Below are 57,671 nucleotides of genomic sequence, written 5' to 3'. Positions count from 1 at the left end.
TGGACCGGCCGGTCATGTTCATCGCCGCGCAGGCGGCGGAGAGCGCCTCCGCCTCGGCGACGCTGAGCGAGGCCACGGGCCCGCTCAGGTTCTCGGCGGAGGCGTGGCCGAGCCGCAGCCCGTCCTCGGAGACCACCACGGCGTGCCGGACGCCGGGGATCTCGGTGAGGGGGCGCAGCATCCAGCCCAGGTCGGGAAGTCGGGTGATGGTCCCGGTCATGACCGGCCTCCAGGGTGAGCGTCGGGTTCGGGGGTCGGGGTGCCGCCCCGGGCGAGGGCCGCCCGGCCGCGCCGGGAGCCGGAGACCACACTGGCGATCGACGCCCGTGCCGCCTCGGGGGTCCAGACGGCCCGGTCGCCGGGGAGCGGGGGAGCGGCCGGCGGTTCGGGGGTGAGGGCGGTGCGGGCGGCGGCCTCCACGGCGGCTCCCCGGCGGCTGCGGCGGCGGGGCAGCGGGCCCGCGGGGCCGGGCTGTTCGGGCGGCAGCGGCTGCCGGGGGACGGTGGTACGGGCCGGTGGCACCCGCGCCGGGTCCGCGGGGTGCCCGGCCGGGCCTGCTCCGGTGCGCGGGCCGTGCTCCGGGTCCGCAGTGGTGTGCTGGGGCGCGTCCGGCCAGGCGGTGCCGGAGCGGGGCGCGGTGTACAGCTCGGCCGTGGGGCGCGGGGGCGTCCACGGGCGCGGGGCACCGTCGGCCGTCCCGGTATTGGCCGGGTGCGGTACGGGTCCGGGGGCGGGCGCCGGGTGCGACCGGTGTCCTGCGGCGTACGGGGCGGTGCCGGGGTCGGCCGGTGCGGGGGTGGCCGGTGCGGCCCTTCCGTTCAGCCGCGCGCCCCGCAGGGGCAGGCTCCGGCCGGAGGGCTGCGGCAGCGGCTCGGTGAGCAGCCGGTGCGGTACGAAGGCCACCGCGCGGGTGCCCCCGTACGCCGACGCCCCCGACAGCTCCACACCGAAGCCCAGTTCGCGGGTCCACCGGCCGACGCAGGCCAGCCCGAGCCGGGGGACGGCGCCCAGCTCGGCGAGGTCGAGCCCGTCCCGCAGCCGGGCGGTGGAGCGGAGCAGCACATCCGGCGGCATGCCGAGCCCGGCGTCGTCGATCTCCACCACCGCACCGGCCCCGACCTCGCGCACGGTCACCAGGACCCGGGTGCTGGAGGGCGAGAAGACGGTGGCGTTCTCCAGGAGTTCGGCGATGGCGTGCATCAGGCCCTCGACCGCCGGGGGCACCGCGTACAGATTCTGGCCGCCGTGCACCTCGATCCGGTTGAACTCCACGATCCGGGACTGGGCGCCCCGGACACAGTCGTAGAGCGAGACCGGGCGGGTCTCCCGGCGGGCCGGCCACACCCCGCACATCACCAGCAGGGTCTGGGCCTTACGGGTCATCTGGGCGGCGGCGTGGTCGGCCTTCATCACCTCCGCCATCAGCAGGGGGTCCTCGATGGAGCGCTCCACCCGGTCGAGGACCTGCTGCTGGACGGTGGCCATGGCGTGCATGTTGCGGGCGACGGACTCGAAGGCGGCCTGCACCGAGTCGCGCAGCACCCGCTCCCGGCGGACGGCCTCGTCGGAGCCGAGGGCGTCGACCACGGCGTCGATCGCCCGCGCGAACTCCGCGCCGGTGTCGGCGGCGGGGGCCAGCGGGCCGGGGACGTCGTCCGGCCGGCCGCCGGAGCGCAGCCGCTCGGTGATCGCGGGCAGCCGGACCGAGGCGAGATGCCCGACCTCGGCCCCCCGGGCGCGGGCGGTGCGCCGGTCGGCGGCGCGCAGCCGTCGCTCGGCGCCGAGCAGCCGCAGCAGGGCGAGGGCCCAGGCCAGGGTGAGGACCACCAGGGCGGCGCAGGCCCAGGCGAGGATCTGGCGCCAGCCGGCCGTGGTCCAGTGGTCGGCGGCGGCGGCGCCCGCGGCGACGGCGGTGAGACCGGTGAGCGGGGGCCACCACGGGGTCCGGGCGGTGGCGGGGTCCGGTCCTTCGCCGGTGGGCCCGGTCACCACGACGACCGCCGGGGGGCGGCCGGGCGGGGGGCCCGGCGGGGCGGTCGGCCGCCGGGTATCGGGGTGCCCGGCGTGACCGCGGCACCCGGGGTGACGACGTGAACCACGACCACGAAGACCGAGCCTTTCACGAGGACTTGCACGGGGTCCGGACCCCGCGGGAGGGGGCCGCGCGCCGGACTCCCGCGGAAGAATCGAGAGCAGTCCGAATCCTACGATCAACGGACCGTGTTCGAATACGAGTTGTGCGGGACCCGTCGCAATGTCATCGCGGACGTTCGCGACGCGGTCCGGACACCCCGGGCCCCCCGGCCGGGATCGAGGGGGCGGCCGGGCTCACCCCTCCGAGGTGAGCCCCTCGCGCAGCCGGGCCAGGGTCCGCGAGAGCAGCCGGGAGACCTGCATCTGGGAGATGCCCAGCTCCTCCCCGATGTCCGACTGGGTCATGTTCCCGACGAAGCGCAGGGCGAGGATCCTGCGGTCGCGCGCGGGCAGCCGGGCGATCAGCGGCTTCAGCGACTCGATGTACTCGACGCCCTCCAGGGCGCTGTCCTCGTACCCGATCCGGTCGTTGAGGGTGTCGTCCCGGTCGTCGCCCTGGGGCCGGGCGTCCAGCGAGCCTGCGGTGTACGCGTTGCCCGCGGCCATCCCCTCGACCACCTCGTCCTCGGCGACACCCAGATGGGCGGCGAGTTCGGCGACGGTGGGGGAGCGGTCCAGCCGGTGGGTCAGCTCGTCACCGGCCCGCGCCAGATCGAGGCGCAGCTCCTGGAGTCTGCGCGGCACCCGTACCGACCAGGTGGTGTCCCGGAAGAACCGCTTGATCTCCCCGATCACGGTGGGCATGGCGAAGGTGGGGAACTCCACGCCCCGGCTCAACTCGAACCGGTCGATCGCCTTGATCAGACCGATGGTGCCGACCTGGACGATGTCGTCCATCGGCTCGCTGCGGGAGCGGAAGCGCGCGGCGGCGAAACGGACCAGCGAGAGGTTCAGCTCGACCAGGGTGTTGCGGACATAGGCGTGTTCATGGGTGCCCTCCTCCAGGCGGGCCAGCCGCTCGAAGAGGGTGCGGGAGAGGGCGCGGGCGTCGACCGCGCCGAGGCCGGCCGGGGGCGGCGGCTCCGCCCCGGTCCAGGAGGAAGCGGGGTCGGGGTCGGTGACGGTCTCGGTGTCCGTTCCGGGGAGGGCGGTGGCGGGATCGGCGGCGGTCGCGATGCCGGGTCCGGCACCGGTCGGGGCGCCGGTCGCACCGGTCGCGCCGGGCGTCGGGGCGCCGGTCGCCAGGATGGCGCCGTCCGCGGGGGTGGCGGGGTCCAGCCGGGGTGACATGGGTCTCCTCCATCGTTCTCGGCATATGGCTGCCGAAGCCGTACTGCGCTGCGCGGTGAGCGGCGCCTCCAAGCCGGTTGAGGGGTTGCTGTGACGTTTCGTTCCCTTCCAGCCCTATCGGTTCCCCGGGGGTGATGGCAAGTGGCATTTGTCAGGCATAAGGCTTTGATCAGGAACTTCCACTGGCCCGTCCCCGACGGGAAGGCGTAGGGTGCGACGGACCAGAAACGTCACACCTGGCGTACGACGACTCGGCGAAGAGGGACGGACATGGACCGCGGGACGGCCGGCAGCGCACATCGGGGCCGGCTTCAGGTCGAGGTCCGGACCGAGGGCGTCAGCGAAGTGGTGACTCCGGCAGGGGAGCTGGACCACCACACCGCCGATGTCCTCAGCGGGCCGCTCGACTCGGCGCTGGAGCAGGGGCGTTCCCGTCTGGTCATCGACTGTTCACGGCTGGAGTTCTGCGACTCCACCGGGCTCAATGTGCTGCTGGCCGCCCGGCTGAAGGCGGAGGCGGCCGGGGGAGGGGTCCATTTGACCGGGTTGCGACCCGTCGTGGCACGCGTGCTGGAGATCACCGGGGCGGGGGCGGTCTTCACCGTCCACTCCACCCTCGATGAAGCCCTGCCCGGCTGACCGGGCACGTCGAGCCGGGATCCGGTACACCGATCCCGGCTCCGTGAGTGTTGTCACCTCCCGCCAGGGCAGGAGAACTCCCACACGGTCCGCACGCCCCTCGCCGTACGGCGGTCCGGGGCGCCCGTGACCACGGTCGTGGGTCCGCCCGGCGCGGCTGGCGCGGGGGCGGCAGACAGAGAACAGGATCATGACGCGAATCGGTGAGGTGAAGCGCTGATGAGCACCACCCGGCCGCAGCAGCCGGGCGACCGCGGCCCTGAGCCGGAGGTCGCCGGCGGCGTTCCCGCCGTGGACCCCGGGGGGCCCGTGCCGCCCGCCGGTCCGGGGCGCGGGGGGCCGGTGCGCCGCCTCGCCCTGGGCAGTGCGAGCGGGATCGTGCCGCTCGCCCGGGACTTCACCCGCCAGGCGCTCTACGACTGGGGGTGGCTGCCCGCCGCCACCGCCGACCGCAGGGCCGCCGCCGAGGATGTGCTCCTCGTCGTCTCCGAGCTGGTCACCAACGCCTGTCTGCACGCCGAGGGCCCGGAGGAGCTGAAGGTCGGCTGCGACGGCAAGGTGCTCCGGCTGGAGGTCTCCGACCGGGGCAGCGGCCAGCCCGCGCCCCGCACCCCGCACCGTGCCGGGCGCCCCGGCGGCCATGGCATGTTCATCGTCCAGCGGCTCTGTCTGGACTGGGGTGTCCTCAGGGCGCCGGGGGCGCCGGGCAAGACCGTCTGGGCGGAGCTGGCCGCCCCGGCGTGACCTCCGGGACCGCTCCCGGGAGCCGTACGGGGTGTCGTACGGGGTGATTCCGGGTGCCGTACCGGGTGATCCCGGGCGGTGCGGTACGGGGGTGATCCCGGGGCGCGCGGAAGGTCGCCGTGGCGCGACCGGACGCGCCCGCGCGCGGCGATCCGTCCGCTTTCTCCGTACGTGCGAAGTTCCTGTGGAGCCTTCGACAAGGCGTGCCCCGTGTCTTCCCTCCCCCGGCGCCCCGGCGTACCTTGAGCCCCCGATCTGATGTCCCGTCAGTAACGTGACCGCCCGTACGCGCGGCACGCGGGAGGTCCCGGCGCCCCGCGGGACCCGGCGTCAGACGGTGGACGACGACCGTCGGCATGAGGGGACTTGAGGTGAGGTACCGGAATCGGACAGCTCTGGCGTTCACGGCCGCCCTGGCGGCACCGGCGGCACTGACCGCCGCCCCGCCCGCGCACGCCGTCGTGGTGGACGTCGACTACCAGTGTGTGACCCCGATCGGGCCCAAGGGCGCGGTCTCCCCGATCGACATCAAGGCGGTCCCGAGCGGCGGCGGCTACCGGCTCACGATGTCCTTCCGCAAAGGGGTCTCCTCCAGCCCGGTGGAGCTGGGCAAGGGGGCGATGAAACCCAGTGCCCTGATCAAGCTGGGCGGGGCCGCGAGCGGGACCGTCCCGGTGACCGGACCGTCCAACGCGGAGGCCGTCCCCGCCAACACCCCCATCCGGATCAGCGATCTCTCCGGGACCTGGACCCCGAGGGTGACCGGGAAGGTCACCTTCACCGCCGGGGTGCTCACCATCAAGGCCCTGGGGACGACCACGACCTGTACGCCGAAGAACAACCCGGCACCCTCGCTGGAACTCCAGGTCACCGGCTCGGGGTCCACCGGCTCCACCAACGGCACCAACGGATCCAGTGGCACCAACGGAACCAATGGGTCCAGTGGCACGAACGGCACCGGCGGCACCAACGGCACCGGCGGTTCGGGCGGCTCCGGGGGCTCCGGTGACGGCGAGCTGCCCCGTACCGGACCCCTCGACTCGGCGGCGGCGCTCGGCACCCTCGGCGGCACGGTCCTGCTCACCGGGGCGGCGGGGGTCCTCTGGCTGACCCGGCGCGGTCGCCGGAGCGCGGGCTGAGCGGTGGGTGCCCCACCGATCGGGGATCCCCCGCCTGCGGCCCCCCTCATGAGGGCCCCATGAGGGCGCGGACCGGCCCGTACCGCACCGGCCCGCTCCTCGTCGTCCTGGCGCTCGCCCTGGCGCCGCTCCTCCCCTTCGTCCCGGCCCCGCTGCCGGCCGCCGCCCCCGGGGTGCCGGAGGTACGGCTCTCCCAGCAGCGGGCCGCCCCCGGCACCGGGATCGTGGTCAGCGGCGACGGCTGGCGCCCCGGCACCCTGCTCACCCTGCTGATCTGCGGACAGAACATGACCGGCGGCACCAACACCTGCGCCAACGCCGACGGCCGCGCCGTCACCACCGACGCGAACGGCTTCTTCACCCTGGAGCTGCCGGTGGTCGCGCCCCCGGAGCCCTGCCCCTGTGTGGTCCATGTCGCCACCGTCACCGGGGACCGGGCGACCCGGGACGCCCCGCTCGCCGTCCGGGGGCATCCGGTCGCCCCGCTGCCCCGCCCCCGGGGCCCCGGCCGGCTCGCCGTCCTGGCCGCCGCCCGGCTGGAGGGCGGGTCCGGGCTGCTGGTCCGCTTCGGCGCCCCGCCGTCCCGGCGCCTCGTCCTCACCGTCGGCAATCTGGGCACCACCCCGGTCGAGAACCCGGTCTTCCGGCTGGGCACCTCGCACGGTGTCTACGCCCCTCAGTGGGAGGAGCGGCGCTGGCGCGGCACCCTGGCACCCGGTGACACGGCCCGGATCGAGCTGCCCGTGGAGCTGGCGGCGGGGGCCCACGGCGACTACCGGGTGGCCGTCCGCTACGCCGGCCGGACCCTCGCCGAGCACCCCTGGAAGGTGGCCCGCCCCTGGGGGGTGACCGCCTTCTGGGTGCTGCTCGCGGTGGTGGGGTCCGCCGCGCTCTTCCGGGTCGGCATGGCCGTCGTCGACCTGGTCCGCCCCCCGGCGGCCACGGCCGAGCCCTGACATGACACAGGGCCGCCGTTCCGGTGGAGTCCACCGGGACGACGGCCCTGGGTCGAGCGCGTCAGATCGTGTACGGGGTCAGTTGACGCCGCTCATGAGCGCCTTGACCTTGGCACGCGAGGTGAAGATCGCGACACCGCCGAGCGCGGCGACGACGCCCAGACCGGCGAACCACACCGGGTGGGTGGTCGGCGCGCCCACCAGCTGGAGCAGCGAGACGATCGAGCTGCCGGTGGTGATCGCCAGGAACCAGACACCCATCATCTGGGAGGCGTACTTCTCCGGCGCCAGCTTGGTGGTCAGCGACAGACCCACCGGGGAGAGGCACAGCTCACCGACGGTCATCAGGAAGTAGACCGAGACCAGCCACATCGGGGAGACCTTGGTGCCGTCCGAGGCCAGCATCTGCGCCACGGTCATCACACCGAAGGAGCCACCGATCACCAGCAGGGCGATGGCGAACTTCGAGATCGTGCTGGGCTCGCGGTTCCGCTTGAAGAGCGCGACCCACAGCATCGCGAAGACCGGCGCCAGCGCCATCACGAACAGCGGGTTCAGCGACTGGAACCAGGTGGTCGGGAACTCGAAGCCGAAGAGCGCGTCCTGGGTGTCGTTCTTCCCGAAGAGGGAGAGGACCGAGCCACCCTGGTCGTAGATGGTCCAGAAGGCGGTGGCGGCGACGAAGAACCAGATGAAGCCGGACATCCGGGACCGCTCCAGCGGGCTCAGGTCCTTGTCACGCTTGATCTTGAGCAGGTACCACGGCGGCAGCAGCAGACCGATGATCGTCAGCGGCCACAGCACCCAGTCCTCGCTGAAGACGCCGGCCAGGCCGACGATCGCGTAACCGGCGGCGGCGACGCCCAGCCAGATCAGCGCCTTGCGGATCAGCGAGGAGCGCTCCTCGGCGGTCAGCGGCGCCGGCACCTTGGAGGACTCCTCCGCCAGGTGGCGGAAGCCCAGGAAGTAGAAGAGCAGACCGATGCCCATACCCACACCGGCCATCGCGAAGCCGAGGTGCCAGTCGACCTTCTGGCCGACCCAGCCGATGGTCAGCGGGGCGACGAAGGCACCGAGGTTGATGCCCATGTAGAAGATCGTGAAGCCGCCGTCCCGGCGCGGGTCGTTCTTGTCCGTGTAGAGCTGGCCCACCATCGTGGAGATGTTGGACTTCAGCAGACCGGAACCGACCGCGATGAAGCCGAGACCGACGAAGAACAGCCCGTCGACCGGAATGGCCAGCAGGAAGTGGCCGGTCATGATGATGACACCGGCGATGGCGGTCGCCTTGCGGGCGCCCCAGACACGGTCACCGAGCCAGCCGCCCGGAAGGGCGAGCAGGTACACCATGGCGTTGTACACCGAGTAGATCGCGACCGCGGTCGCGTCCTTCATCCCGAGTCCACCGTCGGCCACATTGGCGGCCAGGTAGAGGACGAGAAGGGCACGCATACCGTAGTAGCTGTACCGCTCCCACATCTCGGTCATGAAGAGATTGGCCAGGCCGCGGGGGTGGCCGAGGAAGGTCTTCTCGCCGGCGGAGGCCGACGGATCCTTCGTCAGGGTTGACGCCATGGGTCGTTCCTTGCTGTCGGGACGCGTCGCTCGATCGGCGAAACGCGCCCGGTGGGGGTGACCGGCACCGGTTCGAAGGCTGCTCCACCCCACGCCCGGGGGGCTCGCCCCGGCTGGCGCCGGGGGCGGAAGAACATCTCCTCACCGGGATCCACACCCCGGGAGCGTCATTGCGCCCGGGGCCCGGCCCACAGGTCATTCACTGTCTCGGACTCCGGCTCTCCGGGTCCGCGCACAAGAAGAGACCCTTGGCTTCCTTCGCCGCGGTCGTTCCTACTGGCTGCTCGCGCGGCAGGCTAAGGGTCTCCGTGTAGTGCTACAGGCGTACACGACACCATACGACATGACAGTGTCGGATATGGAAGGACTTGAGACATGGATCACAGGGCCCTGCGGAACCGGATGCCCTGAATCAAAGGTCGTAGTCATGATCCCCCTGAGACCCGCAGGGGTTGTGGATCACGCCCCGATGGGTCCGCCTCGCGGACTACCATCACTGCCATGACCCGTGTACTGCTCGCCGAGGACGACGCATCCATCTCCGAGCCACTGGCCCGAGCCCTGCGCCGGGAGGGATACGAGGTCGAGGTGCGCGAGGACGGCCCGGCCGCTCTCGACGCCGGCCTCGCGGGCGGGATCGATCTCGTCGTACTGGATCTGGGACTGCCCGGGATGGACGGTCTGGAGGTCGCCCGGCGGCTGCGGGCCGAGGGCCACACGGTGCCGATCCTGGTGCTCACCGCCCGCGCGGACGAGGTCGACACGGTGGTGGGCCTCGACGCGGGCGCCGACGACTATGTCACCAAGCCCTTCCGCCTCGCCGAGCTGCTGGCCCGGGTCCGGGCGCTGCTGCGGCGCGGCGCCACCGAGCCCACGCCCGCGCCCGCGACCCACGGCGTCCGGATCGATGTGGAGTCCCACCGGGCCTGGATGGGCGAGGAGGAGCTCCAGCTCACCGCCAAGGAGTTCGATCTGCTGCGGGTCCTGGTCCGGGACGCGGGCCGGGTCGTCACCCGGGACCAGCTGATGCGCGAGGTCTGGGACACCACCTGGTGGTCCTCCACCAAGACCCTGGACATGCATATCTCCTGGCTCCGCAAGAAGCTGGGCGACGACGCGGCGAACCCCCGCTACATCGCCACGGTCCGCGGTGTCGGCTTCCGCTTCGAGAAGAGCTGACGCCTCCCCCGTAGCGGGCCGGAGCCGCACCTCCCGCGCGCGAGGCCGACGCCTCCGTACGGCCGAAGCCTCCGTACCGGCCGATGCTTCCGTACCGGCCGCCGTCTCCCCGCAGAAAGCCCGGAAGCCCCGTGCGCAGACGACTCATCCACTCCACCCTCGCCGCCGTCCTGGTCGTCATCGCGGTCTTCCTGGTCTCCCTGGTGATCGTGGAGACCCGCACCATCACCAGCAGCGCCCAGCAGAATGTGAAGTCCGAGGCGATCCGCCTCGCCAGCTTCGTCGACGGCCGGCTCATCGGCGGCGAGCCCGTCAACCCCGACATCCTGGCGCAGCAGAGCGGCACCAAGCGCTATGCCCGGATCGAGATCCCCGGCCGGGCGCCCATCGAGATCGGCGACCGCCCCGGCGACGGCGCGATCGAGGCCAGTGCCACCGGGGAGCGGGGCGAGACCGTCACCGTCGAGGCGCCCCGTTCGATCATCACCCGTGAGGTCGGCCGCAGTCTGCTGATCAACGGCGGGGTCGCGGTCATCGCGGTGGTCGCCGCCGTCCTGCTCGCCGTGCGCCAGGGGAACCGGCTGGCCGCCCCCCTCACCGATCTCGCCGAGACCGCCGAGCGCCTCGGCTCCGGGGACCCGCGCCCCCGCCACCGCCGCTACGGCGTCCCCGAGCTGGACCGGGTCGCCGATGTCCTGGACGCCAGCGCCGAGCGGATCGCCCGGATGCTCACCGCCGAGCGCCGGCTCGCCGCCGATGCCTCGCATCAGCTCCGTACCCCCCTGACCGCGCTCTCCATGCGGCTGGAGGAGATCTCCGCCACCGATGACCCGGCCACCGTGAAGGAGGAGGCGAATATCGCCCTCGCCCAGGTCGAGCGGCTGACCGATGTGGTGGAGCGGCTGCTGACCAACTCCCGGGACCCCCGGACCGGCTCCGCGATCGTCTTCGATCTGGACGAGGTGGTGAAGCAGCAGATGGCGGAGTGGCGCTCCGCCTATCGCAGCGCGGGCCGTGCGCTGGTCTCCTCGGGGAAGCAGGGGCTGACCGCGGTCGGCACCCCGGGCGCGGTGGCCCAGGTGCTGGCGGCGCTGATCGAGAACTCGCTGATGCACGGTGGCGGTACGGTCGCCCTGCGCACCCGCGTCACCGGCAATCAGGCGGTGATCGAGGTGACCGACGAGGGGCCGGGGGTCCCGTCCGAGCTGGGCGCGCGGATCTTCGAACGGGCGATCAGCGGGCGGAACTCCACCGGGATCGGTCTGGCGGTCGCCCGCGATCTCGCGGAGGCGGACGGCGGACGGCTGGAGATGCTCCAGCAGCATCCGCCGGTGTTCGCGCTCTTCCTCAGCCGGGTGGCGGGACAGCGCCCGGAGGACCGGCCGACCATCCGCTGATCAGCGGTTGGGCGAGACCGCCTGCTCCGGCGCGCGGGCCGGCTCCGGCGTGCCGGTGGGCCCCGGCTCCCGGAGCGGTGACGACTCCGCCCGCACCGGGCTCTCCACCGGCTCCGGCAGGGCCCGGAACACCCACGTCCGGTACGACCAGAAGCGGAACAGCGTCGCGACCCCGATGCCGAAGAACTTGAAGACATTGCTCTGGAGCGGCCCGTCCCAGCCGAATCCATAGGTCGCCAGATAGAGGATCCCGTTCTCGATCACACTGCCGATGACACTGAAGAGCAGGAAGAGCGACATCTCGCGGGTGCGCCCGCTCTTGTCGCGGTCACGGTAGGTGAAGTACCGGTACCCCACGTAGTTGAAGAGGATCGCGACCGCGTTGGCGATCAGCGAGGCCCGTACGACGGGCAGCTCGGTGGTCGCCCGGACGAGGTTGAAGACCGCGAGATTGACCACCACCCCCGCGCCGCCCACCGCCCCGAACTTGGCGACTTCGCGCATGAGCTGGTCGAACCGCATGCGCAGCGCACCGCCACGTTCACCCATCGTGAGAGTCCAGCCCCATCACTTCCGACGCCATCGACCCCGCCATGCTAATCGGCCGCCCCGGCGGCCGCCCGATCACCTGAACGATGGTGTGGCGGAGAACGTGCCCCGGGGCCGCCGGGTCGGCTCCCGGGGGGCCGACCTGGGCGGCGGATACTCTAAGGGGGTGACGTTCCCGGTAGTCGGCATGGTCGGCGGCGGTCAGCTCGCCCGTATGACCCACGAGGCGGGCATCCCCCTCGGCATCCGTTTCAAGCTGCTCAGCGAAACTCCGCAGGAGTCCGCGGCCCAGGTGGTGAGTGAGGTCGTCATCGGCGACCACCGCGACCTGGAGACCCTCCGCGCCTTCGCCCGCGGCTGCGATGTGATCACCTTCGATCACGAACACGTTCCCATCGAACATCTCCGTGCGTTGGAGGCGGACGGTGTCACCGTCCGCCCCGGCCCCGACGCCCTGCGCCACGCACAGGACAAGGGGCTGATGCGGGCCCGCCTCAGTGAGCTGGGCGTCCCCTGCCCCCGCCACCGGATCGTGGCGGACCCGGCCGATGTCACCGCCTTCGCCCACGAGGGCGACGGCTACCCCGTCGTCCTCAAGACGGTCCGCGGCGGCTACGACGGCAAGGGCGTCTGGGTGGTACGGAGCGAGGCCGAGGCGGCCGAGCCCTTCCGCGCGGGCGTCCCCGTCCTCGCCGAGGAGAAGGTCGCCTTCACCCGCGAGCTGGCGGCCAATGTCGTCCGCTCCCCGCACGGCCAGGCCGTCGCCTATCCCGTCGTGGAGTCCCAGCAGGTGGACGGCGTCTGCGACACCGTCATCGCCCCCGCCCCCCACCTCTCCGAGGAACTCGCGGGCAGCGCCCAGCGGCTGGCCCTCACCATCGCCGCCGAACTCGGCGTCGTCGGCCATCTCGCCGTCGAGCTGTTCGAGACCGAGGACGGCCGTGTCCTCGTCAACGAGCTGGCGATGCGCCCCCACAACTCCGGTCACTGGACCCAGGACGGCTCCACGACCTCCCAGTTCGCCAATCACCTCCGGGCCGTGCTCGACCTCCCGCTGGGCGACCCCCGCCCCCGGGCGCCCTGGACCGTGATGTGCAATGTGCTCGGCGGCGACTACCCGGACATGTACTCGGCCTATCTGCACTGCATGGCCCGGGACCCGCAGCTGAAGATCCATATGTATGGCAAGGACGTCAAGCCGGGCCGCAAGGTGGGCCATGTCAACACCTGTGGCGACGACCTCGCGGATGTCCGCGAGCGCGCCCGCCACGCGGCCGACTACCTCAGAGGGACGATCACCGAATGAGCAGCACCACCCCGCTTGTGGGCATCGCGATGGGTTCCGACTCCGACTGGACCGTCATGGAGGCGGCCGCCCAGGCGCTCGCCGAGTTCGAGATTCCGTACGAGGTCAATGTCCTCTCCGCGCACCGGATGCCGCGCGAGATGGTCGCCTACGGCGAGGAGGCCGACGCCCGCGGGCTGAAGGTGCTGATCGCCGGGGCCGGCGGCGCCGCCCATCTGCCCGGGATGCTCGCCTCCGTCACCCCGCTGCCGGTCATCGGCGTCCCGGTCCCGCTGAAGTACCTCGACGGCATGGACTCGCTGCTCTCCATCGTCCAGATGCCCGCCGGGGTGCCGGTCGCCACCGTCTCCGTCGCCGGGGCGCGCAACGCCGGACTGCTGGCCGCGCGGATCCTCGCCACCCAGGACCCCGAGGTGCTGGCGCGGATGAAGGACTTCCAGAACGAGCTGAACGAGCAGGCCACGGAGAAGGGCAAGCGGCTGCGGGCCAAGGTCGAGGGCTCGGGCGCCTTCGGCTTCGGCTCCTGACCCACCCCCCGTACCGCGCCCGTACCCCCGGACCGGCCGTACTCCCTACCCGTACCGCGCCCGTACCCCGGACCGGCCGTACCCGCCGTACTCCGTACCCGTACCGCCTCTGTTGTTCCCGTACCGTCTCCGCCGGTCCGGAGCCACCCACCACATGGCTCCGGACCGCGTACCACCGGCGGGGGTGCCGACCGCTCCCTCCCGGGAAGGAACACCCCCATGGAACCCTCATACGAACAGCGAGCACATGACCTGCTCGCCGCTCACCCCGTGGTCGACGGCCACAACGACCTGCCCTGGGCCCTGCGCGAACGGGTCCGCTACGACCTGGACCGGCTCGACCTCGCCGCCGACCACACCGGGCGCACCCACACCGACATCCCCCGGCTGCGCGCCGGGGGCGTGGGCGCCCAGTTCTGGTCGGTGTACGTACGCGCCGACATGTCCGGGGACGACGCGGTCAGCGCCACCCTGGAACAGATCGACGGCGTACGGCAGATGCTCGACCGCTACCCGGCCGACCTCGCCCCCGCGCTCACCGCCGACGCCATGGAGGCCGCCCGCGCCGAGGGCCGGATCGCCTCACTCATGGGCGCCGAGGGCGGGCACTCCATCAACAGCTCCCTCGCCACCCTGCGCGCCTTCCACACCCTGGGGGTGCGCTATCTGACCCTCACCCACAACGACAACGTCCCCTGGGCGGACTCGGCCACCGACGAGCCCGGGGTGGGCGGGCTCTCCGCCTTCGGCCGTGAGGTCGTCCGGGAGATGAACCGGCTGGGCATGCTGGTCGACCTCTCCCATGTCGCCGCCACCACCATGCGGGACGCCCTGGACACCTCGGTCGCGCCGGTGATCTTCTCCCACTCCTCGGCGCGCGCGGTCTGCGACCATGTCCGCAATGTCCCCGACGACGTCCTGGCGCGGCTGGCGGCCAACGGAGGGGTCGCGATGGCCACCTTCGTACCGAAGTTCATCCTCCCGGCGGCCATCGAGTGGACCCGTGCCGCCGACGACCATCTGCGCGCCCATGGCCACCACCCGCTGGACACGACCCCCGAGGCGATGAAGCTCCACGCCGCCTTCGAGGAATCCCGCCCCCGCCCGGTCGCGACCGCGGCCACCGTCGCCGACCATCTGGACCATATGCGCGAGGTGGCCGGCGTCGACCATGTCGGCATCGGCGGCGACTTCGACGGCACCGCCTTCACCCCGGCGGGCCTGGACGATGTCTCCGGCTACCCCAACCTGATCGCCGAACTGCTGCGGCGCGGCTGGTCCGAGGCCGATCTCGCCAAACTGACCTGGCGGAACGCGGTACGGGCGCTGCGCGACGCGGAGGCGGTCGCCCGCGACGAGAGCACCCGGCGGGGCCCGTCGAACGCGACCCTGGCCGCGCTCGACGGCTGACCCCCGGCCCCTCCCGCCCGGCGCCCCGGCTCAGTCGTTCGCCACCAGGCAGAACGGATGCCCGGCCGGATCCGCGTACACCCGCCAGATCCGGTCCGGGCTCCCCGGGTCCAGCACCCGCGCCCCGAGTGCGACCACCTCGGCCTGCGCCGCGTCGAGGTCGGCGACCCGCAGATCCAGATGCGCCTGCTGCGGTACGTCCCCCTCCGGCCAGGTCGGCGCGGTGTGGCCGGGCACCTGCTGAAAGGCCAGCGTGGTCCCGCCGTGGCCCACCAGCTCCACCCAGTCGTCGTCGTCCCCGTCATGGATCTCCCCGCCCAGCAGCCGCTGGTAGAACTCCGCGAGCCCCCGTGCGTCGGCGCAGTCGAGGGCGACGGCTCCCAGGGTGGCGATGGCCATGAACAGCTCCCTTGGTCGGTGATATCTCCCGGACGGTGCCGCCCCATCCTTTCAACCGGCGCCGGATCCCATCAAGCGATACGATACGTATCGTCTTGTAGAAGGCCGGAACGCCGGGAGGTTCTCATGGAGCGCTGGATCGATGCCGCACCCGGGGTGCGGCTCTGGGCCGAGGAGCGGGGCCCGGCGGACGGGCCGGTGGTACTGCTGGTGATGGGGGCGCAGGCGTCGGGGCTGGTGTGGCCGGACGCGCTGATGGACGCGCTGGCGGTACGGCACCGGGTGATCCGTTACGACCACCGGGACACCGGGCGTTCCACCTGGGCCTTCGACGAGCGGCCCTATCCGCTCACCGCGCTCGCCGACGACGCCGTCGCCGTTCTGGACGGCTTCGGGGCCGAGCGCGCCCATGTGGTGGGCATGTCCCTGGGCGGCATGATCGCCCAGCTGCTGATCGCGGACCGCCCCGAGCGGCTGCTGAGCACCACCCTGTTCGGGACCAGGGCGCTCAGCACCGTCCCGTACACCCGCCCGGACGGGGTCAGGATCCCGCTGGAGGAGCTGCCCGGGGCCGCCCCGGAGCTGCTGGAGATGTGGGCCCGTCCGGTGGTGGACCAGGGGCTGGAAGCGGAGCTGGACCGGCGGGTGGAGCACTGGCGGGCCCTCGGCGGGGGCGGGCTGCCGTTCGACGCGGCGGCGGCACGGGAGCTGGAGCGGCGGATCGTCGCGCACACCGGGCACTACCGGCCGGCGACCGCGCACTCCCGCGCGGACGCCTCAGGGCTGGACCGCACCGGGGCGCTGGCCCGTACCGAGGTGCCGACCCTGGTCGTGGTGGCCCCCGCCGAACCGCTCTTCCCGCCGCCGTACGCCCACCATCTCGTCCAGGCGGTGCGGGGGGCGCGGTCGGCGGAGATCCCGGGCCTGGGGCACGCCCTTCCCCCGGCGGTTCTCGCCCCGCTCGCGGCGCTGGTGCTGGAGCACATCGCCGGGGTCCCCGACCCGGCTCAGGCCTCGGGGCGGCCCATCGCGCGGTAGGTCCAGCCGGCCGCGCGCCAGACCGCCGGGTCCAGGGCGTTCCGCCCGTCCAGGACGATCCGCCCGGTGACCTCCCGGCCCAGCTCCGCCGGGTCCAGATCGCGGAACTCGCGCCACTCGGTCAGATGCAGCACCACATCGGCGCCGCGCACCGCCGCGAGGGCGCTGTCCGCGTAGCCGAGGGTCGGGAAGAGCCGCCGGGCGTTCGCCATGCCCTTGGGGTCGTACACGGTGACCTGTCCGCCCTGGAGGTGGATCTGGCCGGCGACATTGAGCGCGGGGGAGTCCCGTACATCGTCCGAGTCCGGCTTGAAGGCCGCGCCGAGGACGGCGACCCGCTTGCCCAGGAAGGAGCCGCCGAGGGCCTCCCGGGCCAGCTCGACCATGTGTCCGCGCCGCCGCATATTGATCGAGTCGACCTCGCGCAGAAAGGTCAGCGCCTGGTCGACGCCCAGCTCACCGGCGCGGGCCATGAAGGCGCGGATGTCCTTCGGGAGGCAGCCGCCGCCGAAGCCGATCCCCGCGCGCAGGAACTTCGCCCCGATGCGCTCGTCGTACCCGATCGCCTCCGCCAGCTTCTGCACATCGCCGCCCGCCGCCTCGCAGACCTCCGCCATGGCGTTGATGAACGAGATCTTGGTGGCGAGGAAGGAGTTGGCGGAGGTCTTCACCAGCTCGGCGGTGGGGTAGTCGGTGACCACGAACGGGGACCCCTCGGCGACCGGGGTCGCGTACACCTCCCGCAGCTGCTTCTCGGCGCGCTCGCTCGCCACACCCACCACGATCCGGTCCGGGCGCAGGGTGTCCTCGACGGCGAAGCCCTCCCGCAGGAACTCCGGGTTCCAGGCCAGCTCCACATCGCCCGGCGCCTGCTCCGCGAGCAGGGCGGCCAGCCGGGCGGCGCTGCCGACCGGGACCGTCGACTTGCCGACGACCAGCGCCGGCCGGGTCAGCAGCGGGGCGAGGGTGGTGAAGGCGGCGTCGACGTACGACATGTCGCAGGCGTACTCGCCGTGCTTCTGCGGGGTGTTCACACAGACGAAGTGGATGTCGCCGAACGCGGCGACCTCCTCCCACGAGGTGGTGAACCGCAGCCGTCCGCTGGAGCCCGGGAGCCCGGCGACATGCCGGGTCAGCAGCTCCTCCAGGCCGGGCTCGTACATCGGCACCCGGCCCGAGGAGAGCAGGGCGATCTTCTCGGGCACCACATCCAGGCCCAGGACCTCGAAGCCCAGCTCCGCCATGGCCGCCGCGTGCGTGGCACCCAGGTATCCGGTACCGATCACAGTGATCCTGAGGGACATCGGATGCTCCAGACGGCGGCGCGGATCGCGCCGTGGGTCGACGGTGGGAAGGCGCTGGCGCGCGGCCCCGAGCATAGTCGCGCGGGGATACGGCGCCACGCCGGGCTGTCGCCAAGGTCACCTATGCCGGTGGGGCGCTGCGGCCTAAGCTTGGTTACTTAACGGTAGTTAGCGCATCTGGGGAGTGAGAGACGTGGCCGGATCGACCGGTAAGCCGGACTTTGACCTGTACCGCACGTCCGAGGAGCACGACGCCCTCCGGGATGTCGTCCGCTCCCTCGCCGAGGCGAAGATCGCCCCCTTCGCCGCCGCCGTGGACGAGGAGGCCCGCTTCCCCCAGGAGGCCCTGGACGCCCTGGTCGCCAGCGACCTCCACGCCGTCCATGTGCCCGAGGAGTACGGCGGCTCCGGTGCCGACGCGCTCGCCACGGTCATCGTGATCGAGGAGGTCGCCCGGGTCTGCGCCTCCTCCTCGCTGATCCCCGCCGTCAACAAGCTGGGCTCGCTGCCGGTGATCCTCTCCGGCTCCGAGGAGCTGAAGAAGAAGTACCTCTCCCCGCTGGCCAAGGGCGGTGCGATGTTCTCGTACTGCCTCTCCGAGCCGGACGCCGGCTCCGACGCCGCCGGGATGAAGACCCGCGCGGTCCGCGACGGCGACCACTGGATCCTCAACGGCGTCAAGCGCTGGATCACCAACGCCGGTGTCTCCGAGTACTACACGGTGATGGCGGTCACCGACCCCGAGCAGCGCTCCAAGGGCATCTCCGCCTTCGTGGTCGAGAAGTCCGACGAGGGCGTCTCCTTCGGCGCCCCCGAGAAGAAGCTCGGCATCAAGGGCTCCCCGACGTGCGAGGTCTACCTCGACAACGTCCGCATCCCCGCCGACCGCATGATCGGCGCGGAGGGCACCGGCTTCGCCACCGCGATGAAGACCCTCGACCACACCCGGATCACCATCGCCGCCCAGGCCCTCGGCATCGCCCAGGGCGCCCTCGACTACGCCAAGGGCTATGTGCGCGAGCGCAAGCAGTTCGGCAAGCCCATCGCCGACTTCCAGGGCATCCAGTTCATGCTGGCCGACATGGCCATGAAGCTGGAGGCCGCCCGCCAGCTCACCTACGCCGCCGCCGCCCGCTCCGAGCGCCTCGACGACGACCTCACCTTCTTCGGCGCCGCCGCCAAGTGCTTCGCCTCCGACGCCGCCATGGAGATCACCACCGACGCGGTCCAGCTGCTGGGCGGCTACGGCTACACCCGCGACTACCCGGTCGAGCGCATGATGCGCGACGCCAAGATCACCCAGATCTACGAGGGCACCAACCAGGTCCAGCGCATCGTGATGGCCCGCAACCTCCCGTAACCCACCCCGGCCGGCCGAAGGCCCCGCGCCTTCAGCCGGCCACCACCGCACGGGCGATCAGCGTCCCGATGTGACCGGGCACCGGAGCCTCCAGAACCTCCACCGCCGCTTCCGCGAACCCGGCGTTGAGCAGGAGACTCCTCCACTTCCGCGGTGTGTACCCGTACCGGTACGCGTACCGGGCCCGGCCCGCGAAGCCGCCCTTGTACATGCCCTGCGGCCCGTACGCCCCCGGGATCGCCGGAGGGTGGCTGAAGACCAGCCTGCCTCCCGGATTCAACCGCTCGGCGATCAGCGGAAGCAGTCTCGCCGGATCGGTGAACCAGACGGCCCCGAAGATCGAGTAAACGGCGTCGTAGGTCCCCGTGTCCGCGCTCAGGTACTCCAGTACCTCCGCACAGACGAACTCCCCGCCCAGCGGCCCCCAGCGCTCGGCCAGCCGCCGAACCGCGACCGGCGACAGATCCAGACCGGTGGCCCTGACCCCGGACCGGAGCAGAAAGGCCAGGGCACGCCCGGTCCCGCAGCCGATCTCCAGAGCCGATCCGGGCTCCCCGAGCAACTCCGCCCCGGGCCCGTGCCCCGCGTACTGCGTCCAGCAGAACACCGGGTCGCCGTCGAGGGCCTTCTCCTGGGTGTTTTCCGCGAAGGCGTCCCAGAGTTCGCGTTCGTCCTCGATGTTGTGGCGTGCGGGCAACGGGCCTTCCTCCGTATCGGTACGGGCAAGCGGGCGCCCCACCCCGAGGACGGGGCGCCCGGTGCCGTGTCAGTGGCTGTCGGGAACCTTGTCGTCGCACGGTGAGCAGTCGGACTCGTCCCCCGCCCAGAGCTCGTCATCGACCATGAACCCGTTACGGCGCAGCAGCTCGGCCGTGCGCATCACGGTGCCGTCCCTGCGGCGCTCGATCAGCGGCGCGTGGTGCTTGTACCGGCCGCCGTTGTAGGCGTCGCAGAACGCGAAGTACAGCGGTGTGTCGAGGATGAGCTGATGCACCCCGATGTCCACGGTCCTGCCGACGCCCATGTCCACACCGGGGCTCTCCATGGCGGTGATCAGATACGCGACCCCCTGCCCGAGGACGCGCTCGGCGAGGCTGGGAACGGACACGCTGTCCCGCAGCAGAAGCCGCACCTCCCGATCCCACAGGTCCTTGACACCCACATCGTTGACCAGCTGCGGGACGCGTTCCCGCAACGCATTGAGGATGACGCGCGGATCACGGGTCCGCGTCCGGACGGCTGCGCTCACCGTGTTCTCCTTCCGCTGATGCCGGGCCGGTCATTTCTCGACCTCCCGGATGGATTCGCCGATCCCCATCGTCTTCTGAAGCGCGCCGCTCGCCCAGCGTTATGTGCCTTGTGGGGTAAACGATCAGGAACGATAAAGGGCGGCCCATTTTTCGAGTGCGGCCCTTGCCTCATCGTCGAACAACGCGTGACCCTCGTAGAAGCTGAATAATTTCAGGTGCTCCGTGATGTCTCTCGCATCCTGAAACACAAGACGACCCGTGAAAGTCTCGACGGTTGCCAGCCTTTGATCGTAAATCGTGAAGGTATTCATAGGGCCACGCCCTACGGTGGTTCCCAGCGGGATGACGCCCATGCGTACATGGGTGAGACGGGATATCGAGACAAGGCGGTCGATCTGTACGGCCATTGCCGCATGCGGGACCACGGACCATCTCACGGCTTGCTCCGTCAGCAGGAACGTGAACCGCTTCGCACTGTCGTAGAGGACGGCCTGCCGCTCCAGCTTCCTCGCGACCGTCCTGGAGATGTCCACCGGCGAGTGGTCGAGCCCGGCCCTGATGTACTCGGGTGTGGCCAGGAGTCCTGTCACCATCGCGGGCAGGAAGTAGCGGAGCGTCGTCGCCTCGGTTTCCAGGCCGGCCAGCTCTGCTTGGCGCTTCTCCAGACCCCTGCGCCACGATGCTCGCTTGCTCTGCCATTCCGTATGGGCGAGCCGCGCGAGGGCGACCACCTCCGTCACATGCTCCGGAGGTGCACCAAGGGCTCTGAGAATCAACTCGACATCGACCAGCCCCGGTGTGATGCGGCCGGTCTCGATGTTGCTGAGCTTTGTCTGGGACATGTTGCAGCGCTGAGCGAGCCAGACCTGTGTACGGCCGGCTCGCTTGCGCATGGCGCGGAGCGTTTCCACCAGGTCGGCCTTTGACCGGCCCAGCTGCTCAGGGTCGAACGTCAAGGCCCTTCACGTACTCCTCGAAGGGAACGGCGTGCGCCAGGGCGATTCTCCGCCACTCCTGATAGGGGGCTGAGTCACCCTCGTAGGCCTCGCGATTGATCTGGGTGCCGTCCGGACGAAAATTCAGATGGGCCACGCGGGCGTTGTCGAACATCCACCAGTCCTGCCCGGAGAGCGGCAGACCCAAGTCCCCTTGCGTCACATCCAGAATCCGGATGTCCTCACCGGCCGAGAGGTTGCCGGGGATGCCCCACGCGAACTGATAGCGCTGATAGTCGGTGAGAGGGCGGCGCACGACGCGGACCCGGCCGACCCGCCTGCCGGACTCGATGTATCCGCGTACCCGGCCATGCCAGCGGGCATTGTGATCGGTGGGTCTGCCCTCGCCCCGCAGGAAGCGGGCCACGTTCTCCTGCTCCCTGGGCATGGTGTAGGTGGGCTGCGCCTCGAACCGCCAGGCCTCGTGCTCGAAGGCGTCGAAGAACCTCCGCCATTCCTCACCATCCAAGAACACGGACAGCCTCCCTCAGAACGTGTTCGGGGATCTCCACCAGGCCCTCACCGTCACGGGGGGTGAAGGCATGGGACACGTCTCCCTGGATGACGAAGGAACCGCTCCTGGTCCGGTAGACGTTCGGGCAGTCGTCGTCGTCACAGATGGGTTCGCCGACGTTGCCGGTGAGACGGTTCAGTTCCGCACGTGCCACGGTTCCCTCCTCGGGTACGGGGCCGTTCCCGGCCGCCAGGAGGACGGTAGGGCGGCTGTGGCACCCGGTCCATGGCACATCGCCGATATCCGCGTTGCGGGGTAGACGATCATGAGGGGCGAGAGGTGCCCCGGCCGGGGTACCCCGGCCGTCAGGCCGCGTCCAGCAGGGCCTTCGCCGCCGACTTCGCGTGGATCGCCGATTCCGGGGTGCCCTGGATGCCCGCCGTCGCCATCGCGCCGTTCGCCAGGATGGCGAGCTGGTCGGCGAGGACGGCGGGGGCGCCCAGTTCGGCGGTGAGGGCGGCGAAGTGGGCGCGGAGCGCCGTCTTGTGGGTGCGGGCGATGGCCGCGACGGCCGGGGAGACGCCGCCGATCTCGCCGTACGCGTTGATGAAGGCGCAGCCCCGGAAGTCCGGCTGGGCGAACCACTCGCCGAGCCAGTCGAAGACCGCGAGGATCCGCTCGTACGGCGTCGCGGCGTGCGCGGCGGCGGCATGGGCCGTGATCGCGTCGCGGACCTCGGTGTCACGGCGGCGCAGAACCGCTTCGAGGAGGGCGTCCTTGGAGGGGAAGACCTGGTAGAGCCGCTTGAGGGAGACCCCGGACGCACTGCGGATCGCGTCCATGCCCACCGCCTGGACCCCGCGCTCATTGAAGAGCGCCCGCGCCGCCTCCAGCACGCGCAGCTCGGCCGTCTCCGGGTCCATCACGCTCACTCCCCACGCTCGCCCCGCTGGAGAACCAGCGTTCTTGTACTGTACAGGCCAGGGGGAACGAGCGTTCGCCGACAGTGCGGCGCGGTCGGTCGCTGCGGTGCGGCGCGGTCAGTCGCTCTCGACCGTCACCTTCTCGTCGTTCTGGATCTGCTGGACGATCTGGGCCACCTTCTCCTTGTGCCAGACGAGGTTCCCGCCCCGGTTCCCCGCGAGGGGTATGTTCATCGACTTCCCGTCACCGCCGGTGATGCCCTTCATCGCGAAGAACATCTGGCTCAGGTCCCACAGGGACATCTCCTTGTCCACGACCAGCGTGTCGAGGCCCGCGCCCATCACCGGATAGAGCTTGAACGGGTTGAGCACCGTCCCCGGAGTCGCGGTCTGGCTGGCGAGGGCGGCCAGGAACTTCTGCTGGTTCTTCGTCCGCGCCAGGTCGGAGCCGGGGAAGGCGTACCGGGTCCGGACGAACGCCAGCGCCTCCTCGCCGTCCAGGCTCTGCTTGCCCGCCTGGAAGTCGGCGCCGGACTTCGGGTCCTTGAACGCCTTCGGGATGTCCATCTCCACCCCGCCGATCGCGTCCACGACCTCGGCGAAGCCCGCGAAGCCGATCTCGGCGTAGTGGTCGATCCGCAGATGGGTGTTGTGCTCGACGGTACGGACCAGCAGCTCGGGGCCGTCCTCGGCGTACGCGGCGTTCAGCTTGACCCTGCGCCCCTGGGCCGGGAAGAGCTTGCCCGACTCCGAGCCCTTGAAGGAGGGGATCTCCACATCGGAGTCACGCGGCAGCGAGATCATCGTCGCCCCGCCGGAGCAGTCCGCGAGGATCATCATCGAGTCGGTCCGCTTGCCCTCGGCGGAGCCGGTGCGGAGCCGCTTCTTCTCCTCGGACGACATCCCCTTGCGGCTGTCGGAGCCCACGATGAGATAGGTGGTGCAGTCGTCCTCGCGGGGGCGCTCGATCACCTTGGAGAGATCGACCTCGCGGCGGACCTTGCCGTCCGCCCAGAAGTAGGTGGCCACGGAGATCACCAGCAGCGAACCCGCCAGCACGAGCGAACCTATCTTGATCCGGCGGCGCCAGTCCGGGGGCGGGCCCGTCCGCCCGGTGGGCCGCTGGGGTCCGCGCGGGCCGCCGGGGGCGCTCGGGCGGTCGGGAGCGTTCCGCTGGCCCGGACGGCCGCCCTGGTCGCCGCCGGCGGCGCCGTAGACCTGGCCGGTGTTGTACCCGCTGTCGTACGGCTCCCCGCCCGGGCCGTTCCCCGGATGGCCCTGCTGGTACCCCGGCTGCTGCTGGTACCCGGGCTGCGGCGGGTACGGATCCTGCGGCGGGTACGGCTGCTGCGGGTCGTCCCCGAAGTACTCCGGCTGCCCGTCGTACTCCCGCCGCCCCTGGTGCGGGGGCTGCTGGGGCGGTACGGGCCGCTGCTGCGGAACCGGTCGCTGCACATGCCGCATCACGCGGGGGCCGTCCGGCTCATCCGCCTGACCGCCGCGTCCGTACCCATCGGGCCACTGGTTCATGACGCTCAGTGTGCCGGGTCACAGCCGGGCGCCGACAGGGCGGGTGGGAAATCGGGCCGCCCCTGTAGCAAGGCTGATGCAATGCACCGGTTCCGCCGCCGCCCGGTCATGGGTGCATCGGCCACCCACCTACAGTGGAAGGCATGACCGACCAGGACCGGCGCCCGGAGCCGGCGATCGAGGGCAAGCCCACGTCCGCCTCCCGCACCACCCTCAGCCACATCATGACCGCCAGCGACACCAATCTGCTCGGTACGGTCCACGGTGGCGTGATCATGAAGCTGGTGGACGACGCGGCGGGCGCGGTCGCCGGCCGGCACTCCGGCGGTCCCGCCGTCACCGCCTCCATGGACGAGATGGTCTTCCTCGCCCCGGTCCGGGTGGGCGATCTGGTCCATGTACGGGCCCAGTGCAACTGGACCGGGCGCTCCTCCATGGAGATCGGCGTCCGGGTGCTCGCCGAGCGCTGGAACGAGTCCACCCCCGCCCAGCAGGTCGGCTCCGCCTATCTGGTCTTCGCCGCCGTGGACGCGGACGGCCGCCCCCGGCCGGTGCCCCCGGTGGTCCCCGAGAGCGACCGGGACAAGCGCCGCCACCAGGAGGCACAGATCCGGCGCACCCACCGGCTCGCCCGCCGCCGGGCCATCAAGGAGCTGCGGGAGCGCAGCGCCGCCGAGGGCATCGAGGACTGAGCACCGGGTCGCCAAGCCGAAAACCGGCAGCCGAGCGGGCGCAAGGCCCCGGCCCCGGTTCAGCGGCAGGTCACCTCGTCCCCCGTCACCGCCCCGAACTCCCCCCGGTCGGCGTCCTGCGCCCGGACCGGCACCACCCCGTCGAAGTCCGCCCCCGCCACCACCCGCAGCGTCGGCCCCTGGCCCCGTACCGCCCGTACCTCGCAGTCCCGCAACGCGGTCGCCAGCGCACGGGCCGAGCGGTCCCACCGGGGGTCGTACGTCACATGGGTCCGCGCCACCGCCGACCCCCCGGCGTTCAGCGGGGAACGGGTGGTCGCGAAGCCGGTCGAGCGCAGTGCCGCGTCGACGGTCCGGCCGAGGCCCGCGCGCCCGGTGCCGTTGTAGACCTGGACCCGGATCCGCTGCGGCGAGACCTCCACCAGCCGCGCCCGCTTCCCCCGGGCGCTCGCCGGGGCGAGCGGCTTGTCCTCGCGGATCATGCGGAAGAGCCGCTCGGACCGGGCCGGGTCCCACTTCACGGTGGCGCCGATGCCCGGGGCCGTGGTCAGCGCGCCGATCGGTACGGAGGTGAACTCCGAGGACGCCGCCGAGAAGCCGCGCATCGCCCGCCCGAGCGCCAGCATCTCGTCGGAGCCGAAGCCCCGGTCCGCCCGGACCGAGCCGAGCATGGTGGCGGCGACCGCGCGGAACCGCACCGGGTTGAGCAGCACCCCGCTGCTGGTCGCCTGTTCGATCAGGGCGGCGACAAACCGCTGCTGGCGTTGCATCCGGCCGAGGTCCGCGCCCCCGTCGACATGGCGGGAGCGCACGTACCGGAGGGCCCCGCCGCCGTCGAGCCGATGGGTGCCGGGGGTGAGGTCGAGCCCGGTGTAGCGGTCCTTCAGCGGCCGTGCGGTGCAGATCTCCACCCCGCCCACCGCGTCCACGGTCTTCATGAAGCTGGTGAAGTCGACCTCCAGATAGTGGTCGATCTTCACCTTGGTCATATGTTCCACCGTGCGGACGGTCAGCGCCGGGCCGCCCTCCGCGTAGGCGGCGTTCAGCTTCACCGGATGGGCCCGGTGGTGCCGGCCGGTGTTCCGGTCGGTGTGCTCGGGGATCTCGGCGTAGCTGTCGCGCGGCAGGCTCACCACGCTCGCCCGGCGGCGGTCGGCGGAGAGGTGCACCAGCATGATCGTGTCGGTGCAGTGGCAGGGGGCGCCCCCGAGGCGGTACTTCTCCTTCTCCTCGGGGCCGATGCGCTCCCGTCCGTCGGTGCCCACCACCAGCAGATTCATCCCGTGTCCGGCCTTGGGCCGGTTCTTCATGTCACGGAACGGGTCCACCCGGCTGATCCCGGTGTCCAGGCTGGTCAGCGCCGCGTGTCCGATCGCTCCCGCGCCGAGTACCAGCATCGACAGCGCGGTGGCCACCCGCAGACCCCAGCGGGGGCGGACGACGACCACCGGCCCTCTGGTCCTGGGCCCCGGGTTCGGCCGGGGACGCGGGCCGGGGCGGGGACGGGGGGAGCGGGACGGGGACGGCACGGGCAAGGGGGGCACCTCCGCTGGCGGGAGACGGCGGACGACGGCCGGCGGCGCCGGGGTGACGGTACGGCCATGGACCGGCGGGATGACGGCGAACGGGGGAACCAGCACACCGTAGGCCCATACGATCTGCGGCCCGTCGCATCGCACCGGCCGCCGCGCGTCCCTGTCCCCCATTCGCGGTAACGTGGCGAACGATGAACGCCATGCCCGCTGTCTCCGTGATCATGCCGGTCCTCAATGAGGAACGGCATCTGCGCAACTCGGTCCGTCACATCCTTGAGCAGGAGTACGACGGTGAGATGGAGGTGGTGATCGCCCTCGGCCCGTCCACGGACCGCACCGACGAGATCGCCGCCGAGCTGGTCCGGGAGGATCCCCGGGTCCACACCGTGCCCAATCCCACGGGTCGTACCCCCGCCGCGCTCAATGCCGCGATCAAGGCATCGCATCACCCGATCGTGGTACGGGTCGACGGCCACGGGATGCTCTCACCCGGCTATGTCGCCACCGCCGTGCGTCTCCTGGAGGAGACCGGGGCGCAGAACGTCGGCGGCATCATGCACGCCGAGGGCGAGAACGACTGGGAGCACGCCGTCGCCGCCGCCATGACCTCCAAGGTCGGCGTAGGCAACGCCGCCTTCCACACCGGGGGGACGGCCGGTCCCGCCGAGACCGTCTATCTCGGTGTCTTCCGCCGGGAGGCGCTGGAGCGCCAGGGCGGATACAACGAGGAGTTCATCCGCGCCCAGGACTGGGAGCTGAACTTCCGTATCCGCGAGGCGGGCGGTCTGATCTGGTTCTCGCCCGAGCTGCGGGTGAGCTACCGCCCCCGGCCCTCGGTCCGGGCGCTGGCCAAGCAGTACAAGGACTACGGGCGCTGGCGCCATGTGGTCGCCCGCTACCACCAGGGCTCGATCAATCTGCGCTATCTCGCCCCGCCGGCCGCGCTGATCGCCATCGCGCTGGGCACGGTCGTCGGGGTGGCCCTCACCCCGCTCGGCCTGGTGATCCCCGGCGGCTATCTGGCCGCGATCGTCGCGGGCTCCGTCCCGGCGGGCCGGGGACTGCCCCTGGCGGCCCGCCTCCGGATCCCGGTGGCGCTGGCGACCATGCACATGTCCTGGGGGTACGGCTTCCTCACCAGCCCCCGCGCGCTGGCGAGGAAGGTCATCGCCAGCCGCCGCCCGGCCGTCCAGCCCACCGTCTGACCCCGTCGCACCCGGGGGCGTCCCCCCGGGTGCGCTACCAGGTGTACCCGGGCTGTACGTCCATGCACGCCGTGGAGTCGCTGCCGTTCAGCGCCTTCGCCGAATCCGGTGTCCGGTCGCTCTTCTCCGCCTTCGGGAAGCGCTCGCCCTGACGCCAGTCCGCGCCCACGGTGAGCTGGATCCCCACGGCCGCGGTGTCCTGCTTCACCGCCGACAGCGGGATACCGAGCGCCTGGGCGACCGCCTGCGCGTCGCCCTCCAGCTCCGGGCCGGGGAAGCCGATCGCCGTCCGCTCCCGGGGGTCCACCGTCGTGTCGGCGGCCGCCCGGGTGAAGCCCTTGGACTGGAGCAGGGTGCCGACCTCCAGGGCCCGCCCCCGCTGCGCCGGCTGCCCGTCGCCGCCGGTCCCGTTGCGTACCAGGACCGCGATCCCGGCGGGCTCGGCGGCGGGGTCGTCGGAGAGCTTCTCCTTCGGGTCCTTCTTCGGACCCTTCTTCCCGCCCTTGCCGCCCTTGCCGTCCAGCGGGATGTCCTCCCGGACCATCCGGAACAGCTGCTCCGCCTCACCGGGCTTGGGCTCCACCTTGCTGGTGAAGTTGGGGCGGGTGGAGTAGACGTTGGGCATCGTGGTCATGGTGATGCGGTTCGGCGGGACGCCCTTGAGCTGGTTGCCCACATCGAGGAGCTTGGCGACCGAGTCGATGCCCTCGTCCACGGTGAGCGCGTCGGTCGCCGCCAGCGCCAGCTTCCGCAGCTTGTTGGGGTCGGTGAGCTTGGCGTTCTTCCGCAGCTCGCGGACCATCGAGTTCATGTACATGTGCTGGGCGCGGGCACGGGCCAGATCGGTGCCGTCCCCGAAGCCGTAGCGGGTCCGCAGCCAGGCGAGTGCGTCCTCGCCCTTGACCGAGGTGGTGCCCTTCTCCAGCTTCAGCCCGGAGCCCTCGCCGGTCCGGCTGCGGGAGCGGATGTTCTCCTTCACACAGACCGGTACGCCGCCGATGGCGTCCGCCATGGAGACCACACCCGCGAAGTCGATCATCATGAAGTGGTCGATGGTGATGCCGGTCAGCTCGTACCAGGTGGCGACCGTGCAGCCCGGGCCGCCCCGGCCCAGCGACTCATTGGTCTGGGCCCAGTCGCGTGCCGGGTAGACCTTGCCGCTGTCGGGGTCGGTGCACTCGGGGATCTTCAGCATGGTGTCGCGGGGCATGCTGATCACGGAGACATGGGAGCGGTCCGCCGAGAGGTGCACCAGCATCTGCACATCGGCCAGCGGGGTGGCGCCGAAGGTGTTCCTGCCGCCGCCCAGCTTCTGGTTCTTCTTGTTGTCCCGCGCGTCCGAGCCGATCAGCAGGATGTTCAGCGGGGTCTGACCGGCGGCGTTCGCCTGGTGGCCCGGCATCTTCCGGCCGAGGTTCAGCCGTTCCTTCTTGATCCTGTCGTTGAGGTGCTCGTAGTACAGATATCCGGCGGCGCCGGTCGCGAGGACGAGCACCGAAAGACCCAGGGCGGCCCAGCGCAGCACGCGGTGCCTGCCCTTGTCCTTGTCCTTGCTCCTGCCCCGGCCTCTGCCCGCGGGACCCGCGGGACCCGCGGGACCTGCGGGACCCGGGGGCCCCTGGGGACTCCGGGCGCCCGGGGGCCCCGGGGGGTCCTTGCGGGAACGTCCGGCGCGGTGGCCCCGGGGGCCGGGCACCGGGGCGGACGCCGTTCTCCGTCGCCCCCGGGCACGGCCACCCGGAGCCCCGGGTATCCCCTCCCCGTGCGCAGTGCTCTCTCCCACCCCTGTATCCCCCTGTCAGGCGCGCCGGGAGACCGGCGGCCGATGTCTCACTGGGCGCACCGCTGCTTGTCCGCCTCGACCTTCTGGACGCCCTCGGGCGCCTTCGACGGCGGGGCGATGGGCGTCCCGGCCTTCTCGAAGTCGTCGCCCAGGGTGAGGGTCATCGCCTCCAGGCCCTGGGCGTCCTCGGTGCCCTGCTTCAGCGCCGAGGCGGGCAGCCCCATCAGATCCGCCAGTGTGCGGGCCTGTTCGATCTGGTTGGGCGCGAACTCCAGCCGGCTCTTGGCCAGCTTCCCGGGCGCGTTGCCCTCGTTGCTCGACTTCAGGACGCCCTTCTGGGTCTGGAGCCAGGTCAGGGTCTCCAGCGCGGCGCCGACGGTGTCGCTGCCGTTGTAGACGGCGACCCGCACATCGGCCGCGGCGGCGCGCTCCCCCTTGAGCAGGGCCGCCTGCTTCTTCTTGGCGTCCTTCTCCTTCTGCTTCACCTCGGTCAGCGAGGTGTCGTTCCGGATCATCGCGAAGAGCGGCGGGGCCTTGGCCTCGTCGAGCAGCACGGTGACCCGGTCGGTGTTGTCCTTCACCGGGACGGTCGCGAAGGTGATGTTCTTCGGATTCACATCGGCCATCTCCATGGCCAGTTCCTGGAGCCGCTTGATACTGCCTATCCGGCTGTCGACGGTGAGCGCGTTGGTGGCCGCCTCCGCCAGACCGAACAGCTTGGTGGGGCTGCCGAGGACACCGCCGGACTTCATCTTGCGGATCATCGAGCTGAGGAACTGCTGCTGGATCTCGATCCGGCTCAGATCGCTGCCGTGCCCCACCGAGTGCCGGGTCCGGACGAACGCCAGCGCCTCCTCGCCCTTGAGGTTGTGGGTCCCCGCGGGCAGGTCGAGCTTGGAGTCCTTGTCGTTGATGGCCTTGCCGAGACAGACCTCGACCCCGCCGACCGCCGTCGACATCGTCTTGACCGCGTTGAAGTCGGCCATCATGAAGTGGTCGATGGGGACGCCGGTCAGCTCGGTCACCGTGCGCATGGCGCACGAGGGGTCCCGCCCGTCCTGGCCCAGGCTCTCGTTGAACCGGGTGTTCTGGGTGCCGGGGATGTTCCCGCACTGGGGGATGTCGGTGATCAGGTCGCGCGGGATGGAGAGCGCGGTGGCGTTCGTCCGGTCCTTGGAGACATGGAAGAGGATCGTGGTGTCGGCGTGTCCGGCACTGTCCGTGTCGCCGTACGAGGTGTTGCCCTTGCCGGTGCGCTTGTCCGTGCCGAGGACCAGGATGTTGATGGGCCGGTCCTTGCTGAAACCGCCGGTGCCGGCGTCCCCGACATCGACGGTGTCCAGGTTGGAGTTCAGCCGGTCATAGAGGTAGTAGGCGCCCGCCGACCCCGCGACCAGGACAAAGCCCAGTATCCCGCCGGTCCATACCAGCGCCTTCTTCTTGCGGCCCGCGGACTGCTTGCGCTTGCGCCGGCCGACGGGCGGCGGCGGTGGTGTGCCGCCGCCGGGGCCCCGGCCGCCACCGCGGCCCCCGCCCCGGCCGCCCGAGCGGTGGGAGCGCTGGGCGGGCACCTCCGGCGCGGCGGCGCGCTCGGCGGCCCGTCCGGCCGCCCGCCCCTCGCTCCGTCCGGCCGCCCGTCCCTCGGCCCGTCCGCCGCCCTGCCCCTCGGCGCGCCCGCCCGAGCGGGTGCCACCGGCTCCGTCCGCCCGGCCGGCCGGGGCCTGGGGCGCTCTCGGCGCGGGCGGGACGGGCGGAGTCGACTGCGGTGCGGAGTGTTCCAGTCGCAGTTCGTAGTTGCCGGTCTGCGGATTGAACACCCACTGGTCGGCGGGGTCGATGTCGTCCGCCCGCCCACGGCCATGCGCATCCACGGTTGTCTGAGTCCTCCGTCGCTGCCACGCGAAGCGCCTTCCCCCACGGGCGCTCGGTCCCTCGGTCCTGCAGTGTGCTCACGCGGACCGGAAACCGGATCGCGTCACACTATCCGCCCAGTTCACAGTGGGGCGACGCCCGTGACAAATTCCACGCCGCTTACAACTGGGCAATACGCCCAATCCCCATGGTGTGAGCCTCGGCTTGGTCAGCGTTTTACCCGCACATGCCCACCGCCGCGTTGGTTCCGGTGAAGGCGTCGGAGTCCGATTCCGCTGATTCCGGCGACCCTTCCTCCTGGTCGTCGCGGGGCACCACGGTGATCGGCGCGTCCTCCCGTACCTGCTGGAAGAGGCGGTCCGCGTCCGGCTGCATCAGCTGGTCGCGGTTGACGTTCGCGATATGCGGCTCCCGGGGAACCGTCAGGAACTGCACCTTGTCCGCCGGGACGTCCCGCAGTGAGGAGGCGAGGTCGTACAGGTCCTTCAGCGAGTCCAGGCCGGGGTCGGTGGTCAGCGACGAGGTCGCCGCCTTCAGTACCGGATAGAGCCGCGCCGGATTGAGCAGCACCCCATTGCTCTGCACCTTTTTCACCAGCGATCCCAGGAACTGCTGCTGGCGCTCCATCCGCTCGGTGTCGCTGCCCCCGCCGAGGGTCTTGCGGGCCCGGACGAATCCGAGGGCCTGCTCACCGTCGAGCGTCTGCCGCCCCGCGTCCAGGACGAGGCGGGCGTCCGGGTCGTCGACCGCCTCGGGGAGGCAGACCTCCACCCCGTCCACCGCGTCGACCATCCTCTCGAACCCGCGGAAGTCCACGATGACATGGTGGTCGATCCGTATCCCGGTCATCTTCTCGACCGTACGGATGGTGCACGCGGCACCCCCGATCGAGAACGCCGAGTTGAACTGGGCCGTTCCCGCCCGGCTCCGCGTCCCGTCCGCCTGGCGGCAGGAGGGCATCTCCACCATCAGGTCCCGGGGTATGGACATGGCGGTGGCGCTGTCGCGGCCGGCCGCGAGATGGAGCAGGATCGTGGTGTCCGAGCGCTTGCCGCCGTCGTCCCGGCCGTACTTGCGGTTGCCCTTCCCCTCACGGGTGTCCGAACCCATGATCAGGATGTTCCTGGCGTCGAGGACGACGGGCTTGGGCCGTTCCTTCTCATGGGTCCGCAGCTCGGTGGCGGTGGCCGTGTCGGTGGTGATCTCCGCGTCCAGCCGCTGGTAGAACCACCAGGCGGCGCCCGCGGCGGCCAGCAGCAACAGGGAGACGGCGAGCGCGATCCAGCGCAGCCAGCGCCACCGGCGGCGGCCGGGCGCGGGGCCGTCGCCGGGGGGCCGGGCGCTGGTGGCTCCGCCCTCGTCCCCGGCCGGGGCCTCGGGCTCGGCCAGGGTGCCGGCACTGTCGGTCACGTCTGTGTCCATCCTTCAAGGCGTCGGTGGCACGCTGGGACACCACCGGTCGATGGTCTAGACGACCGAACCCCGCGCAGGGTTGTGCACCCGGCGGCAGATAGCCGCCCACCCACCGGAGTTGGGCTCCGGCCGGGTCGGGACGGTACCGGATCGGGTACGGGGCGGTGCGCGCGGACGGGCGCCCGGCGGAGGGGACCGGGGTACGGGAGCGGCGATACGGGTGGGTACGGGGCGGTGCGACCGATACGGGCCTTGCGGCCGGTACGGGTGGTTACAGGTCGGTACGCGGTGGTGCGAAACGTGCGAAACGTGTGGAGGGCGCCAAGTGCCTTACCGGGGCGCCCCGATCACGGTACCGGGACACCCTGGTGGCGCTCCGTACGGGACCCCGTGCAGGGAGCCCCGGAGCGGCGGCGGGCGGACGCCCCGGACCGTACGAGGGCCGCGGACGCTACGGGTGTACGAGCGCCTCGGACGGTCCGGGTGTCTCGGACGGTCCGAGCGCCTCGGATGGTACGAGTGCCTCAGACGGTACGGGTGACCTGCTCGCTCTCCAGCCGGCGGCGCAGCCCGTCCTCGTCGAGCCGGTCGAGGTGGCGGCAGAGCACCACCGAACCGCCGACCGCCAGCGGCGCGAACAGCCCGGCGGAGAGTCCCTCCCAGGAGTCGTAGCCCCGCCCGGTCAGCACCCGGGACCCGGCCGTGAACCCCAGCGCGGCGGCGTCCGCGCGGGCCCGCTCCACCAGCTCCGCGCCGCTCAGCTCCGTACCCCCGACCAGCAGGGCGGGAGCATCCGGGTCGACCGGGGCGTACGGGGCGAACCGGTCACCCTGCCCCGGCACCTCCACCGCGTAGTCCGCGAACCCGGCCGGGGGCTGCGGGAACCGCCCGCCCAGCGGACGGAGCGCCAGCGCCACCCGCTCACCGCCACAGGCCCGCGCCGCCTCCAGCGTGTCCGGGCCGCTCACCACCAGATCCGCGTCGGCCGGGTCACCGCCGATCTCCACCGTCACCCCGGCGGAGGCGGCGGCCACCAGCCACACGGCGCTCTGCCAGTGCGCGGGCAGCAGCACCGCGAGCCGGTCACCCGGCTCGGCGGCCAGATCGCCCTGGAGCAGATTGGCCGTCTTGGCCACCCAATTGGCGAAGGTGGCGACGGAGAGTTCGACGCGCTCACCGGTGGCGTCGTCGTAAAACGTGACCAAGGGCCGCGCGGGGTCCGCGGCGAGCGCGGATCGCAGCAGGTCGGCAGGGGTACGGTCGCTGGCGTTCATCAGCGAAAGGGTACGCGCCGCGCCCCGCGCGGGGGCCGCCGTACCGGTGAACGGTGTCCTCCGGTCGGCCCGACACGCCGTCGGCTCCCGGCGGGCGAGTCCCGCCGCGACGGCTCAGGATCCTCACATGCGTGGATATCTGGTGAACCCGATCGGCGTCGCGGTCTCCGCGGCGCTCGCGCTCCCGCTCTCCCTGCCGTCCGGCGCGGTGGCGGCACCCCCGGCGGCCCCGGCCGCCCCCGCCGCCACCGACCCCGAACCCCGACCGGGACCGGCCGGAATCCCCGGCTCCACCCAGTCGCTCCCCCTGCCGCCGCCCGCCCCCGCCAGCCGCTCCCTCGCCCCCCTCCTGCCACGCGGGCTGCTGAGGACCGGCGTGCGCCCGTTCTCCCTGGCCGGAGTGGTCTGGGACGACCCCGACGCGGAACTCCGCGGCACCGTCCAGATCCGCACCCGCCTCAGCGGCACCCGCCGCTGGACCGCCTGGCGCACCGTGGACACCCACCGCCAGGACCACGGCGCCGACCCCGGCACCGCCGAGCACCGCGCCGCCCGGGGCAGCACCGCACCCCTGTGGACGGGCCCCTCCGACGGCGTCGAGGCACGGGTGCGCCCCCGGACCGCCGAACCCTTCCCCACCCCGCCGCTGCCCCAGGGGCTCCGCCTCGACCTGGTCGACCCCGGCCGGCTCACCGCCCAGGCCACCCGCCCCGAACCCGCCCGCGTCCCCGACGCCCCGCAGGCCGTCCCCGCGGCCCCCGCCGCCAAGCCCTACATCGGCCCCCGGCCGAAGATCGTCACCCGTAAGGGCTGGGGAGCCAGCGAATCACTCCGGGAGAAGGGCTTCGTCTACACCACGACCGTCAAGGCGGCCTTCGTCCACCACAGCGCCACCGGCAACAGCAGCACCTGCAAGCAGTCGCCCTCCGTCCTTCGCGGTATCTACCGCTACCACGTCGTGAGCAGTGGCTGGCGCGACATCGGCTACAACTTCGCCGTCGACAAGTGCGGAAACATCTACGAAGGACGCGCGGGAGGCATGGCCAGCGCGGTGCGCGGCGCGCACACCCTCGGTTTCAACACCAACAGCATGGGCATCGCGGTCCTCGGGTCCTACAGTCGCTCCAACCCGCCCAAGGCCGCCGTCACCGCCATCGCCAAGCTCACCGCGTGGAAACTCGGACTCTTCCAGGGCAACCCGAAGGGCAAGGTCACCCTGGTCTCCGGAGGCAGCGGCAAATACGCCAAGGGCAGGAAGGTCCGCTTCAACGTGATCTCCGGACACCGGGACGGATTCCGTACCGACTGCCCGGGAACGCGGCTCTACAACAGGCTCGGCACCGCCCGTAAGGCCTCCGCCGGATATCAGGGACGTCCCTGATCCTTCCCCGATCCCTCCCCGATCGATCCCGGGCCCGGCACCCGCCGCACCGTCCGCTGCATAAACTGACCGATCTCGAACGCATGACCACCCCGGCCCGGCCCCCCGTCAACAGGAAGCAGAGACGACAAGGTGACAGAAGCGATCCTCCTGGTCGGCGGCAAGGGCACCAGGCTGCGCCCGCTCACCGTCAACACCCCCAAGCCGATGGTCCCGGCGGCGGGGGTGCCCTTCCTCACGCACCAGCTGGCGCGGGCGAAGGCGGCGGGTGTCGAGCACATCGTGCTGGCCACCTCCTACCTCGCGGAGGTCTTCGAGCCGTACTTCGGCGACGGCTCGGCCCTCGGGCTCCGCCTGGAGTACGTCACCGAGGAGGAGCCCCTCGGCACCGGCGGCGCCATCCGCAATGTCGCCTCCCGGCTGGACTCCGGGCCCGACGACCCCGTACTGATCTTCAACGGGGACATCCTCACCGGGCTCGACATACCGGCCCTGGTGGCGATGCACGAGACCACCGGGGCGGATGTCTCCCTCCACCTCACCCGGGTGCCGGACCCCCGGGCCTTCGGCCTCGTCCCCACGGACGACACCGGCCGGGTCACGGCGTTCCTGGAGAAGCCCCAGACCCCCGAGGAGATCGTCACCGACCAGATCAACGCGGGCGCGTATGTGTTCCGCCGGTCGGTCATCGACACCATCCCCGAGGGACGGCCCGTCTCGGTGGAACGGGAGACCTTCCCCGGCCTGCTCGCCCGGGGCGCCCATCTCCAGGGCATGGTCGACTCCACCTACTGGCTGGACCTCGGCACCCCCCAGGCCTTCGTCCGGGGCTCCGCCGACCTCGTCCTCGGGCGCGCCCCCTCCCCGGCGGTCCCCGGCCGCTGCGGCGACCGGCTGGTCCTGCCCTCCGCCCGGGTCGCCGCCGACGCCAAGCTGACCGGCGGCACCGTCGTCTGCGAGGGCGCGACGGTGGCGCCGGGGGCGCGGGTCGACGGCAGTGTGGTGCTCGCGGGCGCGGTCGTCGAGGAGGGCGCCGTCGTCTCCTCCTCCCTCATCGGAGCCCGCGCGCGGGTCGGCGCGCGCACGACCCTCGCCTCCGCGGTGATCGGCGACGGCGCGACGGTGGGCCCGGACAACGAACTCCGCGCGGGCGCCCGCGTCTGGTGCGACGCGGTGCTCCCGGCGGGTGCGGTGCGGTTCTCCTCGGACCAGTAGCCTCCGCCCGGCGGAGCGGCTTGGGCCCAAGGGCCTGTTCCACCTCGGCCCCCCGTCGGGGGCCGAACCCCGCTCCTCAATCGCCGGAGTGGCTGATTTTCCTGAGGCCACCGTCGGGGCCAGCCCCGAACCCCGCTCCTCAATCGCCGGAGAGGCTGGATTTACCCGCCGTTCGGGGCCCCACGAGACTGAATTTGCTGGCTCCGGTGCCCTGGAGGGAGCGGGGGCCTCAAAAATCAGCCCCTCCGGCGTTTGAGGAGCGGGGGTTCGGGGCTGGCCCCGACGTCCGGCCGAGGTGACTCGGTGCCGAGGTCCGTCCTCAAACGCCGGACGGGCTGAAATGGCGCATCCAGCCCCGACGAGAGCCCGAGCCGGCTCGGGGCGCCGAGGGCATACCCTCGGAAGGGTCACCGTCCGTACCCCGAGGGAATCGTGTCCGGTCGCTTCACCCCCCGTACCGCAGCGCGCACCGCCGCAGAGGCGCCCGCCGCCCAGGCGACCCGGGCCTGGGCCCCCCGCACGGGGACCCCCCTCGACCTCGCCCTCGTGCTCACCCCCCTCCGCCGGGGCCCCGCCGACCCCACGTACCGCGCCACCCCCGACGGCGCCCACTGGCGTACCGGAAGAACCCCCCAGGGCCCCGGCACCCTCCGGATCCGCGCCACCGCCGACCGCGCCGGGGCCGAGGCGGAGGCCTGGGGACCCGGCGCCGGGTGGCTGCTCGACCGGCTGCCCGCCCTCCTCGGCGCCGAGGACGACCCCGCCGCGTTCGTCCCCCGCCACCGGATCGTCGCCCTCGCCCGCCACCGCAACCCCGGGCTCCGCCTCACCCGTACCGGACTGGTGCTGGAGTCCCTGATCCCCACGGTCCTGGAGCAGAAGGTCACCGCGGACGAGGCGTACCGCGCCTGGCGGCTCCTCGTCCGGAAGTACGGCGAGCCCGCCCCCGGCCCCACCCCGGGGCTCTTCGTGGTGCCCGAGCCCCGCACCTGGGCGCTCATCCCCTCCTGGGAGTGGCACCGGGCCGGGGTCGACGACAAGCGCGCCGCCACGATCCTGCGGGCCGTACGGGTCGCCCGCCGGATGGAGGAGACCGCCGCGCTCACCCCCGAGCAGGCCCGCGCACGGCTGGAGCTGATCCCCGGGATCGGCCCGTGGACCTCCGCGGAGACCGTCCAGCGCAGCCATGGCGCCCCCGACGCGGTCACCGTCGGCGATCTCCACATCCCGGGGATCGTGGGCCACGCCCTCGCGGGCGACCGGGACGCCGACGACGCCGCCATGCTGGAGCTGCTCGCCCCGTACGCGGGACAGCGCCACCGGGCCGTCCGGCTGATCCTGCTCAGCGGCCGGGTCCCGGCGCGCCGCACCCCGAAGATGCCGCGTACCGACATCGGCCGCCTCTGAGACCTCCGGCGCGCGGCCCCGGTGGGGCTCAGCGCACCTCGATGAAGTCCTCCGCCCGCCGTCCGGGCCGCTCCTTCGGCGGCTGGGCCGCGTGCCCCACGGCGACCGCGCCCATCGGGTCCCAGTCGCCGGGCAGCCCCAGCACCTCGCGGACGACATCCCGGCAGAACATCGTGGACGAGACCCAGGCCGAGCCCAGGCCCTCGCCGGCCAGCGCCACCAGGAGGTTCTGGACGCCCGCGCCCATCGCCACCACGAACATCTCGCGCTCGGCCGCGTCCCGCCGCGCGTCCCCGTAACGGTGGGCGCCGTCCGTGACCAGACAGGGGACGACGAGATAGGGGGCCCGTCGCAGCACCTCGCCCCGCCGGACCCGCCGGGCGATCGACTCCGCCGGCTTCCCGTCCCGCCGCAGATCCGCGATCCACGCCTCCAGCATCGCGTCCAGCAGCGCGGTGCGCGCGGACTCCGTTTCGAGGAGGACGAACCGCCAGGGCGTGGTGTGGTGGGGCGCGGGCGCGGTCACCGCCGCGGCCACCGCCCGCCGTACCGCACCGGGGTCGACCGGCTCGCCGGTGAAGTCCCGTACGGTACGCCGCCCGGTGACCGCCTCCCGGACCGCCTCCGAGGTACCGAGCCGGAACATGTCCAGCTCGGCGGGGCGCACCAGCGCCCGCGCCCCCGGGTCCCCGGCGCCGTCCACCCCGGCGGCGGTGTCCCCGACGAGCCGGCCGAGCCCGCTGACCACCGCGACCGGCAGCCCCGCCGCCTTGCCCTTGACCAGATCGCCCGCGGCGGCCAGCTCGTCCGCGAGGGCGACCACGGTGGCGCTCAGCGGATTGCCGTGCGCGTCCGTCCCGCCCCGCAGATCGTCCAGGACCCTGACCCCCGCCGCGCCGATGGCGATATCGGTGAGTCCGGCGCGCCAGGGGCGGCCCGAGGTGTCCGTCACGACCACCCCGACCTCGACGCCCAGCGCCGCCCGCAGCCCCTCCCGTACGGCCCGTGCCGAGGCGTCGGGGTCGGCGGGGAGCAGCAGCACCGTCCCGGCGGGGGTGTTGGAGGCGTCCACCCCGGCGGCGGCCATCACCAGTCCCAGCCGGTTCTCCACGATCCGCAGGGGGCCCCGGCGGGCGACCACCCGTACGGTCTCCGCGTCGATGGCGGCCTCGCGGTCGGCGGCGGTGAGCACCCGCCCCTCCGCCTTGCTGACGATCTTGGAGGTGACGAGCAGGATGTCGCCGTCGGCCAGGCCCGGCCGGGCGGCGGCGATCAGCGCGGCGAGATCGTCCCCGGGCCGCACCTCGGGCAGACCCGCCAGGGCCCGTACCGAGAACGCGGGCCGCTCACCGCCCGTACCGTCCGCACCGCCTGCTTGGGGCTCCTCGCCCTGCCGGGGCAGCGTGTCGCCGGTGGCCGTCACCCCCGCACCTCCCCGGCCAGCGCCAGCGCCTGCCGCGCCATCTCCGCCGTCGCCGCGAGGTCCGTCATCATCAGCGGCACCGCCCGGCAGCGGATCCCCGCCGCCTCGACCTCGGCCACCGCCGCCGCGTCCACCGTGTCCACCAGCCAGCCGTCGAGCAGCCCGGAGCCGTAGTGCTGGGCCACCGCCGCCGCCGTGGCCTCCACGCCGACCGCCGCCAGCACCTTGTCCGCCATCCCGCGCACGGGGGCGTTCCCGACGATGGGGGAGAGCCCCACCACCGGCACGCCCGCCTCCGCGACCGCCTCCCGGATCCCGGGCACGGAGAGGATGGTGCCGACACTGACCACCGGGTTGGACGGCGGGAAGAGCACCACATCGGCGGCGGCGATGGCCTCCAGCACCCCCGGCGCCGGCTTGGCCTGCTCCGCGCCGACCGGGACCACCGCGTCGGCGGGCACCCCGGCCCGCAGCCGTACCCAGTACTCCTGGAAGTGGATGACCTTCCGCTCACCGTCGATCTCCACGGCGACATGGGTCTCCACCCGGTCGTCGGACATCGGCAGCAGCCGGACGCCCGGCTTCCAGCGGGTGCACAGGGCCTCGGTGACCGCGCTCAGCGGATAGCCCGCCGAGAGCATCTGGGTCCGCACGATGTGCGTGGCGAAGTCACGGTCGCCGAGCCCGAACCACTCCGGGCCGACGCCGTACGCCGCCAGCTCCTCCTTGACCGTGAAGCTCTCGTCCGTACGCCCCCAGCCCTGTTCCTCGTTGATGCCCCCGCCCAGGGTGTACATCACCGTGTCGAGGTCGGGACAGACCTTGAGTCCGAAGAGGTGGATGTCGTCACCGGTGTTGCCGATGACCGTGACATCCGCGTCGGGAGCGGCCTGCTGGAGGCCGCGCAGGAACCGGGCACCACCGATGCCGCCGGCCAGAACCACAATGCGCATGGACGTCAGTCTGTCAGGCGGCGCCGGGCGCGGGACGGGGTGGTGGCTCCCCGGGCGGAGGCCCGGGCGGCGCCCCGGGGGGTACGCCGGGGGGTACGCCGGGAGCGCGTCCGGGGCGCCCGCCGGGAAAGGGCCCCCGGACCCTCCTCAGACCACCGCCTGGACGCACCGCGGGCTGTGCGCCGGGCCGTGCATCGGCATCTCGGTCAGCCCGGGGAAGTACACATGCAGGGAGACGGCCGGCTCCAGGGCGTCATTGACGACATCGTGGGCGTAGCCGGGGGCGAAGACCCGCTGCGCCCCGGTGGTCAGGGCGCGCGAGGTCCCCCGGGTGTGCTCGGTGAGGGTGCCCTCGACGACCGTGAGCACCCCGGAGGAGGGCCCGTGGTCATGGGCGCCGCTGCCCTGGCCGGGCAGCCAGGAGAGCAGCCAGACCTCGTAGCCGGGTCCCGTGCGCAGCCGGTGGTACCAGCGGGTGGTGGCGTCGTAGCGCACCAGCGGGGCCCAGGAGGCCCGGTCGGCGGCGATGGCGCGGGCGAGCCCGGCGAAGTCGGCGACGGTCGTGGGGTGTTCGGCGGGGGGCTGGAGGAGGTGCTGGACGGCGAGGATGTCGCCGGCGATCTGGAGGTCGCTGTCGCTGTTCATGGGTGCGGTGGGTCCTCGGCGGATACGTACGGACGTGCGGTACGGGGGAGGGCGCGCGCTCCGGTCACGGGGTGCGGAACGGGTGCGCGGGCCGCGGGCCGGCCGGTGCGACGACGGGGTGACGTCCGGAACCGGGCCGGGCCGGGAATGCGGGAAAGGGAGCCGGAGCGGCTACACCGACGGAGTGTGCGGCGTCCGCGTCAACAGCTGGAACAGCAACAGCGCGCCTGGACAGCACAGCGGAACCCGCGGGTGGGGGTCGCGAAAGATGCTGAGGTGGCTGGCATGCCATCCAAGGTGACGGGTCGCCCTCTTTCATGTCAACTCAATGACCGATTTGGCGGCAATGTTTCACCTCATACGGTCATGGAATCCGCAGAAAGGTTTGCTCGTACGCGGGAGCGGAGACACGGGCGGCAACCCGCGCTCGCGCTCCGCCCCGCCGGAGGGACGGCCGCCGCCCCGGGGTGCCGAAATGCCCCGGGAGCGCCGTGACCTGACGGTGATCCGGGTCGCTTCGGTGGCCGGATCGCAACGAGATCGGAGGGTGCGTCGTCTTCACTCGGGAGAGGGCCGCATGCGTCGGGTGCGGGAACAAGCCGCTGGCATGTGTCAGATTTTTGGTGATTTGAACACTTTCCGCATAGCCTTGGTTCCGCAGAGTGAATACCGGGCCCAATAGCAGATCCCCGCTTGACTGGGGAGAAGCACGTACTTGTAATTTCACTCGTGTCGTTTGGCCGAAAACGCTCACGGCAGCATCACGGGGACGCAAAGACAGACGAGGGGCGCACATGACCGAGCTGTTCGAACAACTGCTGGTCGAGGACGCGGACGACGAAATCGGCTGGCAGGAGCGTGCGTTGTGCGCCCAGACCGATCCAGAGTCCTTCTTCCCTGAAAAAGGCGGATCCACACGCGAGGCCAAAAAAGTCTGCCTCGCCTGCGAAGTCCGCGCGGAATGCCTTGAGTACGCGCTCGCCAACGACGAGCGATTCGGAATCTGGGGCGGGCTCTCCGAGCGGGAACGCCGCCGCCTCAAGAAGGCAGCCGTCTGAAACTCCCGCGGAAATCCAGTGACTGATTCCGGCTCAGCCCCGGAAGCTCCCCCGGACCCGCCGTCCGGGCCACCGATACCCCGCCCGGCACCGATACCGGTGCCCCCGGGAACGACTGACCTCCCGTCAGCGCCCCGTACCACCCCCGGTCCGCCGCCGTGGCCCACCCGCCGCGCGGCCCACCCCCGCCCGCCCCCCCCCCCCCAGCCCCCCCCCCCCCCCCCCGGCCCCCCCCCCCCCCCCCCCCCCCCCCCCCCCCCCCCCCGCCGTACCGCGCCCCCTCCCGTCCCCCGCGCCCCCTCCCGTCCCCCGCGCCCCCTCCCGTACACCCGGACGCACGGACCCGCCACCCCCGGCCGCCCTGCCCCGGACCACCACCCCGAACGACCCGGAACCCCTGGTTGACCAGGAAGTTGACCCCCGCGTCGACCCACGATGACCCCGACGGCGGTTTCCGGACGAATCTCCGCCCCGCCACCCCACCCTCCCCGCACCGCCCTCCCCACCCGTCACGCGCTACGCACCCCGGCACCCCCCACGGGCGTTAGTGTGGGGCCCCGTCCCAGACGCTCCAGCGCCCCCCACGGGGCGACCACGGCCGGAGGGCCCGTACCCCCATGTCCGCCACCACCGCCGCGTTCTCCCCCGCACACCCACCGGAGTTCCCGCGGCACGTCGTCACCGCCGTCCTCGTCTCCCACGACGGCGCCCGCTGGCTCCCCGACACCGTCGCCGGACTCCTCGGCCAGGACCGCCCGGTGCAGAACGTCATCGCCGCCGACACCGGCAGCGCCGACACCTCCGCCCACCTGCTCACCGAGGCATTCGGCCGCGACCGCGTCCTCCACCTCGCCCGCCGCACCGGCTTCGGCGCCGCCGTCGAGGAAGCCGCCCGCACCGCGCCCCTCCTCACCCCCGACGACCTGCCCTACCTCAAGCGCCCCAGCGGCTGGGACCCCACCACCCGCAGCTGGCGGGACGACGCCCACGACCTCCCCGACCTCCCCCACGGCGAACCCGTCCACTGGCTCTGGCTCCTCCACGACGACAGCGCCCCCGAACCCGGCGCCCTCACCGAACTCCTCCGCGTCGCCGACTCCGACGATCACGCCGCGATCCTCGGCCCCAAACTCCGCGGCTGGTACGACCGCCGCCAACTCCTCGAAGCCGGCGTCTCCATCGCCCACGGCGGCCGCCGCTGGACCGGACTCGACCGCCGCGAACAGGACCAGGGCCAGCACGACCAGATCCGCTCCGTCCTCGCCGTCTCCTCCGCCGGCATGCTCATCCGCCGCGACGTCTTCGACCGGCTCGGCGGCTTCGACCGCAGACTCCCCCTCATGCGCGACGACACCGACCTGTGCTGGCGCGCCCACAGCGCCGGCCACCGCGTCCTCATCGCCCCCGACGCCGTCCTCCGCCACGCCGAGGCCGCCTCCCGCGAACGCCGCACCGTCGACTGCGCCGGACGCACCGTCGTCAACCCCCACCGCGTCGACAAATCCGGCGCCGTCTACACCCTCCTCACCAACACCCGGGGCATCGCCCTCCCCTACGTCGCCCTCCGCCTCCTCCTCGGCACCGTCCTGCGCACCCTCGCCTACCTCGTCGGCAAGGCCCCCGCCCAGGCCGTCGACGAGGTCATGGGCCTCGCCGCCGTCCTGCTGCGCCCCGAACGCGTCATCGCCGGACGCTCCCGCCGCGCCGCCGCCCGCCGCACCGACCCCCGCGAACTGCGCCCCCTCTTCCCGCCCCCCGGAGCCACCCTCCGCGCCACCGCCGAACGGATCGCGGGCCACTTCGGCACCGCCGCCGCCCCCGACGCCGGCTCCCGCCACGGCGGAACCATCGGCGCCACCGAATCCGGACCCGGCGACGACGACGCCGACTATCTGGAGATCGAACAGTTCGCCCGGCTCAAGAGGATCGCCCGCCGCCCCGCACCCGTCCTCTTCGCCCTCCTCCTCGGCGTCTCCGTCATCGCCTGCCGCGACCTCATCGGCTCCGGCGCCCTCACCGGTGGCGCCCTCCTCGCCGCCCCCGCCGACGCCGGAGCCCTCTGGGACCGCCACACCGACGCCTGGCAGCCCACCGGCACCGGCGGCACCCAGACCGCACCCCCCTACCTCGCCGTCCTCGCCACCCTCGCCACCCTCTTCCTCGGCTCCACCGGCCTCACCCTCACCCTCCTCCTCGTCTGCTCCGTCCCCCTCGCCGGACTCACCGCCTACTTCGCCTCCCGGCCCCTCGTCGGCTCCCGGCTGCTCCGCGCCTGGGCGAGCATCGCCTACGCCTTCCTCCCCGCCGCCACCGGAGCCCTCGCCACCGGACGCCTCGGCACCGCCGTCCTCGCCGTCCTGCTGCCCCTCCTCGCCCGCGCCGCCGTCGCCGCCCACGGCCTCGGCCGCTCCGGACGCACCAGCTGGCGCGCGACCTGGACCTACGCCCTGCTGCTCACCCTCGCCACCGCCTTCACCCCGGTCGTCTGGCCCATCGCGATCGTCCTCGGCGGCCTCGTCCTCGCCGTGCGCCGCAGCCGGGCACGGACCGACGCACCCCGCTTCCTCGCCGCCGTCGCCACCCCGCTCCTCGCCCTCGCCCCCTGGTCGTTCACCCTGCTGACCGACCCCGCGAACCTGCTCCGCGAGGCCGGAGCCGACATCGGCGGCCAGGGCGCCTCCGCCCTCGACCTCCTCGGCACCAGCCCCGGCGGCCCCCACACCGTCGCCGGAGCGGTCCTCATCGGCCTGGTGCTGGCCGCCCTCGCCGCCCTGCTGCGCGAGGAACGCGCCTTCGCGATCCGCGCCGCCTGGGCCGCCGCCCTCGTCGGCCTCGCCTTCGCCGCCCTCACCAACCGCACCACCTGGGCCGGGCCCGCCACCCTCGTCTACGGCCTCGCCCTGCTCGCCGCCGCCGTCCTCGGCGCCGAACTCGGCCGCACCCGCGTCGGCGCCCGCAGCTTCGGCTGGCGCCAGCCCGCCGCCGTGGTCATCGCCCTCGCCGCCGCCCTCGGCCCGCTGGTCTCCGCCACCGCCTGGATGGCCGGCGGCGCCACCGGCCCGCTGGAACGCCGCGACCCCGTCCAGGTCCCCGCCTTCGTGGCGGAGGAGAGCGACAGCCCCGACCAGCCCCGCACCCTGGTCCTCGGCGGCGACTCCGCCTCCGAGGTCCGCTACACCCTGCTGCGCGGCTCCGGCGGACGCCTCGGCGACGCCGAACTCACCGCCGCCGCCGACCCCGACCCCCGCCTCGACCGGATCGTCGCCAACCTCGTCGCCGGCTCCGGCGCCGACCAGGCCGACCAGCTCGGCGGCTACGCCATCCGCTATGTCCTGGTCCGCGACGGGGCACCGGACCGGTTCGCCCGCGTCCTCGACGCCACCCCCGGCCTCGGCCGGCTCAGCCAGCTCGACGGCAGCGCCCTGTGGCGGGTGGACCGGCAGATCGCCCGCGCCATGATCATCCGCTCCGGCGGCGACCCGCTGCCCGTGGAGACCGGCGCCGTCGGCGCCCGGACGAAGATCCCCGCCGGCGCCGAGGGACGGATCCTGCGCCTCGCCGACCGCGCCGACGACGGCTGGCGGGCCACCCTCGACGGCCGCGCGCTGACCCGGACCACCGTCGACGGCTGGGCCCAGGGCTTCGAACTGCCCGCCACCGGCGGCACCCTGACCCTGGAGCACGAGAACCCCACCGGCCACACCGTCCGGATCTGGGCCCAGGGGCTGCTCGCCCTGGTCCTGGTCGTCCTGGCCCTGCCGGGGCGGCGCACCCACAACGACGACGACCTGCCGGAGGAGACCGAGGCCGGGGCCGCCGTCCTCGCCGGTGGCCCGCAGCCCCCGGCCGCCGCACCCGGCGACGCCACGGGGCGGCGCGCCCGCCGACTGCGCGACCGCACCGAACCGCCATCGGAGCCGCCGTACGGGGGGATCCCCCGGCAGCACCCCGCCCCCTGGCAACAACAACAGCAGCAACAGCAGCAGCAGTCACCGCCGCGGGGTCCGGAGGGTTCGTACGACGCCCAGCCCCCGTACGACGCCCAGCGCCCGTACGGCTCCCGGGACACCGCCGGGCACACCCCGGAGGAAGGGATCCGCCCGGGTACGTCCCCGAACGCCCCCGCCGCTCCCGCTGTTCCGGGCGACCGGGACCCGGGCGCTCGGCGTACCCCGGGCACCCCGGGCACCCCGGGCACCCCGGGCGGCCCGTACAGCCCGGAGGCCCCGTACGGCGCCGACACCCCGTACAACCCCCAGGGCACCACCGCCCCCGGGAGCCACCCCGGGCAGCAGGGCTTCCCCGGCCCCCGGGGCCCGTACGACGGACCCGCCCACGATCCGTACGGCCGCCCCGGCACCGACCCCCACACCACCCGAGGCGAGTGAGCGTGAAGCGCACGACCATCTCCCTGCTCGCGACCGCCACCGCGCTCGCCGCGATCACCGCGTTCGCCTCGCTGGCCGCCCCGGACACGGGGAACGGCGGCGCCGCGGCCCAGGCCCCCGCGCGGCTCCCCGTCGAGCGGGCCGGGCTGCTCTGCCCCGCCCCCGTCAGCTCCGAGGTGGCCGAGACCCGTTACACCGCCTTCACCCCGCCCGCCCGGAGCGGCTCCGGCACGGAGGCGAAGGAGACCGGGGCGCAGGAGACCGGGACGCAGGACGGCGGCGGAGCCCGGGCCAGGGCCGAACTGGTCCCCTCCGTCTCCGGCCGGTCCGAGCGCCGCAGCGGTCCCGACGACGCCCCCGCCAAGGACCGCGACCGGCGCGGACCCGTCGTACCCCTGGAACGGCCGGGCACCCCCGTCGCCGCCGAGGAGACCGCCACCGACGCCCCCGCCCTCGTCGGCACCGCCACCGGCGCGCTCGCCCCCGGCTGGACCGCCCAGCAGACCACCGTGGTCCCCGCCGGGGACATCCGCGGCCTCTACGGCCTCGGCTGCACCCCGCCCGCGACCGAGCTGTGGATCCCCGGCGCCTCCACCGACCGGAACCGCAAGGACTACATCCACCTCACCAACCCCGACGACTCCCCGGCCGTCGTCGACATCGAGATGTTCGGGCCCGAGGGGGAGCTGCAGACCACCCTCACCGAAGGCGTCCCCGTCCCGGCCCGTGCCAGCGTGCCGATCCTGCTCTCCATCCTCACCTCCGAGGCCACCCGCGATGTCACCGTCCATGTCAGCACCCGCTCCGGCCGGATCGGCGCCGCGGTGCGCGCGGGCGAGTCGGGGACCGGCGGCGACTGGCTGACCGCCGCCGCCCGGCCCGCTCCCACCGCCGTGCTCCCCGGCATCCCGGCCGACGCCACCTCCGTACGGCTGGTGGCCTTCGCCCCGGGTGACCACGACGCCGAGCTGACGGTCGAATTCGCCGGGCCCAGCGGCCGGATCGTCCCCGCCGGCAGTGAGTCGCTCCATGTCAAAGCGGGCATGACGGCCGGTCTCGACCTCGGCCGGCTCACCCAGGGCGAGGGCGGCGCCCTGATCGTCGGCCCGGAGGACGGCGCCCGCGCCACCCCCGTGACCGCCGCGCTGCGGATCGTCCGGGGCAAGGGCGAGGAGCAGGAGATCGCGTTCATCCCGGCGACCGTCCCGGTGGGGGAGCGGGCCACCGTCGCCGACAACCGGGCGAAGGGCACCACACTCGCCCTCACCGCGCCCGACACCGCCGCCCGGATCAGGGTCACCGCCTCCGCGGGCACCGAGGGCGGCCGGGCGGTGGTGAAGACCTACTCCGTGAAGGCCCGCACCACCCTCACCGTCCCGGCACCCGCCCCGGCCGGGCTGAAGGGCTCGTACGCCCTCACCCTGGAGACGGAGTCCGGCGGCCCGGTCCACGCGGCGCGCACCCTGGAACTGCCGGAGAACGGGATCGGGATGTTCACGGTGCAGAGCTTCCAGGACGACCGGGGCACGGTCGCGGTACCCAAGGCGGAACAGGACGTATCGGTCCTGGACGGCTAGCCGGCCGGTCCTGGACGGTCGGCCGGTCCGGTGTCCTAGTTGTCGGGCGAACGCAGCACGCGGAGATGGCCCCGGCGGGCGACCTCCAGAGGATCCGCCCCGCGCCGTCCGTTCTGCGCCTCGGCGGCACGGCCCGGTGGACGGGCGGCCTCCCGTACGGCGTTGGCCAGCGCCTCCAGATCGTCACCGCTGGGCCGGGCCGGCGCGGAGGAGTCCGTCAGCCGGACGACCTCCCACCCCCGGGGCGCGGTCAGCCGCTCACTGTGCTCGGCGCACAGGTCGTAACAGTGGGGCTCGGCGTAGGTGGCGAGCGGGCCGAGGACCGCGGTCGAGTCGGCATAGACGTACGTCAGCGTCGCGACGGCAGGCCGACCGCACGCGGTGCGCGAACAGCGACGTACAGGGCTCACGACGTTGGACGGTACCGCACTCTTGAGCGGGCTGCGACGACTCCACACCACGTCACCCACCCGTGTCGTGTTCCCGGGCGCTGTTCACAGCGGTTTCGGAGGACCGCTGTGACCTGCATGGAAAGGGGTCCGCCGGGTCGGGGGACCGGATCGATTCCACCGGGATTCGGCCATGACAGGGTGTACATCAGGTCATTCACGCTCCGCCCCGCTCTGTCCCGCTTCCTCCGGTGCAGGGGGCGGCCACTTCCTCCGGTGTACGGGACAGCGGGCCGTCCCCGCGCCCGTCCGGCCCTCGGCCCCACGCCCGTCCGGCCCTCCGCCCACCCGGACGCATGGCTTCCGCACCCGATTTGGCGCAGGGGGACGATCGCGGTGGGTCCCGGAGAGCTACGCTGCGTCAGTGATGGACAGTCCCCCACCGCAGCGCCCGCCCGAGCCGAGGCCACGCCATCGCGACCGTCACGGCCGGGGCATGCGGGGCCCGGTGGCCCCTCCTCAGGTACCCCTGGCCGCGAGCCGGGCCGAGGCGTTCAGCGATCTGGTGCACGACTCGGTGGAACGCCTGGAGCGCCGCTGGCCACAACTCGCGGATGTCGACTTTGTGGTGATGGATGTGCCGGATGTGACGGAAGATACGGTTCCACTTGGCGACTCCGCTCCTGCGGGCCGAGAACACCCCGCCCGGATCGCCATCTACCGCCGCCCCGTGGAGATCCGGGCCAAGAACCGCGAGGAACGCGCCCTGCTCGTCCACGAGGTCGTGGTGGAGCAGGTCGCGGAGCTGCTGGGCCTCGCCCCCGAGTCGGTGGACCCGCGATACGGCCAGGACTGAGGGATGCCGGTAGTTTGTGGTGACCGCAGAGACTTCCAGAAGGGTTGGCCCGTGGCTGCTGATCTGTCGCAGATCGTCAAGGCGTACGACGTGCGCGGAGTGGTACCGGACCAGTGGGACGAGGCACTGGCGGAACTCTTCGGCGCCGCCTTCGTCCAGGTCACCGAGGCCGACGGCATCGTCATCGGCCATGACATGCGCCCCTCGTCGCCCGGCCTCGCCGCCGCCTTCGCCCGCGGCGCCACCCGCCGGGGCGCGGATGTCACCCTGATCGGCCTCTGCTCCACCGACCAGCTCTACTTCGCCTCCGGACACCTCGGACTGCCCGGCGCGATGTTCACCGCCTCGCACAACCCGGCCCAGTACAACGGCATCAAGATGTGCCGCGCGGGCGCCGCCCCCGTCGGCCGGGACACCGGCCTCGCGGACATCCGCGCCCTCGTCGAGCGCTGGACGGACCAGGGCGCCCCCGAGCCGGTGGCCACCCCCGGCACCGTGACCGAGCGTGACACCCTCGCCGAGTACGCGACCCATCTCCTCTCCCTGGTCGACCTCTCCGCGATGCGCCCCCTGAAGGTCGTCGTGGACGCGGGCAACGGCATGGGCGGCCACACCGTCCCCACCGTCTTCGCCGCACTGCCGCTCACCGTCGTCCCGATGTACTTCGAGCTGGACGGCACCTTCCCCAACCACGAGGCCAACCCGCTGGACCCGGCGAACATCGTCGACCTCCAGCAGCGCGTCCGCGAGGAGGGCGCCGACCTCGGCCTCGCCTTCGACGGCGACGCCGACCGCTGCTTCGTCGTGGACGAACGCGGCGAGGGCGTCTCCCCGTCCGCGATCACCGCCCTGGTGGCCGCCCGCGAACTCGACAAGCACCCCGGCAGCACCGTGATCCACAACCTGATCACCTCCTGGTCGGTCCCGGAGGTCGTCCGCGAGCTGGGCGGCACCCCCGTCCGCACCCGCGTCGGCCACTCCTTCATCAAGGAGGAGATGGCACGGACCGGCGCCGTCTTCGGCGGTGAGCACTCCGCCCACTACTACTTCCGCGACTTCTGGAACGCCGACACCGGCATGCTCGCCGCCCTGCATGTGCTGGCGGCCCTCGGCTCCCAGGGCAAGCCGCTCTCCGAACTGGTCGCCCAGTACGACCGCTACGCCGGCTCCGGGGAGATCAACTCCACCGTGGACGACCAGGCGGGACGGCTGGCGGCGGTCCGCGAGGCGTTCGGCACCCGCCCCGGTGTCACCCTCGACGAGCTGGACGGTCTCACGGTCACCTCGGCGGACTGGTGGTTCAACCTCCGGCCCTCCAACACCGAGCCGTTGCTCCGCCTCAATGTCGAGTCCCGGGACGCCGAGACCCTCGCCGCCCTCCGCGACGAGGTCCTCGCCATCGTCCGCGCCGACTGACCGCACCCGCCCCCGTTCCCGGTTCCGCCGTCCGGCTGCCGCCCGGCGGAACCGGGACACCGGGACATGGGGCCACCGGGATGCGGGGCCACGGGGACACGGGGGGTACGAGGACCGGGGTGACCCGAGGGGCGCATGTGGGGCGCGGGAGGCGCGGGAGGGCGCACCGCCCCGCCCGTCCACCCCCACCCCACCCACCGGCGGTACGCTGACGACGCCCGTTCCACCACTCCCGAAGGACCCACCTCATGGCGCTCGAAGCCGGCCTCCTCTCCATCCTGGCCTGCCCGGCCTGCCACGCCCCCCTCGACGACCGCACCGGCGACGACACCCCCGAACTGGTCTGCACCAGTGCCGACTGTGCTCTCGCCTACCCCGTGCGCGACGACATCCCCGTCCTCCTCGTCGACGAAGCCCGCCGCCCCGCCTGACGCACCCCACCCGGCCCCGGGCCCGCGCGGCCCGTACCCGGACCGGCCCGTACCGCGACCGCGACCGCACGGCGATCGGAGACCCACCCCATGCTCGACGAGTCACTCCTCGACGCTCCGGAGGCCCTCGCCCGCGCCGACCGCCGGGGACTCCTGCGGGGCGCCGCCGAAGCGGGCGCCCGCGTCCGTACCGCCACGCGCCACGCCACCGAGGCGGGCATCGCCGACCTCAAGCCCGACGGCCGCCCCCGCGCCGTCCTCGTCGCCGGCTCCGGCACCGCGGCCGACGGAGTCGCCGACCTGATCGGCGCCCTCGCCGGAGCCTCGGCCCCCGTCATCCACCTCGCCCCCAGCGGTGTCGCCCCCGCCCCCGGCGCCCTGCGCTGGACCCTTCCCGGCTGGGCGGGCTCCCTCGACCTGCTCCTCGTCCTCACCGTCGACGGCGCCGAGCCCGGCCTCGCCCTCCTCGCCGAGCAGGCGTACCGCCGCGGCTGCACCGTCGCCGCCGTCGCCCCGCCCCGCTCCCCGCTGACCGAGGCCGTCGAGAGCAGCCACGGCCTGGTCGTCCCCCTGGCCGAAGCCCCCTACGAGCTGTACGAGGACACCCCGGCCGCCAGCCCCGGCGCGCTCTGGGCCCTCTTCACCCCCCTCCTCGCCCTCCTCGACCGGTGCGGCCTCGTCGAAGCACCCCCCGAGACCCTCGCCAAGGTCGCCGACCGGCTCGACCGCACCGCCGAACGCTGCGGCCCCGCCATCGCCACCTACAGCAACCCCGCGAAGACCCTCGCCGCCGAACTCGCCGACAGCCTCCCCCTGATCTGGACCGAGGGCAGCGGCGCCGCCCCCGTCGGGCGCCGCTTCGCCGCCGTCCTCGCCGAGCTGGCCGGCCGCCCGGCGCTCGCCGCCGAACTCCCCGGGGCGCTCCCCTCCCATGGCGCCCTCCTCCTCGGCGGCCTCGCCGCCGGAGCCGACCCCGACGACTTCTTCCGCGACCGGGTCGAGGAACAGCAGGCCCTCCGCGCCCGGGTGCTGCTGCTGCGCGACAGCCCCGCCGGAGGGCTGACCGCGGCCCCCGCCGCCCGCGCGTTCGCCCTCGGCCACGACACCCCCGTCAGCGAACTCGCCCCCGCCGACTCCTTCGAGCCGATCGAGCCACTCGCGACGGAGACCGCGCCCGGGCCCGAGGACGGCACCGGCCTGGAGTCGGTCGCCGAACTCCTCGCCGTGACCGACTTCGCCGCCGTCTACCTCGCCCTCGCCACCCCCGGCAACCCGGCGGGCCCCGGCACCCCGGCCGCCTAGGCACCGCCCCGCCCCCGCACCGTCCCGGGGCTGCCGGGCCGCGGGGCAGGAGCACACCCCGGCCCGGGCCGTCTCCTTCGGATCCCGCTGGGCCCGCGTGACCCGGCACCGCCTGACCCGGAAGAACCCTGGCACCGCCTGACCCGGAAGAAACTGCCCAGCGCCTCTTCATGTCCCGTCCACCCGCCCTTCCACGGTCGGCGCTACCGTGACCACACCCCGTCCCACCACCCGCGCCATCGGGCAGAACTCGGAAGCAGCCATGGACCGCCTCGTCAACACCGTGCGCCCCTACGCCTGGGGCTCCACCACCGCCATCCCGGACCTGCTGGGCACCGCCCCCACCGGCGAACCCCAGGCCGAGATGTGGATGGGAGCCCACCCCGGCGCACCCTCCCGCCTGCACCGGGGCCGACTCGACGAGGTCATCGCCGCCGACCCCGTACGCGAACTCGGCGCCCCGGCCGTCGATGCCTTCGGACCGCAGCTCCCCTTCCTCTTCAAGATCCTCGCCGCGGGTGCCCCCCTCTCCCTCCAGGTCCACCCCGACCGCCACCGGGCCATCGAGGGCTACGCCGCCGAGGAACAGGCCGGCATCCCCGCCGACGCCCCGCAGCGCAACTACAAGGACGCCAACCACAAGCCCGAGCTGATCTGCGCGCTCACCCCCTTCGAGGGCCTGTGCGGCTTCCGGCCCGCCGCCGCCACCGCCGATCTCCTCGCCGGGCTCGGTGTCGACTCCCTCAAGCCGTACGCGGACCTCCTCCGCGCCCACCCCGAGGAAGCCGCCCTCCGCGAGGTCCTCACCGCGATCCTCACCGCGGACCCCGAGGAGATCGCCGGGACCGTCGCCGAGGCCACCGCCGCCGCCGACCGCCTCGGCGGCCCCTACACCCCGTACGCCGGGATCGCCCACCACTACCCCGGCGACCCCGGCGTCATCGCGGCGATGCTCCTCAACCATGTCCTCCTCCAGCCCGGCGAGGCCCTCTACCTCGGCGCCGGCGTCCCCCACGCCTATATCGGCGGCCTCGGCGTGGAGATCATGGCCAACTCGGACAACGTCCTCCGCTGCGGCCTCACCCCCAAACACATCGACGTGCCCGAGCTGCTGCGGGTCGTCCGCTTCACCGCCGGTGACCCCTCGGTCCTGCGCCCCGAGGCCACCGCCGCCGGCGAGGAGGTGTACGAGACCCCCGTGGACGAGTTCCGCCTCTCCCGCTGTCTCCTCGCCCCCGCCGCCACCCCCCTCGATCTCACCGCCCCCGGCCCGCAGATCCTGCTCTGCACCGCCGGAAGGGCCGCCGCAGGCGAACTGACACTCGATCCGGGCGCATCCGTGTTCGTACCCGCCGGAGAGAAAACTCAGGTCAGCGCCGTCGGCACCGAGCCCGCGACGCTCTTCCGCGCCACCGTCGCCGGCTGACGCCGATCTCCCTTTTGTCCTCTTCCGGCCCCCTCCCCGCCCTGCGAAAATGACCCGCCTGGCGCCGGACCCCGGTGCCACCACGCCCCGGGCCAGCCGTACCGGCTCTTTCCGACCGGCATACGGGTGCTTTGTCCCCGGGCGCGCGTACGCGGCCGTACGAAGGGACATCCGGCACACATGAGTGCGTCAGGCGGAACCAAGGCGATCGTCGCGGCGCTCGCCGCGAACCTCGCCATCGCGGTGGCCAAATTCGTGGCCTTCCTCTTCAGCGGCTCGTCCTCGATGCTCGCCGAGAGCGTCCACTCACTCGCCGACTCCGGCAACCAGGGCCTGCTCCTCCTCGGCGGCCGGCGCGCCCGCCGCGCCGCCACCCCCCAGCACCCCTTCGGCTACGGCCGCGAGCGCTATATCTACGCCTTCCTCGTCTCCATCGTCCTCTTCTCCGTCGGCGGCATGTTCGCGATCTACGAGGGCTACGAGAAGATCAAGCACCCGCACCCCATCGACCACTGGTACTGGCCGGTCGGCGTCCTCATCTTCGCGATCATCGTCGAGACCCTCTCCTTCCGTACCGCGATCAAAGAGTCCAACCAGGTCCGCGGCTCCCTCTCCTGGAAGGAGTTCATCCGCCGGTCCAAGGCCCCCGAGCTGCCCGTCGTCCTCCTGGAGGACCTCGGCGCCCTGGTCGGTCTCTTCCTCGCCCTCATCGGCGTGAGCCTCGCCCTCGCCACCGGCGACGGCCTCTGGGACGGCATCGGCACCCTCTGCATCGGCGTCCTCCTCATCCTCATCGCCCTCGTCCTGGCCGCCGAGACCAAATCCCTGCTGCTCGGCGAAGCCGCCGGCACCGACGATCTGCGGCGGATCGAGGAGGCCCTCGTCGACGGCGACCGCGTGACCCGCATCATCCATATGCGCACCCTCCACCTCGGCCCCGAGGAACTCCTGGTCGCGGCCAAGATCGCCGTCCCCAACGACGACACCGCCACCGAGGTCGCCGCCTCGATCAACGCCGCCGAACGACGCGTCCGCGCGGCCTGCCCCATCGCCCGGGTCATCTATCTGGAACCCGACGTCTACCGCGACGCCGAGGCCACCGCGGGCCCCGACCCCGCCGCCACCCCGGGCGGCTCCCCGCCCCACCCCTGACCACCACCGCCCGGCCGTTCCCGCCGCCATCGACCGGAGATCACGCCCACGCGGGCTGGGGCCGACGGGGCCCGGCGGTGTAGATTCGGGGACAGAGTCAGGCGTCGCTGCTGATGGCGGTCGGGCGGTCCTCCGGGACCGGCCGAGGGGAGAGAGGGCCTCCGACGGACTGCACTGCGCGTGGTCCCGGGCATTCCTGTGCCCGCCGCCGCAGAGCCATCCGTGCCCAACCCCGACTTCACACGAGGAGCAGCCCGACATGACGACCGTCGACACCGGCCAGGACTTCAAGGTCGCCGACCTTTCCCTCGCCGCCTTCGGCCGCAAGGAGATCACCCTCGCCGAGCACGAGATGCCCGGCCTGATGTCCATCCGCGCGGAGTACGCCGAGCAGCAGCCCCTCGCGGGCGCCCGCGTCACCGGCTCCCTGCACATGACCGTCCAGACCGCCGTCCTCATCGAGACCCTGGTCGCCCTCGGCGCCGACGTCCGCTGGGCGTCCTGCAACATCTTCTCCACCCAGGACCACGCCGCCGCCGCCATCGCGGTCGGCCCCGAGGGCACCCCGGAGAACCCCAAGGGTGTCCCGGTCTTCGCCTGGAAGGGCGAGACCCTGGAGGAGTACTGGTGGTGCACCGAGCAGGCCCTGACCTGGCCGAACTCGCCCACCGGCGGCCCCAACATGATCCTGGACGACGGCGGCGACGCCACCCTCCTGGTCCACAAGGGCGTCGAGTTCGAGAAGGCCGGAGAGGCCCCGGACCCGGCCACCGCGGACAGCGAGGAGTACGGCTACATCCTGCGGGTCCTCAACCGCACCCTCTCCGAGAACCCGCAGAAGTGGACCCGCCTGGCGTCCGAGATCCGCGGTGTCACGGAGGAGACCACGACCGGTGTCCACCGTCTCTACGAGATGCACCGTGACGGCACCCTCCTCTTCCCGGCGATCAACGTGAACGACGCCGTCACCAAGTCCAAGTTCGACAACAAGTACGGCTGCCGCCACTCCCTGGTCGACGGCATCAACCGCGCCACCGATGTCCTCATCGGCGGCAAGGTCGCCGTGATCTGCGGCTACGGCGACGTGGGCAAGGGCTGCGCGGAGTCCCTGCGCGGCCAGGGCGCCCGCGTGATCGTCACCGAGGTCGACCCGATCTGCGCCCTCCAGGCGGCGATGGACGGCTACCAGGTCACCACGCTGGACGAGGTGGTCGGCCTCGCCGACATCTTCGTCACCACCACGGGCAACAAGGACATCATCATGGCCACGGACATGGCCAAGATGAAGCACCAGGCCATCGTCGGGAACATCGGCCACTTCGACAACGAGATCGACATGGCCGGGCTCGCCCAGATCCCCGGGATCGTCAAGGACGAGGTCAAGCCGCAGGTCCACACCTGGACCTTCCCCGACGGCAAGGTCATCATCGTGCTCTCCGAGGGCCGTCTGCTGAACCTCGGCAACGCGACCGGTCACCCCTCCTTCGTGATGTCCAACAGCTTCGCCGACCAGACGCTGGCGCAGATCGAGCTGTTCACCAAGCCCGAGGAGTACCCGACCGACGTCTACGTCCTGCCCAAGCACCTGGACGAGAAGGTCGCCCGTCTCCACCTGGACGCGCTCGGCGTGAAGCTGACCACCCTCCGTCCGGAGCAGGCCGCCTACATCGGTGTCCAGGTCGAGGGCCCCTACAAGCCCGACCACTACCGCTACTGATCACTCCCCGCCCCCGATCGTGAACGTCTGACCGCGGCTCCTCGCCCCTCAGGCACATGATCACCGGCGACTCAGGACAGGCCCCCGCACCCCCGTGACGGGGGCCTGTCCCATGTCTCCCCCTGTATCTCCCTGGCTCAGGGTCCGGCCGGCCCGGGCCACGCCCGGTGTCCGCGCCGGACGCCGTCATCTCCGAGACCCCCGCACAGGAACCTCGCCCCATGCCCCGTGGCCGTTATTCGCTCCATGATCCGCACGATCGCACCCCCCTCGGCGAAGAACACTTCCACTGCGCGCCCGGCCCCTCCGGCTGGCGCTATGTCTCGCGGGTCACCACCCCCTCCGGCGATCAGACCGGCTCCGTCGATCTCGCCCTGGACGATCTCGGCCGCCCCATCCGTCTGGCACTCCAGGCCGCCGACTGGCAGGTCCGCGGCGCCGCCCTCGACGGGGTGACCTGGGTCCGTACGGACCCCACGGGTATCCACGCCACCGAGGGCACGGTCCGAGCCCACGCTTTCACCGGTACATCCCCCGCCTTCCTGGTCGCGACGGCCCGCCTGCTCCGTCTCACCCCCGGATCCCCCGCGACACGCGTCCGTCTCGTGGCTTTCACGGATCCCGTCCTGGCGCCCCGCACGGTCGACCAGTCCTGGGCGCTGGTGAAGAGTGAAGCGCACGCCACTGACAACGGCCCCCTGAGCGTGGACGAATACCAGGTCAACGCCCTGGACACGGGCGAGCAGCACACCGTTCACATCGCCGGCGATGTGGTCCTCTCGGCCCCCGGCATCGAGCTGGAGGATCTGGAGACCCCACCGTCGGTCTTCCCTTGATCGGCTCGATGTGCGTCCGCCCCGGCTGACCTGCTAGTCTCCTTCTCGTCCACAAAAACCGTTGACACGGGGTTTGTGGGGAGGTAGATTTTGAGGGTTGCCTCGGACTGGACACAGTCGCGAGTGATCGTTAGAATCTCTCTCGCCCCTCAAGGTGGAAATCATTTTTCCGCCGGGGCCAATCGACTCCTTATCGGGATCGCAAAACGCCGATTCGCTCGGCGGAAATGCTTCTGATAAAGTCGGAGCAGCCGAAAGGCAAAAGGCCGGTCCAACTGGCCGCTGGATCCGAAAGGTCCGAATCCCGGGAGACCGGGGGGCGGGAAA

The 57,671-nt window shown here is 72.6% G+C and carries 50 protein-coding genes (1 of these 50 running past the window's edge); 27 read left to right on the top strand and 23 right to left on the bottom strand.

What is annotated here, in order from left to right; genetic code table 11:
* The 3 genes from ABT354_RS15610 to ABT354_RS15600 all read right to left on the bottom strand — a co-directional run.
* Positions 1-220, bottom strand: the beginning of a protein-coding gene (locus tag ABT354_RS15610) for a roadblock/LC7 domain-containing protein (protein WP_351493789.1). It extends 227 nt beyond the left edge of the window; the window shows 220 of its 447 coding nt (coding positions 1-220); the start codon lies at positions 218-220; its stop codon lies beyond the left edge, outside the window.
* Positions 217-1,989, bottom strand: coding sequence for an ATP-binding protein (locus tag ABT354_RS15605; RefSeq protein ID WP_351493787.1), 1,773 nt, complete (start codon positions 1,987-1,989; stop codon positions 217-219). Before ABT354_RS15605 ends, ABT354_RS15610 begins: the two co-directional genes overlap by 4 nt.
* A 339-nt stretch (positions 1,990-2,328) precedes the next feature.
* Positions 2,329-3,324: a SigB/SigF/SigG family RNA polymerase sigma factor gene (locus ABT354_RS15600; RefSeq protein WP_351493785.1), complete on the bottom strand. Its 996-nt coding sequence runs from the start codon at positions 3,322-3,324 to the stop codon at positions 2,329-2,331.
* Between the two features lie 270 nt (positions 3,325-3,594).
* Here ABT354_RS15600 and ABT354_RS15595 point away from each other — a divergent pair, with 270 nt between their 5' ends.
* From ABT354_RS15595 to ABT354_RS15580, 4 genes are all read left to right on the top strand, one after another.
* Positions 3,595-3,963, top strand: coding sequence for an STAS domain-containing protein (locus ABT354_RS15595; RefSeq protein WP_351493783.1), 369 nt, complete (start codon positions 3,595-3,597; stop codon positions 3,961-3,963).
* Between the two features lie 219 nt (positions 3,964-4,182).
* Positions 4,183-4,707 (top strand): ATP-binding protein, encoded by a 525-nt coding sequence (locus ABT354_RS15590; protein WP_351493781.1) that lies wholly within the window; start codon positions 4,183-4,185, stop codon positions 4,705-4,707.
* 371 nt (positions 4,708-5,078) lie between these two features.
* Positions 5,079-5,846, top strand: a complete 768-nt coding sequence (locus ABT354_RS15585) for a peptidase (protein ID WP_351493779.1) — start codon at positions 5,079-5,081, stop codon at positions 5,844-5,846.
* Positions 5,847-5,905: 59 nt separating this feature from the next.
* Positions 5,906-6,802: a hypothetical protein gene (locus tag ABT354_RS15580; protein ID WP_351493776.1), complete on the top strand. Its 897-nt coding sequence runs from the start codon at positions 5,906-5,908 to the stop codon at positions 6,800-6,802.
* Between the two features lie 78 nt (positions 6,803-6,880).
* Here the strand turns inward: ABT354_RS15580 and ABT354_RS15575 are convergent, their stop codons facing one another.
* Positions 6,881-8,377, bottom strand: a complete 1,497-nt coding sequence (locus ABT354_RS15575; RefSeq protein ID WP_351493774.1) for a peptide MFS transporter — start codon at positions 8,375-8,377, stop codon at positions 6,881-6,883.
* A 501-nt stretch (positions 8,378-8,878) separates the two neighbouring features.
* Here ABT354_RS15575 and ABT354_RS15570 point away from each other — a divergent pair.
* A complete protein-coding gene (locus tag ABT354_RS15570) occupies positions 8,879-9,556 on the top strand; it encodes a response regulator transcription factor (RefSeq protein ID WP_351493772.1) in 678 nt (225 codons plus the stop codon).
* A gap of 131 nt (positions 9,557-9,687) precedes the next feature.
* The gene (locus ABT354_RS15565; protein ID WP_351493770.1) at positions 9,688-10,953 is read left to right on the top strand and encodes a sensor histidine kinase; all 1,266 of its coding nucleotides are present in this window, start codon (positions 9,688-9,690) and stop codon (positions 10,951-10,953) included.
* On the opposite strand, the gene ABT354_RS15560 is transcribed toward ABT354_RS15565, so the two are convergent.
* Positions 10,954-11,502 carry a GtrA family protein gene (locus tag ABT354_RS15560; protein WP_351493768.1) on the bottom strand — a complete coding sequence of 183 codons (549 nt, stop codon included), beginning with the start codon at positions 11,500-11,502 and terminating at the stop codon, positions 10,954-10,956.
* A gap of 166 nt (positions 11,503-11,668) precedes the next feature.
* Here ABT354_RS15560 and ABT354_RS15555 point away from each other — a divergent pair, with 166 nt between their 5' ends.
* The 3 genes from ABT354_RS15555 (at position 11,669) to ABT354_RS15545 (ending at position 14,745) form a co-directional block, all read left to right on the top strand.
* Complete coding sequence (locus tag ABT354_RS15555) at positions 11,669-12,808, top strand: 5-(carboxyamino)imidazole ribonucleotide synthase (protein ID WP_351493766.1); 1,140 nt, start codon at positions 11,669-11,671, stop codon at positions 12,806-12,808.
* The gene (gene purE, locus ABT354_RS15550; RefSeq protein ID WP_351493764.1) at positions 12,805-13,335 is read left to right on the top strand and encodes a 5-(carboxyamino)imidazole ribonucleotide mutase; all 531 of its coding nucleotides are present in this window, start codon (positions 12,805-12,807) and stop codon (positions 13,333-13,335) included. The genes ABT354_RS15555 and purE overlap by 4 nt, the downstream gene beginning before the upstream one ends.
* Before the next feature lie 219 nt (positions 13,336-13,554).
* Positions 13,555-14,745: a dipeptidase gene (locus ABT354_RS15545; protein WP_351493762.1), complete on the top strand. Its 1,191-nt coding sequence runs from the start codon at positions 13,555-13,557 to the stop codon at positions 14,743-14,745.
* Positions 14,746-14,775: 30 nt separating this feature from the next.
* Here ABT354_RS15545 and ABT354_RS15540 read toward each other — a convergent pair whose 3' ends face one another.
* Positions 14,776-15,144, bottom strand: coding sequence for a VOC family protein (locus ABT354_RS15540; RefSeq protein ID WP_351493760.1), 369 nt, complete (start codon positions 15,142-15,144; stop codon positions 14,776-14,778).
* Between the two features lie 126 nt (positions 15,145-15,270).
* On the opposite strand from ABT354_RS15540, the gene ABT354_RS15535 reads away from it, so the two are divergent.
* The gene (locus ABT354_RS15535; RefSeq protein WP_351493758.1) at positions 15,271-16,182 is read left to right on the top strand and encodes an alpha/beta fold hydrolase; all 912 of its coding nucleotides are present in this window, start codon (positions 15,271-15,273) and stop codon (positions 16,180-16,182) included.
* Here ABT354_RS15535 and ABT354_RS15530 read toward each other — a convergent pair.
* The gene (locus tag ABT354_RS15530) at positions 16,152-17,486 is read right to left on the bottom strand and encodes a UDP-glucose dehydrogenase family protein (RefSeq protein WP_351493756.1); all 1,335 of its coding nucleotides are present in this window, start codon (positions 17,484-17,486) and stop codon (positions 16,152-16,154) included. The genes ABT354_RS15535 and ABT354_RS15530 overlap by 31 nt on opposite strands.
* Before the next feature lie 193 nt (positions 17,487-17,679).
* On the opposite strand from ABT354_RS15530, the gene ABT354_RS15525 reads away from it, so the two are divergent.
* Entirely contained in the window at positions 17,680-18,846 is a 1,167-nt protein-coding gene (locus ABT354_RS15525) for an acyl-CoA dehydrogenase (RefSeq protein ID WP_502983422.1), read from the top strand.
* 31 nt (positions 18,847-18,877) lie between these two features.
* Here the strand turns inward: ABT354_RS15525 and ABT354_RS15520 are convergent, their stop codons facing one another.
* The 7 genes from ABT354_RS15520 to ABT354_RS15490 form a co-directional block, all read right to left on the bottom strand.
* Positions 18,878-19,543, bottom strand: a complete 666-nt coding sequence (locus ABT354_RS15520; RefSeq protein WP_351493752.1) for a class I SAM-dependent methyltransferase — start codon at positions 19,541-19,543, stop codon at positions 18,878-18,880.
* A 69-nt stretch (positions 19,544-19,612) separates the two neighbouring features.
* The gene (locus tag ABT354_RS15515) at positions 19,613-20,095 is read right to left on the bottom strand and encodes a hypothetical protein (protein ID WP_351493750.1); all 483 of its coding nucleotides are present in this window, start codon (positions 20,093-20,095) and stop codon (positions 19,613-19,615) included.
* A gap of 123 nt (positions 20,096-20,218) precedes the next feature.
* Positions 20,219-21,052: a helix-turn-helix domain-containing protein gene (locus ABT354_RS15510; RefSeq protein ID WP_351493749.1), complete on the bottom strand. Its 834-nt coding sequence runs from the start codon at positions 21,050-21,052 to the stop codon at positions 20,219-20,221.
* Complete coding sequence (locus ABT354_RS15505) at positions 21,036-21,566, bottom strand: DUF6879 family protein (protein ID WP_351493747.1); 531 nt, start codon at positions 21,564-21,566, stop codon at positions 21,036-21,038. Before ABT354_RS15505 ends, ABT354_RS15510 begins: the two co-directional genes overlap by 17 nt.
* Entirely contained in the window at positions 21,550-21,759 is a 210-nt protein-coding gene (locus ABT354_RS15500) for a hypothetical protein (RefSeq protein ID WP_351493745.1), read from the bottom strand. Before ABT354_RS15500 ends, ABT354_RS15505 begins: the two co-directional genes overlap by 17 nt.
* Before the next feature lie 151 nt (positions 21,760-21,910).
* On the bottom strand, positions 21,911-22,468 hold the full coding sequence (locus ABT354_RS15495) for a TetR/AcrR family transcriptional regulator (RefSeq protein ID WP_351493743.1): 558 nt from the start codon (positions 22,466-22,468) through the stop codon (positions 21,911-21,913).
* Between the two features lie 117 nt (positions 22,469-22,585).
* A complete protein-coding gene (locus ABT354_RS15490) occupies positions 22,586-23,998 on the bottom strand; it encodes an LCP family protein (protein WP_351493741.1) in 1,413 nt (470 codons plus the stop codon).
* 143 nt (positions 23,999-24,141) lie between these two features.
* Between ABT354_RS15490 and ABT354_RS15485 the strand changes: the two genes are divergently transcribed.
* Positions 24,142-24,690, top strand: a complete 549-nt coding sequence (locus ABT354_RS15485; protein ID WP_351493739.1) for an acyl-CoA thioesterase — start codon at positions 24,142-24,144, stop codon at positions 24,688-24,690.
* A 59-nt stretch (positions 24,691-24,749) separates the two neighbouring features.
* On the opposite strand, the gene ABT354_RS15480 is transcribed toward ABT354_RS15485, so the two are convergent.
* Positions 24,750-26,219, bottom strand: a complete 1,470-nt coding sequence (locus ABT354_RS15480; protein WP_502983431.1) for an LCP family protein — start codon at positions 26,217-26,219, stop codon at positions 24,750-24,752.
* A 197-nt stretch (positions 26,220-26,416) separates the two neighbouring features.
* Here ABT354_RS15480 and ABT354_RS15475 point away from each other — a divergent pair, with 197 nt between their 5' ends.
* Complete coding sequence (locus tag ABT354_RS15475) at positions 26,417-27,430, top strand: glycosyltransferase family 2 protein (protein WP_351493737.1); 1,014 nt, start codon at positions 26,417-26,419, stop codon at positions 27,428-27,430.
* A 34-nt stretch (positions 27,431-27,464) separates the two neighbouring features.
* On the opposite strand, the gene ABT354_RS15470 is transcribed toward ABT354_RS15475, so the two are convergent.
* The 4 genes from ABT354_RS15470 to ABT354_RS15455 all read right to left on the bottom strand — a co-directional run bounded on the left by ABT354_RS15470 (position 27,465) and on the right by ABT354_RS15455 (position 33,772).
* Positions 27,465-29,213 carry an LCP family protein gene (locus tag ABT354_RS15470; RefSeq protein WP_351493735.1) on the bottom strand — a complete coding sequence of 583 codons (1,749 nt, stop codon included), beginning with the start codon at positions 29,211-29,213 and terminating at the stop codon, positions 27,465-27,467.
* 47 nt (positions 29,214-29,260) lie between these two features.
* On the bottom strand, positions 29,261-31,084 hold the full coding sequence (locus ABT354_RS15465) for an LCP family protein (protein WP_351493733.1): 1,824 nt from the start codon (positions 31,082-31,084) through the stop codon (positions 29,261-29,263).
* Positions 31,085-31,301: 217 nt separating this feature from the next.
* Entirely contained in the window at positions 31,302-32,507 is a 1,206-nt protein-coding gene (locus ABT354_RS15460) for an LCP family protein (RefSeq protein WP_351493731.1), read from the bottom strand.
* Positions 32,508-33,022: 515 nt separating this feature from the next.
* Positions 33,023-33,772: a TIGR03089 family protein gene (locus ABT354_RS15455; RefSeq protein WP_351493729.1), complete on the bottom strand. Its 750-nt coding sequence runs from the start codon at positions 33,770-33,772 to the stop codon at positions 33,023-33,025.
* 127 nt (positions 33,773-33,899) lie between these two features.
* On the opposite strand from ABT354_RS15455, the gene ABT354_RS15450 reads away from it, so the two are divergent.
* The 3 genes from ABT354_RS15450 (at position 33,900) to ABT354_RS15440 (ending at position 37,775) form a co-directional block, all read left to right on the top strand.
* Complete coding sequence (locus tag ABT354_RS15450; protein ID WP_351493727.1) at positions 33,900-35,153, top strand: peptidoglycan recognition protein family protein; 1,254 nt, start codon at positions 33,900-33,902, stop codon at positions 35,151-35,153.
* Positions 35,154-35,285: 132 nt separating this feature from the next.
* Positions 35,286-36,368 (top strand): mannose-1-phosphate guanylyltransferase, encoded by a 1,083-nt coding sequence (gene manB, locus ABT354_RS15445; protein WP_351493725.1) that lies wholly within the window; start codon positions 35,286-35,288, stop codon positions 36,366-36,368.
* Positions 36,369-36,800: 432 nt separating this feature from the next.
* Positions 36,801-37,775 carry a DNA-3-methyladenine glycosylase family protein gene (locus ABT354_RS15440; protein ID WP_351493723.1) on the top strand — a complete coding sequence of 325 codons (975 nt, stop codon included), beginning with the start codon at positions 36,801-36,803 and terminating at the stop codon, positions 37,773-37,775.
* Between the two features lie 28 nt (positions 37,776-37,803).
* On the opposite strand, the gene ABT354_RS15435 is transcribed toward ABT354_RS15440, so the two are convergent.
* From ABT354_RS15435 to ABT354_RS15425, 3 genes are all read right to left on the bottom strand, one after another.
* On the bottom strand, positions 37,804-39,177 hold the full coding sequence (locus tag ABT354_RS15435; protein WP_351494093.1) for a coenzyme F420-0:L-glutamate ligase: 1,374 nt from the start codon (positions 39,175-39,177) through the stop codon (positions 37,804-37,806).
* A 17-nt stretch (positions 39,178-39,194) separates the two neighbouring features.
* The gene (cofD, locus tag ABT354_RS15430; protein WP_351493721.1) at positions 39,195-40,151 is read right to left on the bottom strand and encodes a 2-phospho-L-lactate transferase; all 957 of its coding nucleotides are present in this window, start codon (positions 40,149-40,151) and stop codon (positions 39,195-39,197) included.
* Positions 40,152-40,298: 147 nt separating this feature from the next.
* Positions 40,299-40,796 (bottom strand): cysteine dioxygenase, encoded by a 498-nt coding sequence (locus tag ABT354_RS15425; RefSeq protein WP_351493719.1) that lies wholly within the window; start codon positions 40,794-40,796, stop codon positions 40,299-40,301.
* 794 nt (positions 40,797-41,590) lie between these two features.
* Here ABT354_RS15425 and ABT354_RS15420 point away from each other — a divergent pair.
* The 3 genes from ABT354_RS15420 (at position 41,591) to ABT354_RS15410 (ending at position 47,819) form a co-directional block, all read left to right on the top strand.
* Positions 41,591-41,854, top strand: a complete 264-nt coding sequence (locus tag ABT354_RS15420; RefSeq protein ID WP_003956777.1) for a WhiB family transcriptional regulator — start codon at positions 41,591-41,593, stop codon at positions 41,852-41,854.
* Between the two features lie 617 nt (positions 41,855-42,471).
* A complete protein-coding gene (locus ABT354_RS15415; RefSeq protein WP_351493716.1) occupies positions 42,472-46,242 on the top strand; it encodes a glycosyltransferase family 2 protein in 3,771 nt (1,256 codons plus the stop codon).
* Between the two features lie 2 nt (positions 46,243-46,244).
* Positions 46,245-47,819, top strand: coding sequence for a DUF5719 family protein (locus ABT354_RS15410; RefSeq protein ID WP_351493714.1), 1,575 nt, complete (start codon positions 46,245-46,247; stop codon positions 47,817-47,819).
* Positions 47,820-47,854: 35 nt separating this feature from the next.
* Here ABT354_RS15410 and ABT354_RS15405 read toward each other — a convergent pair whose 3' ends face one another.
* On the bottom strand, positions 47,855-48,277 hold the full coding sequence (locus tag ABT354_RS15405; protein WP_351494091.1) for a DUF3499 domain-containing protein: 423 nt from the start codon (positions 48,275-48,277) through the stop codon (positions 47,855-47,857).
* Between the two features lie 358 nt (positions 48,278-48,635).
* On the opposite strand from ABT354_RS15405, the gene ABT354_RS15400 reads away from it, so the two are divergent.
* The 8 genes from ABT354_RS15400 to ABT354_RS15365 all read left to right on the top strand — a co-directional run bounded on the left by ABT354_RS15400 (position 48,636) and on the right by ABT354_RS15365 (position 57,344).
* Positions 48,636-49,064, top strand: a complete 429-nt coding sequence (locus ABT354_RS15400) for a metallopeptidase family protein (RefSeq protein WP_351493712.1) — start codon at positions 48,636-48,638, stop codon at positions 49,062-49,064.
* Between the two features lie 51 nt (positions 49,065-49,115).
* Positions 49,116-50,480 carry a phosphomannomutase/phosphoglucomutase gene (locus ABT354_RS15395; RefSeq protein ID WP_351493709.1) on the top strand — a complete coding sequence of 455 codons (1,365 nt, stop codon included), beginning with the start codon at positions 49,116-49,118 and terminating at the stop codon, positions 50,478-50,480.
* Between the two features lie 248 nt (positions 50,481-50,728).
* Entirely contained in the window at positions 50,729-50,911 is a 183-nt protein-coding gene (locus ABT354_RS15390; protein ID WP_351493707.1) for a Trm112 family protein, read from the top strand.
* A 90-nt stretch (positions 50,912-51,001) separates the two neighbouring features.
* Positions 51,002-52,213, top strand: coding sequence for an SIS domain-containing protein (locus ABT354_RS15385; RefSeq protein WP_351493704.1), 1,212 nt, complete (start codon positions 51,002-51,004; stop codon positions 52,211-52,213).
* A 262-nt stretch (positions 52,214-52,475) separates the two neighbouring features.
* Positions 52,476-53,639 carry a mannose-6-phosphate isomerase, class I gene (gene manA, locus ABT354_RS15380; protein ID WP_351494089.1) on the top strand — a complete coding sequence of 388 codons (1,164 nt, stop codon included), beginning with the start codon at positions 52,476-52,478 and terminating at the stop codon, positions 53,637-53,639.
* A gap of 180 nt (positions 53,640-53,819) precedes the next feature.
* Entirely contained in the window at positions 53,820-54,791 is a 972-nt protein-coding gene (locus ABT354_RS15375; protein WP_351493702.1) for a cation diffusion facilitator family transporter, read from the top strand.
* A gap of 259 nt (positions 54,792-55,050) precedes the next feature.
* Entirely contained in the window at positions 55,051-56,508 is a 1,458-nt protein-coding gene (ahcY, locus tag ABT354_RS15370) for an adenosylhomocysteinase (protein ID WP_351493700.1), read from the top strand.
* 221 nt (positions 56,509-56,729) lie between these two features.
* On the top strand, positions 56,730-57,344 hold the full coding sequence (locus ABT354_RS15365) for a hypothetical protein (protein ID WP_351493698.1): 615 nt from the start codon (positions 56,730-56,732) through the stop codon (positions 57,342-57,344).
* Positions 57,345-57,671: the final 327 nt, after the last annotated feature.

The organism is Streptomyces sp. NPDC000594 (genome assembly GCF_040299965.1).
Classification (GTDB): domain Bacteria; phylum Actinomycetota; class Actinomycetes; order Streptomycetales; family Streptomycetaceae; genus Streptomyces.
Note: the sequence above shows the minus strand (reverse complement) of the source record. Positions and strands in the feature narration are given on the sequence as shown.

Coding starts and splice junctions, on each gene's coding strand:
- cofD (WP_351493721.1), bottom strand. CDS start 40,151: ATGCGCATTGTGGTTCTGGCCGGCGGCATCGGTGGTGCCCGGTTCCTG.
- ABT354_RS15535 (WP_351493758.1), top strand. CDS start 15,271: ATGGAGCGCTGGATCGATGCCGCACCCGGGGTGCGGCTCTGGGCCGAG.
- ABT354_RS15490 (WP_351493741.1), bottom strand. CDS start 23,998: ATGAACCAGTGGCCCGATGGGTACGGACGCGGCGGTCAGGCGGATGAG.
- ABT354_RS15400 (WP_351493712.1), top strand. CDS start 48,636: ATGGACAGTCCCCCACCGCAGCGCCCGCCCGAGCCGAGGCCACGCCAT.
- ABT354_RS15495 (WP_351493743.1), bottom strand. CDS start 22,468: ATGGACCCGGAGACGGCCGAGCTGCGCGTGCTGGAGGCGGCGCGGGCG.
- ABT354_RS15385 (WP_351493704.1), top strand. CDS start 51,002: ATGCTCGACGAGTCACTCCTCGACGCTCCGGAGGCCCTCGCCCGCGCC.
- ABT354_RS15390 (WP_351493707.1), top strand. CDS start 50,729: ATGGCGCTCGAAGCCGGCCTCCTCTCCATCCTGGCCTGCCCGGCCTGC.
- ABT354_RS15365 (WP_351493698.1), top strand. CDS start 56,730: ATGCCCCGTGGCCGTTATTCGCTCCATGATCCGCACGATCGCACCCCC.
- ABT354_RS15485 (WP_351493739.1), top strand. CDS start 24,142: ATGACCGACCAGGACCGGCGCCCGGAGCCGGCGATCGAGGGCAAGCCC.
- ABT354_RS15600 (WP_351493785.1), bottom strand. CDS start 3,324: ATGTCACCCCGGCTGGACCCCGCCACCCCCGCGGACGGCGCCATCCTG.
- ABT354_RS15375 (WP_351493702.1), top strand. CDS start 53,820: ATGAGTGCGTCAGGCGGAACCAAGGCGATCGTCGCGGCGCTCGCCGCG.
- ABT354_RS15595 (WP_351493783.1), top strand. CDS start 3,595: ATGGACCGCGGGACGGCCGGCAGCGCACATCGGGGCCGGCTTCAGGTC.
- purE (WP_351493764.1), top strand. CDS start 12,805: ATGAGCAGCACCACCCCGCTTGTGGGCATCGCGATGGGTTCCGACTCC.
- ABT354_RS15425 (WP_351493719.1), bottom strand. CDS start 40,796: ATGAACAGCGACAGCGACCTCCAGATCGCCGGCGACATCCTCGCCGTC.
- ABT354_RS15450 (WP_351493727.1), top strand. CDS start 33,900: ATGCGTGGATATCTGGTGAACCCGATCGGCGTCGCGGTCTCCGCGGCG.
- ABT354_RS15575 (WP_351493774.1), bottom strand. CDS start 8,377: ATGGCGTCAACCCTGACGAAGGATCCGTCGGCCTCCGCCGGCGAGAAG.
- ahcY (WP_351493700.1), top strand. CDS start 55,051: ATGACGACCGTCGACACCGGCCAGGACTTCAAGGTCGCCGACCTTTCC.
- ABT354_RS15545 (WP_351493762.1), top strand. CDS start 13,555: ATGGAACCCTCATACGAACAGCGAGCACATGACCTGCTCGCCGCTCAC.
- ABT354_RS15415 (WP_351493716.1), top strand. CDS start 42,472: ATGTCCGCCACCACCGCCGCGTTCTCCCCCGCACACCCACCGGAGTTC.
- ABT354_RS15455 (WP_351493729.1), bottom strand. CDS start 33,772: ATGAACGCCAGCGACCGTACCCCTGCCGACCTGCTGCGATCCGCGCTC.
- ABT354_RS15590 (WP_351493781.1), top strand. CDS start 4,183: ATGAGCACCACCCGGCCGCAGCAGCCGGGCGACCGCGGCCCTGAGCCG.
- ABT354_RS15420 (WP_003956777.1), top strand. CDS start 41,591: ATGACCGAGCTGTTCGAACAACTGCTGGTCGAGGACGCGGACGACGAA.
- ABT354_RS15460 (WP_351493731.1), bottom strand. CDS start 32,507: ATGGACACAGACGTGACCGACAGTGCCGGCACCCTGGCCGAGCCCGAG.
- ABT354_RS15540 (WP_351493760.1), bottom strand. CDS start 15,144: ATGGCCATCGCCACCCTGGGAGCCGTCGCCCTCGACTGCGCCGACGCA.
- ABT354_RS15560 (WP_351493768.1), bottom strand. CDS start 11,502: ATGGGTGAACGTGGCGGTGCGCTGCGCATGCGGTTCGACCAGCTCATG.
- ABT354_RS15570 (WP_351493772.1), top strand. CDS start 8,879: ATGACCCGTGTACTGCTCGCCGAGGACGACGCATCCATCTCCGAGCCA.
- ABT354_RS15530 (WP_351493756.1), bottom strand. CDS start 17,486: ATGTCCCTCAGGATCACTGTGATCGGTACCGGATACCTGGGTGCCACG.
- ABT354_RS15475 (WP_351493737.1), top strand. CDS start 26,417: ATGAACGCCATGCCCGCTGTCTCCGTGATCATGCCGGTCCTCAATGAG.
- ABT354_RS15580 (WP_351493776.1), top strand. CDS start 5,906: ATGAGGGCGCGGACCGGCCCGTACCGCACCGGCCCGCTCCTCGTCGTC.
- manA (WP_351494089.1), top strand. CDS start 52,476: ATGGACCGCCTCGTCAACACCGTGCGCCCCTACGCCTGGGGCTCCACC.